Genomic DNA, 55,091 nt, shown 5'->3' on the forward strand with positions numbered 1-55,091 from the left:
AGCAGGTCGAAGACGGGGCGCTGAACAGCTACACCGGGCAGAGTGCACACTCTCCGGTCTGAAGATTCGCATCGCCGCAGGTAGCAGCCCCTACCACCACAACTCGGTCCGATCCTCCAACTGATCGCTATTGCATCTGATGGGATCTCGGATCGTTCGACACATGGGTGCGGGAACGAGCCAGGGTTTCGATCAGCGAGTCGCGTCTGGCTCGCGTTCGGTGAGGTACTCGTCGAGCAGGTCGAAGAGTACGTCGATGACAATCTGTTCTTGTTCCTGGGGTAGGTCCCAGTGCTCCCAGCCGTCCGGGAGCGCGATGTGGCGAACGTGGCCTGGCCAGCCGTGATTGCAGGTTTGACCGCGCTTGGCGATGAGCCAGTCCTTCCAGCCTTGCAGGCCCGGGCCGCCATGGCGCATGGCGTGCTGGTCGTACCCGTCAAGGAACGCTTCCAGCCGATCCAGCCGACCGCCGATCACGTACATGGGTAGCCGGCGTCTGACGTTTGCGAAGTATTCGCGCTCACTCATGTCGGCCAGGCTCCGGTGCACCGGATCATGTTCTCACTTGCACGCCTGCCAAGTCGATTACTGCTGATGAAAGATTCTTTCGTTTGATGTAAGCGGCGGAAGGTGGCAGAGAGTGAACCGTGACGGGCCGGTGCCGGGCGTAGCGAGCCTGCATGTGGTCGGCGGGACGGTGCTGCTGCGCCCCGAGGAGCAGGTCGCCGAGGCGATGCTGGCCGGGGGGCGGAACCAGCAGCTCGCTCGCAACCTAGCGCACTCCACGATCGAGGGCCGCCAGAACGCGGTGAAGGCGTTCACCCACGATGAACTCCAGGCGTTCTCCGACTACGCCGACGACCAGGTCCACCGGATCAGCGGGGCCGGCCGCAAGGGCTGGCTGCCGGCGTTCCGGGACGCCACCTTGTTCAAGACCGCCTACACCTACGGGCTGCGCCGCCGCGAGACCCGGATGCTGGATCTGATCGACTTCGGCGCCAACCCGCACGCGCCGATCTTCGGAGACATCGGCGTCTGCTATGTCCGCTGGGGCAAGGCGATGAAAGGCTCGCCACCCAAACGCCGCAGCGTCCTGACAGTCGAGCCACGCGACGAAATCGGCGGGATGGACTGGGTCGTCGACACCCTCGACCAATGGGTCACCGAGGTGAGACCGGCATTCGCCCAGGCCGCGACCTCACCCGCGTCCGGGCGGCCGGAATCGGCCCAACGGCGCGGCTTCCGCTGCGACCCGTCGGATCCGATGATGGTTCTGTGCGCATTGAGGACGATCTGCTCTGGGAGGCCCTCGGCCGGATGGGCTGGGGCCTGCGGTGGCTGCGCCATGTCGTGGCGGCGGCTGCCCTCGCCGGTCTCGGTGGCCTGCTCTGGTCGGGCGGCGAGCGTCTCCTCTCCGTCACCTTGTTCTGCGCAGCGTTGGTCTACGCGATCTGGGCCACCGTCTATTGGCTGTGGGACCGGCGGCGCTTGGTCCGGGTGACCGTCACCGACGGCGGCGTCCGCAGCATCCGCCTGCACCGCGTCAACGGGCGGACCACTGATCACGACCCCCGCATGGTGACCAGAGTGCACATCACCCATCGGGGCTGGTGCTACGAGGACCGCGACGATCCGGATGTGCGTGCGGGCAGGGGAAGCGCGACACTGCGGCTCCAGGTCGCGGGTCTGCGGTTCATCAGCCGATCGACGGGGCTCGACTCCGAGGAACTCGATCGAGTGCAGCGGTCCTGGCGAACGATCTGCCCGAAGGCCGCCATCGACACCAAGCGCATACCGGGGCAGTTCGCCGGCTACTCCTACTGACGGCGCGCCCGAGCCCCGGCAGGCGCGTTCGCTCCGCAGGGCCGCACTCGACTTGTCCGCCTACCAGCCCTCTTCAGCCTGAAGGGTCAGGGCGGCGGCGCGGTACGCGCACGTCATGCGGTCGCTCGGCAATCAGGACGCCGGTCGAGCATCGTTGTCGGCCCCATTAGGGTCACCCCCTATGAAGCTGCGGTTCGGTCGCCCCGACATCTCCCGCTACGCCGACCGGTTCGACGTGCCCGGGGCAGACGAGGGCCTGTCGGTCACCTTCCTGGGGGTCTCCACCCTCCTCGTCACGGACGGGACCTCCGCCGTCATGACCGACGGGTTCTTCTCCCGCCCGCCGCTGGCGGCGGTGGGGCTGCGGCGCATCGCCCCGAACCGCGGCCGCATCGACGCCGCCCTCGCGCGGGCCGGCGCGGCCGCGCTCGACGCGGTCGTCCCCGTGCACACCCACTTCGACCACGCCATGGACTCGGCGGTGGTCGCCGCCCGCACCGGGGCACGGCTGGTCGGCGGCCCGTCCGCCGCCAACGTCGGACGGGGCGGCGGACTCCCCGGCGACAGGATCGTCCAAACCACGCCCGGCGAACCGATCACGTGCGGGGCCTTCACCTGCACCCTGGTCGAGTCCAGGCACTGCCCGCCCGACCGGTATCCCGGATCCATCACCGGCCCTGTCGCCCCGCCGGTCAGGGCGTCGGCCTACCGGTGCGGCGACGCATGGTCGCTATTCCTGCGGCACACCAGCGGCCGTACCGCGCTCGTCCAGGGAAGTGCGGGCTTCATCCCGGGCGCCCTGGACGGACGATCCGCCGAGGTCGCCTACCTCGGCGTCGGCCAGCTCGGCATCCAGGACGAGAAGTACGTGCGGGCCTACTGGAAGGAGACGGTCGAGGCGGTGGGGGCACGCAGAGTCGTCCTCATCCACTGGGACGACTTCTTCCGGCCGCTCGACAAGCCGCTGCGCGCCCTGCCCTATCTCGGCGACGACCTCGACGCCACGATGCGGATCCTCGGCCCGCTGGCCGCCGAGCAGGGCGTCCCGCTGCACTTCCCCACCGTATGGCGGCGCGAAGATCCCTGGTCCGGACTGTCCGGCACGCCCGGTGGTCAGCCGCCGCCCGGCGCGGTGAACGCCGCCGGGTGATCGCGGGCGAAGTCGGCGATGCCACGCGGCGGTCTGCCGACGGCTATGTGGTGCTGATGAAGCAGGTTCAGCAGATCGGCCCGCACCACGCCTGGGCCGTCGGCACCCAGCAGGAGGACCGCCCCGGAAGGACGACCCTGGCAGAGATCCGCCGGCTCCTGGACGTTCTCCTGCCCGCTCCCAGACCCGACCGCAACCAACGCCAACACGCACTGAACTGGTCCCGCTGGCGCCGCCGCCAAGCCACCGCCCGCCGCCGCCACTACCAACGAAGAACCAGCTCAGGACACGATTTCCTACTGGAGTATTAGGACACGCTCGGGCCTGACGGCCCTCCCCCGCGGTCCTTCACCCCCGCCCTGAAGGCCGGAGCACTGGCCCGCAGCCCGATAGCGGCCGTAGACGTGGGTCGTGCTGTCGACCGCGGCCTGCAAACAGCGGGGGCGTGGTCACGCCCCCGGTTCCCATTGGCGACCAGGCGACGTCCGTCGCGCGGGAACTCGCCGTACTGGCTGCCGTCATTGTCAGCGGCCTCCCTGGAACGATCGGGCCTCGCGCGGCAGTCCGAGGGCACGCTCGGCGAGAATGTTGCGCTGGATCTCGTCGGTGCCGCCCGCGATCCGGGTGGCGTGGATACCGAGCAGGACCCGAGACCACGCGTAGGTGCCCCATGCCCCGGTGTCGGCGACCAGTGCAGGCCCGAGGATGTCGAGCGCAAGCTGGGCCAGGCGCCGGTCAGCGTCGGTCGCGAAGAGCTTGACCAGGCTGGCGCCGGCGGCGGCGACCTCCGGCACGGCATTCTCCAGCGAGGCCGGCAGCACCTGGCCGATGACGTGGCGGATGTAGCCGTCGGCAAGCCGGTCGCGGACGTCGGGGTCCTCGGTGGCGCCGATCTCCTGCCCGAGCAGTACGAGGCGGTCCAGCAGGCGGATGAACAGGTTGGCGCCCTCGTCGCCGAAGTTGTCGCGCTCACTGTTGAGCGAGACGTTCGCCACCGCCCACCCGCCGCCCACCTCGCCGAGCACGGCGTCGTCGGGCACGAACACGTCGTCGAGGAAGACCTCACAGAAATGGGCGGTGCCGGTCATCTGCCGCAGCGGCCGCACGGTCACGCCCAGGGAGTCCATGCCGAGCAGGAACATGGTGAGCCCCCGGGTCCGGCTGGCCGGGTCCGGCGAGGTCCGGGCCAGCAGCTCCCCGACGTGCGCGAGGTGCGCCCCCGACGACCAGACCTTCTGCCCATCGACGCGCCAGCCGCCGTCCGTCCGGCGGGCCCGGGTCCGCAGGCTCGCCAGGTCGCTGCCGGCGCCGGGCTCGGAGAACAGCTGGCAGCCGACGAGTTCGCCGCTCCACAGGGCGGGCAGCAGCCGAGCGCGCTGGCCGGCGGAGCCGTGGGCGAGGATCGCCGGGGCGATGATCTGCTGCCCGACCAGCAGCCCGTTGACGTCGGGCACGTCGTACCGGCGCACGATCTCGGCGAAGGCCCGCCGCTCCTCGGCACCCAGCCCTGCGCCGCCGTACTCGACTGGTCCACCCAGCCAGGCGAGGCCGGCATCGAAGAGCTCGCGCTGGTAGTCCCGTGCCCGCTGCAGGTCGCCGACCTCGTCGTCGCTGTCCCGGAAGGCCGCGCCGACGAGCGAGTCGTCGCCCTGCCCGTGTCGCAGCATCTCGGGCCGTCGCGGGTAGCGGGCGCCGAGGAACGCCTCGACGCGCGACCGGAACTCCTCCAGACCGCTCATCGCCCACCGCCGGCCGTCTCGGATCCACGGCCCACCGGCCGGTACCGCTCGGCGACGAGGTCTGTGACCGCGAACTTCTGGAGCTTGCCGTTGACGTTGCGCGGCATGTCCTCCATCGCGAAGAACCGGACCGGCACCTTGTAGCCGGCGAGGCGCTTGCGGCAGTGCCGGACGAGGGCCTGCTCGTCGAGTTGGTGGCCGGCCGTGAGCTCGATCGCGGCGACCACGACCTCGCCCCAGTAATCGTCGGGCTGGCCGACGACGGCCACCGCCGAGACCGAGGGATGCTCGAGCAGTACGGCCTCGATCTCGACGGGGTAGACGTTCTCCCCACCGCGGATGATCATGTCCGACTTGCGGCCGGCCAGGAACAGGAAGCCGTCGTCGTCCATCCAGGCCAGGTCGCCGGCCCGGAACCAGCCGTTCACCACCGCCTGGGCGGTGCGCTCGGGGTCGTCGAGGTAGCCGCTCATCACGGTCTCCGAGCGAGTGTGGATCTCCCCCACGGCCCCGCGTGGGACGTCGTTGAGGTCGTCGTCGCACAGCCGCAGGTCGACGCCGTACATCGGGCGGCCGATGGAGCCGAGCAGGTGCTCCTCGCCGGCCAGTGCCCGCAGGTGATCCTCGGGATAGAACATCGTCTGCCCCGCCCCCTCGGTGCCGGCGCCGAAGCTGTTGAAGAAGTCGCACTTGAACACGTCGATGGCGGCGCGCAGCAGGTCGATGCCGATCGGGGCGCCGCCGTACACGATCGAGCGCAGCTGCGGGTACTCCTGGTCGCGGATGCCGGGCACGTCGAGGAGCGCCTGGAGCATCGTCGGCATCAGGAGAGCCCCGGTCAGCTCGCCGTTCCTGATCCACTCCAGCAGGGCCGGCGGGTCGAACTGGTCGAGGATGAGCGACCCGAAGCCCCGGGCGATGCCGTAGTAGATGCTGCCCATGCCGGCGGCGTGAAACATCGGCGAGGCGGTGTAGCGCAGCTCGCCACGCCGGAAGCCGAAGTCGAGCAGCGAGACGTTGGTGGAGACGCCGACCATCCGCATCGACTGCATGACGCCCTTGGGGCGGCCGGTCGTGCCGCTGGTGAACATGATCGAGATGATGTCCTCGGGCTGGGTCGGGACGTCGACGTCGCTGTCGTCCGGTTGCTCCTCGATCAGGTCGGCGACCAGTGGCCGGTCGCCGAACGGGTCGAACGACGCCCGCAACTTCATGTCCGGGCACGCCTCGTCGACGGCGGCGGCCGCCTCGGCGTACCGTGCCATCGTGATGAAGCCGTCCAGCTTCGCCGCCATGGCGAGAGTGACGATCTCGCCGGGCGCGAGGCGGTAGTTGAACGGCACGTAGGTCGAGCCGACCTTCATCGACGCCATCAGCAGCACCATGTAGTCGACCGAGTCCGTGGCGAGGATGCCGATCCGGTCGTGCCGCTCGATGCCGTGTGCCCGAAGCGCCCGGGCCAGACGGTTCACGCGGCTGTTGATCTCGCCGAAGGTGTACGTCGTGCCGTCGCCGGTCACCATGCAGCGCTCACCCGGGGTGTAACGGGCGTGCAGCGTGATCCAGTCCGCGGGCTGAAGCGAGGAGAGCTTGGCCGGTCCGTGGTCGTTCATGCTGTCTCCGGCGAGGCGAGGAGGTGGGCTGCGATCCGGGCGCGATGGTCTCGCGGACGGCCGAGCAGCACCTCGCTCGACACCGCCCGCTTGTAGTAGAGGTGAGCCTGGTGCTCCCAGGTGAACCCGATGCCGCCGTGCACGTGGATGTTGGTCTCGGCGGCGGCCGAGAAGACCTCCGAGCACAGCGTCTGGGCCACGCTGGCCGCGACCGGGAGCCCGGTGCCGGTCACGGTCGCGGTCGCGGCGTACCCGAGCGCGGCCCGTGCGGACTCGATCGAGACCAACTGGTCGGCGAGCAGGTGCTTGATCGCCTGAAAGCCCCCGATCGGGCGGCCGAACTGCTCGCGGGTCTTCGCATAGGCTGTCGCCATCTCCAGCACGCGATGCGCCCCGCCGACCTGCTCGGCGGCGAGCGCCACCCCGGCGAGGTCGCACATCCGGCGTACGGCGGGCGTGGCGTCGTGGTCGGGTGCGAGCAGCCTGGCCGGCGAGGACTCGAACACGATCCGGGCCTGCCGCCGGGTCGTGTCGACCGTCGCCATCGGCTCGACCCGCACGCCCGGCGCGGCGGTGTCGACCTCGGCCACGCCGGTACCGTGCTCGGTGCGTACCACCACTAGGAGCACGTCGGCGACCTCGGCGTCCAGCACGAACAGCTTCTCGCCGGTGATGGTGCGGGCGCCGCCGGTGCCCGTGGCGTCGACCGCGACCCGGGTGGCGTCCCAGGAGGTCGGGGTCTCGACCGCCGCCACGGTGACGATCCGCTCACCGGCCGCGATCCCGGGCAGCAGCCGCTCCTGGGCGTCCCGGTCGGGCAGCGCGAGCAGGAGCGTGGAGGCCATGGCGATCGAAGCGAAGAACGGCCCCGCGACCAGAGCCCGGCCCATCTCCTCGAAGACCACCAGCAGGTCGGGGTAGGTGAAGCCGCCGCCGCCGAGGTCTTCGGGGACCGCGAGGCCGTGCAAACCGAGGTCCTCGGCCATGGCCTTCCACAACTGCGCGTCGTGGCCGTGCGCGGAGCCGGCGGCGGTCCGAAGCGCCTCCTCCGGCCACCGCTCGGCGAAAAAGGAGCGCAGCATGCCGCGCAACGCCTGCTGCTCCTCGGTGGGTGCGACGATCGTCATCGCGCTCTCCTCTCCGGCGTGCCGACGGTCTCCGGGGACTGACGGTGGGCCTGACGGTCGGGGCGGGACAGCGAACCGGAGAGCCCATGGCCCACCACCTCCTCGTCGACGCCGGGCGCGGCGCGCGCGTCGGGCAGGCGCAGCTTGTCGGCGGTCGGCACGGGCGGGGCGTCCCGGGTCATCGGGTCGTCCGCGAGGCGAGCCAGTCGGCGAGGGTGTCCGCGACGACGTCGCGCGCGTCGACCGGCTCGACGAAGTAGTGGTCCCCCGGCAGAGTGATCAGTTCCTTGTCCTTCGACGCGGCGCCGTCGTACAGCGCCTGCGCGTCACTGGGGAACACACCGGTGTCAGCGTCCGGCTGGACCACGAGCGTTGGCAGGTCCATCCGCTGCAGGTGCTTGGCCGCGACGCAGTCGGACTCCTCCAGGCTGAACATGTTGAGCCAGGTCCGCAGGGTCGACACGACGCCGACGCCGAAGACGCCGTAGTTGGCGTGCTTGGGGTCACCGAAGTAACACATCGGAGTCGGCCGGCCGGACGGGTCGATGGTCGGGTCCAGGTAGCGCAGGTCGGCCCAGGTGCGTGGCATGGAGAAGATCCGGTCGCGGGCCGGCCGGCCGGCCATCGCGGCGAGTTGCTCCTTGCACCACGCGGTCAGCCGGTCGTTGCGCTCGACCTGGGCCGTGCGGTAGCGGGCGACGAACTCCGGGGAGTACGTCGGGCCGTGGGCGGGGTCGAACATGTCGAGTTCGGGGTCCACCGAGTTGGGGTCGGCCTCGTCGAGCACCGACGGGTCCATCGTGCGGGTGATCCACTCCGGCCGTCCTGGGTGTGCGGCCAGGAATATCATCAGGTCGCCGGGCGGCAGGTGCAGCGCCGGCTCGAAGACCTGGCCGCGGCCGTACGCCGGGCGGATGTTGGGCTCGCGCGACTGAGAGTGGTAAGCCGACATCAGCGACCCGCCGCCGGAGTTGCCGAGAAGCACCACCTGCTCCACGCCCTGGGAGCGCAGCCACGCGACTCCGACGCCCACCTCGGCGAGCGCGTGGTCGAGGGTGAAGAAGTGCTCGGCGCCGCGGAACCGGGTGTTCCATCCGAGGAAGCCGTAGCCGCGCTCGGCCATCCGGGTCGCGATGTAGTGCTCGGTGAAGTCGACGTTGTAGTGGCTGGCGATCAGCGCGGTCCTCGGTCTCTTCCCCGAGGGCGTGTAGTAGATGCCCTGGAGCGGGTGGTTCCCGGCCCCGGCCCGGCCGATGGCCGGCGAGGGGAGGCCGATGAACTCGCGGTCGATGCCCGTCATTGTGGGTCCCTCTCGTCCTGGACGCGGCTCCCGCCACGCCAGCGGTCGTGGTGGATGACGTCGTCCAGGGGTCGTCGCCGGGCGGGTCCGAACGGGCGGTCCGGCCAGCCGACCGGGATCATCGTCCCGATGTGGACGTCGTCGGGGAGGCCGAGGACATCGCGCACGCCCTGCTCGTTGCCGACCTGCATCATCGTGAGCGTCGCGCCCAAGCCGAGCGAGCGCGCGGCGACGAGGACGTTCTGGCTGGCGGTGTTGACCGCGGACCACAGGTACCGCGGGTCTGGGCCGCGCTCGGGGTAGGAATGCTCGGCGCACACGAACAGCAACACCGGCGCCTGCGCGACGTTGACGACGAGGTGGCGCGCCTCGGCGCGGATGTGCGCGTCGCCGTCGTCGGCGGGCTTGCCGAGCGAGTCGATCCAGCGCACGAACCGCTCGAGCGCCGCGCCGATCGCGGCCCGTCTGCCGGGGTCGCGCACGACGACGAACCGCCACAGCTGGCTGTTGTTCGGGCTCGCCGCGCGGGTGCCGGCCCACACCAGCGTACGGATCAACTCGTCCGGCACGGGGTCGGGACGCAGCCGGCGCATGGCCCGCGCGGTCCCGATCGTGCGCAGCGTCTCGTTCGCTGCGACGCCGGAGGGGAATCCGTCCAGGTCGGCCGTCGTGGGCAGGCCGGCCGGCGCGACGGTCCGCTCGGGAGCGCTCACGCGAGGACGGTCCGCTCGGTCGCGATGTATTTGACGATCGAGACCTGGGTGACCTCGATGTCCTTCAGCGCCCGGTTCCAGCTGCGGTAGTGGTCGGCCCGGACGTGCTCGTCGAGCGCGGCCTGGTCGACGAATTCCTCGAAGACTTCGAAGCGTTCGGCCTTCTCGATGCTCCGGGCGAAGCGGTACTCCACGCACCCGGGCTCGCGGCGGGTGGCGTCCACCAGCTCACGGGTGCACGCGGCGAACCGGTCCGCGTAGTCGGGCGCGACCTCCATGAACCCACTGACGACGATCACAGGTATCTCCTCGGAGAGTGGATGGCAGCTGTCTGACGAACTGTCAGAATGGGTGGGCAAAGCGATGGGCGGCGATGCGGGTCCATGTCAGGTGTCCGTGAACGGCAACGGAATGGCGCCGGCCCGCACCGGCGTTGCCGGCAGCGCGTCGGTGCGACCGGGATCCGGACCGTCGACGGTCGCGACGACCAGGTCGTCAACCGCGTCGACGCAGACCGGGCCGGTCACGGTGGCACGTGGCGGCGTCATGCCCCGGGCCGCCGCTGGAGGAAGGTGCTCAGCGCGACGGTGACGATCAGCACGACACCGTTGATCACTTGGGTCCAGGTGTAGGGAACGCCGCCGACCACCAGCCCGTCGGTGACGTAGACCAGCGCGATGCTGCCCGCCACGGTGCCCCAGATGTGGAACCGTCCACGCGAGAGGATGACCGTCGAGAGGAAGGCTCCCGCGTACGCCGGCAGCAGCAGCGGATCGGCCACGCCGGGCGCGGCGCTGCCCTGCTGCGAGGCGACCAGGATGCCCGCCAGCGCGGCGATGGTCCCGGAGAAGACGAACAGGCACAGCGAGATGATGCGGACCCGGATGCCGGCGAAGGCGGCGGCGTTGGGGTTGCCGCCCACCGCGTAGATCGCGTGGCCGACGGCGGTGTACTTCATGACCGTCCACACCAGCAGCGTCAGCGACAGAACGATCACGATCATCCAGTCGAACTCCGCCGGCAGGCCCAGGGCCCAAGCGGCACCGACCACCAGCACGCCCACGAGGCCCAGGACCGTCATCTGGACCCGACGCCGCGACTCGGGGCCGGGGAAGCGCTGGTCGAACGAGACCAGCAGAGCCGCGACCACGGCGGCGGTGACGAGGACGGCCACGCCCAGCGGCGCCTTGTTCTGGAAGTCGCCCACCGAGCCGGCCCCGGAGAACCAGCTGGGCAACGGCCCGGAGTCCGGCGTCGGGCCGACCACCCTGCCGGAGGAGTAGACGACCGTGAACCCGGCGAAAAGGCCGCCGGTGCCGAGTGTCGCGATGAACGCGTTGACGCGGAACTTGGTCACCAGGACGCCGTTCAGGAGGCCGGCGGCCGCACCTACCAGCAGGGTGAGCACGATGACCACGCCCATGGGAAGCCCGGCGTCGATGAACATGCCCACCGCCAGGAAACAGCCCGCGGTGGCCGTCGCCGCGACGCTGAGGTCGAACTGGTGCCCGCACAGGCAGACGGCGACGGCGATGGCGAGCACCAGCTGCGGGGTGCTCCGGCTGACGTCGAAGGAGAGCCGGGTGACGTCGTAGAAGCTGCCCTGGAGCCAGACGGCGTAGACCAGGAACACGAGACCGAAGGCGGCGGCGGTGGCCACGCTGGACAGCATCTCCCGCGACGGACCCCGGTGGGACCACCCGGCCGTCGGGGAAACCTGAGAGGGAGCCGCGATCTCGTCGGTGGCGACGGCGGGCGACCCGGCTTCGTTGCTGGACATCGAAGGCCTCTCGTTCATGCGAGCTCGGTGGTCAGTTCGGGAAGTCGGTCGGGGGTCAGCCACTCCGAGACCGTGCCGTCGGCGGTGAGCACACCGGTCGTGTCGGCGAGCGCGGCGATGTCCTCGTAGTCGGTGGACGCCATCAGCACGCCGGTGCCGCTGTCGGCCATCCGACGTACCTGCGCGTAGATCTCCCTCCGGGTCGCGACGTCGACTCCCCGGGTCGGCTCGCACAGGACCAGGAGCCGGGGCCGGCGCATCAGCGCGCGGGCGAAGAGGGTCTTCTGCTGGTTGCCGCCCGACAGGTCGGAGACCGTGGCATCCAGTCGGTGCGGGACGACGGCGAGCGCGGCCACGGCGTCGTCGCAGTCGCGACGCATCTGCCGCACTCGCAGCAGCCCGGTGCGCCCGCGCCAGCGGGACCAGCCACCGACCGCGACGTTGAACTGCACGGTGTGCTCGGCGAACACCCCTTCGGACTCGCGGTGGGCCGGCACGCACGCCCGGCGCACGTCGCTCGCGACCCGCACGGTGCCGGCATCCGGGGTGAGCAGCCCGGCCGCGGCATACGCGACCTCGTGCAGTCCCGATCCGAGCGGGCCGGTGATCGCCGTGATCCGGCCCTCGGTGACCGTCAGGTCGATCGGGCCGGCGCCGCCGGCGTGGACGCCCTTCAGCTCGCAGACGATGCCGCCGCCGCTTGCGTCGACCCGGCCCGCACCGGGTGCCGGGGCGCTGACGGAACGTCCCCGGCTCATCATCGCGACCAGGTCGGCACGCGCGATGCCGCCCGCGTCCTCGTCAAGCGCCACCTCGCCGTCGCTGAGCACGACATAGCGGGTCGCCGCGCCGACCACCTCGTCGAGCTTGTGGGTGACCATCAGCACCGTCGCGCCGAACTCGGCGGCCACCCGGAGCCGTTCGACCACCCAGCGCGCCTCGTGCGGGTGGAGGCCGGCGGTCACCTCGTCGATGACGACGGTGTCGGCGCCGCGGTGCAGCGTCTTGGCGACGGCCACCATGGCCCGCTGGCCCAGGCTCAGCGTGGACACCAGGGCGTAGGGGTCGATCGAGGTGAGGCCGACGGCCCTCAGCGCCTCGGTGGTGAGCCGTGCCTCGGCACGCGGGTTGACCAGCCGCCGGGGTGCGCCGAGGCACAGGTTCTCCGCGACCGTCATGCCGTCGACCAGACCGAGGTCCTGGTGGACGACGCCGAGCCCAGCCCGCCCCCCGCGCACCGCGATCGTGCCCGCGTCGGCGGGGTAGACCCCGTCGAGGATCTTGACCAGCGTGGACTTTCCGGCGCCGTTCGAGCCGAGCAGGGCCACGAACTCGCCGCGGGAGAAGGAGCAGGTGACCCCGCGCAGCGCCTGGGTGGCCCCGAAGCGCTTGCGTACGTCGACGATATCGATCATCAGGTCGCCCGGAGCATCGGGGGCAAGGGTCGCGATCACCATCGGCGGTCCCTTCTGGAGTTCGGTCGCGGGGCGGTCACAGGACCAGCTGTCCTGCGTCGACGGGGAGGACGACGCCGGTGATGTTGGACGCTGCGTGCGAGGCGAGGAAGCACACCGCCCGCGCGACGTCGTCCGGCAGGCTCGGCCGCCTGATCGGCATCTCCTGCGCGCGGGTCGAGAAGTAGTCGGTGCCGCCCTCGAGGTCCAGGTCGCCGAACTTGGCGACCAGCCCCTCGGTGACGACGGCGCCCGGCGCGACGGCCACAGCGCGGACGCCATACGGCCCGAGTTCGACGGCCAGCGCCTTGGTCAGGCCCTGCACGCCGTGCTTCGCCGAGGCGTAGTGGGCCAGGCCGGGCGGTCGGCCGACCCGGAAGCCGGCGACCGAGCTGATGTTGACGATGACCCCCTCCAGGCCGGCGTCGCGGACGGCGAGCCCGGCGGCCCGCGAACCGTAGAACGTCGCCGTGAGGTCGATGCCGACCACCCGGTCCCAGTCCTCGTCGCTCAAGTCGGGCAGCAGATGCGAGGGGTAGATCCCGGCGGCGTTGACCCAGATCAGGCGGCGCACGCCCGCGGTGAGCACCTCGCGGGCGACCTCGGCCAGGTCGGCGCTGCGCCGCACGTCGAGGGTCCGTGCCGTCACGGCCGTTCCGTGCTGCTCGGCGAGCGCGGCCGCGGCCGCGTCGACCGCCGGGTCGACGTCGACCAGGGTCACCGCCGCGCCCAGCTCGGCCAGGCGGCCGGCGATCCCCCGGCCGATCCCCTGGGCGCCGCCGGTGACCACGGCCGCCGCGTCGTCGAACCGGACGAGGGAGGCGAACGCGGCATTGGCGTATTCGTAGGAGTCTCGCATCAGCTCCTGGGTCGTCTTCAGCGTCATCCCTCGTTCCGATCCGGCGTCATGCCCGGTGTGGTCAGCGGTCGTGGTCAGTCGCGGGTCACCTGCCCCACAGCTCGGTGAACTTCGCCTTGTAGTCGAACTTCGGCAGGACGAAGAGCTTGCCCTTCTCGTAGTTGCCGTAGGTCTCCTGGTCGACCAGCGCGACCGGCATCCGGTCGGCCGCCCAGGTCTTCGCGCCCGCGAGCATCCGGGCGAGCTCGTCGACCGAGGCCCAGCCGTAGAGCGGGGTGGAGATCAGCACGTCGGCCTTCGCGACGGCCGGTCGGCCCGTGCCGACCATGTCGACGAACGGCGAGAGCGCCCCGAGGCCGATGACGGCGAAGTCGTCGCGCCCGAGTTGGGCGGCCGAGTTCGCGAGCACCGAGGCCGGGGAGTCGAACGGCATGACCACCGAGCTCAAGGAGCCCTTCCGGTAGTCGTTGAGCAGCGAGGTGAAGATCGGCGCGTTGGGCTGCATCGCTTCCGCGAGCAGCAGCGACGGCGTCTTGACCTTGCAGTCCGGGCACATCTCCTTGACGGCGGCCGCCGCCTCGGCCATCTGCTCCTCGGACTGCTTGAACTCGGTGTTCTGGTACACGACGATGGTGTCGCCCGGCTTCGCCAGGGAGGCGGCGTACGCCGCTTGGGCGCGACCGGCCGCCTTGTGGTCGTTGCCGACGCCGACCATGCCCTCGGGGAGGTCAGGGCCGCACAGGGCGCACACCACCGGGATGCCGGCGTCGTCAGCCGCCTTGACCGCCGCCGCGACGGCCGACGGCGTGATGGAGACCAGGATGATGCCGTCCACCTTGTCCAGCACGGCCTTCTCGATCAGCTGAGCCTGGGTGGTGGGCGTGAACTTGCCGTCGCCGGGCGGGTCGGCCGTCCACCCGATCGCCTTGATGGCCTCCATGGAGTTCTCCGCCAGCACCGACGGACCAGGTGAGGCCAGGCCGCTCGCGATCACCGCTACGCGGTGCGCGCCCGGATTGACCGGCTCGGTCGGCATCGGGAACTCCACATCGCCGGCGAGCAGCGCCTTGACCTCCGCAGCGGCCTCCTGGTTGGTGGCCGCGGCCGGGCCGGTGGCTCCCGACGGTGCCGACCCCTCACCCCCGCCACAGGCAGTCAGCAGCACCATCGCCGCGACGAGCGTGGCGCCTGCCCTCAGTCGTCCTCTGGTCATCTGAAGTCCTCTCTCGACTGGATTCCGCAGGACCCGGTCGACGGGATCCGAGGAAGTCGCGATAGCCGGGGGATGTCTGACAATCCGTCAGATGGGCGCTATGTAACCGCAGTCACATAGCGAGTGTCAACGATCAGAGAGGCCAATCTGATAGATGTTCAGAAATCTCCGAGCGCGGTCGGACCACTCATGACCGCATCTCCGCCCGGCCCCCGCCCCGGGACGCCCCTCGCTTCGCCGGTGGTCACCGTCCGCGACGCCGGCCACGGCGTCAGGCTGGTGCGGCCAGAGCGGAGCGAGGCCCTCAACGCCCTCTCCGTCGACCTGGTCACCGACCTCTCCGATGCGCTGGCCGCCGTCGGCCAGGACAGGGACTGCCGTTGCGTGGTCCGCACTGGCGCCGGGCGCCTTCCGCGTCGGTCTGTACCTCACGGGGTACGGCGACGAGGACCTGGTGTGGGCCGCCCGGGCGCATGAGCTGCTGCTCACCGGGCGGATCTTCGACGCCGCCGAGGCGCACACGATGGTGCTGGTCCTCGACATGGTCGACGACGGGGTGGCCGTGAGCGTGCTGACCGGAACAGGCCCGCAGCCCCTCTTCGACGACCGGATGGAGGCCCGGCCGCTCTACGTACGCGACTTTTGTGACACTCAGTCAGGTGTGCGGGCGGTGCCGCTGACCATCCGCGGCGACACCTTCTGCGCGGGGCCGTACCTCGCCCCGCGTGCTTCGTCGCCGGCCGCCCGGCGCTCCTGCCCGACCGCCACCAGCGTGACCCGGCGCCCGCTCTGGTCGCGGCAGACGACCGGCCATCCGATGGTCGTCCACCAGGCGCAGACCCGCGCCCTCAACCCGCTCGGTGTCGGCGCCGACGCAGGCGAGGGCATCGAGGACTCCCCGGAGCGGCGGCCGGCACCCTGATCAGCGCCATCGCCCGGACTGAGCCGGGCGCCGGCGAAGACCTTCGGCGGGACCAGCGAAGTCATGAGGTACGTCATCGGCCGCAGTGTCGTGCGGAGCCGAGCCGGCGCGTCACGGGGTGGGCCAGGGCGGCAGGTCGCTGCCGACCCGGCCCACCCAGCGAGGCGCGCGCTTCCCGAGGTAGGCCGCCACGCCCTCCGCGGCGTCCGGAGCGGCCAGCAGCGCCTCCAGCAGCCGCCGCTCGGTCGCCCCGGCGGTGGGCTGGTCGGCGTCGGTGGCCTCCCAGATCAGCCGCTTCGATACCGCGACGGCGACCGGGGCTGTGTGATCGGCGATCTCCCGGGCGATCGAGACGGCCGTCGACAGCACCCCCTCGGCCGGCGGCGCGTGGTTGGCCAGGCCCCAGGCGGCGGCATCGCTGCCGGAGAAGCGGCGTCCGGTGAGCAGCAGCTCCGCGGCGCGAGCAGGCCCGAGGTGGCGTACGGCGGTCCAGTGTCCCATCCACTCCGCGACGACGCCGAGCCGTACGAACGGGAACGCGAGGACGGCGTCCGCGGCCACCACGCGGACGTCGCACTGCAGGGCCAGAGTCAACCCGGCACCGACCGCATGGCCGTTGACTGCGGCGACCACCGGTTTGCGCAGCTGGAACGGCGCCAGCCACGGGAGCCCCCCGTCCTCGTCCCCGCCGGGCGCACCGCCGAAGCCGTCGCCGGACATTTCGGAGCCGGCGCAGAACACCGGGCCGGCGCCGGTGAGCACCACCACTCGGACGTCGTCGCTGCGGTCGCAGTGGTGCAGCACCCGGGTGAGCTCGTCCAGCATCGGCCCGTCGATCGCGTTCCGGACCGCCGGCCGGTCCAGGGTGACCGTCGCAACCCCACGGTCGGTCTCCAGCCGCAGCCGTGTCAGGTCCGAGACGTCGACCGGACCGTCGTCGGCCTCGTGCCAGCCGAACGTCGCCTCCTCGTATCGCACCGGTGTCCCCGTCCCGCTCAGCCGGCGTAGAGCGCCGCGACGTTCGCCGCGATCGTCCGGGCCTGCCCGCCGCCGGTGTCGAGCAGCACCTGGTTGGTCTTGGCACGGCGGTAGTAGAGGTGCACCCGGTGCTCCCAGGTGAACCCGATGCCGCCGTGCAGGTGGATCGCCTCGTTGGCGATCTTGAAGGCCGCGGCGCCGCATCGCCGCCGCGCGACCGCGAGCGCCGCGTCCCGCAGCGGCGGGCTCTCCCCCACCGATCGGGCGGCGAAGGCGAGTGCCGAGCGGGCCGACTCCAGCGTCACGTACAGGTCGGCCAGTTGGTGCTTGACGCCCTGGAAGGCGCCGATGACCTGCCCGAACTGCTCACGCACCTTGACGTAGGCGACGGTCAGATCGAGCGCCTCGGCTGCAATGCCGACGCACTCGGCCGCCAGCGCCAGGGCCGCGCCCGTCTCCATCGCGTCCCGTGCGCGCTCGGCCTCCCCGTCCCGCGCAAGCACGACGGCGGCGGCATCCTGCAGCCGGAGCGTCGCGAATCCGCGAGTCAGGTCGATCGTCGTCATCGGTTCTGTGGCCGCCCCGGCGGTGCCGGCCGGCACCCACGCCAGCGCGGTCCGCCCACCGGCGTCGGCCGGCACCAGCCAGCCGTCGGCGGCGGCGCCCGCCATTACCCCGGGCACCACGCCGGAGACCGTCGGCCCGTCCGCACCGTCGGACAGGACTGGCAGCGCCGCGTCCGGCTCGTACCAGCGGGCGTCGGCCGGTACGACCACCGACGTACCGGCCGCGATCTCGGCGAGCATGGTGCGGGCCCGCTCGTCGCCAGCGAGCGTCAGCAGGGCGGGGACCGCCTGCCCGACGACCGGCAGGAACGGCCCGCCGTGCAGGGCGCCGCCCATCTCCTCGTGGACGACCAGTTCCGCCTCAAGCTCCAAGCCAGTGCCACCGAGCTCCTCGGGTACCCGCACCCCCTGGAGCCCGAGCCGCCGGGCCATCCCGGCCCACGTGCGCCGGTCCGGCGGCGCCGACGCGGCGGCCTCGTGGTCGTCCGCGCTCTGCGGGGTCCACGCGCGGACCAGCCGGCGGGTGGCGTCGCGCAGTGCCCGCAACTCCTCGGCCGAGATCACCGCTCGGCGCCCGCGAGCGAGGTGAGCACCTTACCGTCGGGCGTGATGCCCGCGGTCTCGAGCGCGAGCGCCTTCGCGGCGTCCATGTCGTAGTGGTTGGAGACGACGACCTTCTGGGCGTAGAGACCGCCTCCGGCCTGGATCACCGTGACGTGCTTCCATCCGCCGAAGGCGTCCGCGGTGAAGTCGCGGATCGTGTGAAAGAGCCGCATGCGGTAATCCGCATCGACGCCCTTCATGGTGCGCATGTACTTCTGCAGGTCCGGCCCGGTCTCGGGGTTGCGCAGGTCGGCCATCGACGGCGCGGTGAGCACCGCGCCGCCGGCGATGTCGTGGAGGTGGCGCACCATCAGGCTGAACTGTGCGGCGGCGTGGTACTTCGCGGCATTGGTGAACATCTCGTCCGGCGACGCCCACCCCTCGGGCGTGAACGTCGCGTGGTGCATCGCCGCCTCGAAGCCGGCCCGGATCAGGGTGGCATAGGTGATCATCTCGGCGATCTTGTCCTTGATGTGCCCGATGCGCTGCAGGCCGTTGGCCTCCGCCACCAGCTGCGCGAGGCCGACCAGCGTGTCCGCGAGGCGCACGTAGCTGCCGACGCTGCCCAGCCGCTCCCACAGACCGAGGGAGTGCGCGAACGTCGCCGAGTGCTCGAGCTCGCCGGCCAGGAACACCCGCTCGTTGGGGACGAAGACGTCGTCGAAGACGACGAAGCCCTCCGTCATCACGTGCCGCGAACTGTACGGGAAGAAGTCGGGGTCCAGGTCCGGCCGCGGGGCGAAGGAGGCGTTGATGACCCGGACGCCGGGCGCGTTGACCGGCACCGCAGCCGCGACGCTGTAGTCCTCCTCGCCGGGCTTCATCCGCTTGGTCGGCATCACCATCAGCTCGTGGGTGATCGCGGCCGAGCTGATGTGCAGCTTGGCGCCGCGGATGACGATGCCGTCCGAGCCGCGGTCGACGATCCGGACGTACAGGTCGGGATCGTCCTGCTGCGCGGGCGGGAGCGACCGGTTCCCCTTGGCGTCGGTGATCGTCTGCACGATTCGGATATCGCGCCGCTTGCTCTCCTCGAAGTAGGCGAGCGCGCGCTCGGCGTACTGGGGGAAGTCCGGACGCATCCGGCTGGCCGCGGTCAGCACCATCAGCAGGCCGTTGGAGGTCGAGATCGTCGGAAAGTCCCAGTGCAGCTGGCGCTCCTGGGTGGCCCGCAGCTCCTCGACCGAGCCGGGGATGAAGAAGTAGGGGCCGAACGCGTCATCGCCGGGCTGGTAGTGCTGGTCGTAGCCGCGGGCGGCGGCGAGGGCGCCGCCCCGCAGCAGCGGCTCCTCGGTCACGTCCGGGACGGCGTGGCCGTTCACGAACAGCCGCCGGCCATCACGCAGGGATTCGAGGTACTGGTCACCGGTGAGCATCAGGCTGGTCCTTGCGGTCGCAGTGTCGTCGTGGTCGTGGGCCGGTCGGGGATCGGGGGCCGGGGATCACGGGGCAGGCCGAGGACGCGCTCGGCGATGATGTTCTTCTGGATCTCGTCGCTGCCGCCGGCGATGCGGTGCGCCGGGGCACCGAGCAGCAGCTGGCTCCACGCGAACGTGCCCCACGTGCCGTGGTCGACGGCCAGCCGCGGCCCCAGGATCCGGGTGGCGACCGCGATGTAGAACTCCATGTCGGCGGTGCTCATGAGCTTGAGCACCGACCCGGTCTGGTCCTCGGCCGGCGCGTCCAGGCTGCGCCGGGCCGTCTCACGCACGATCTGCTCGCGCTCCCAGGACTCGGCGAGCAGCTCCTGCACGACCGGGTCCGTGTCCGCGCCGGTCGACTCGGCCAGCGCGTACAGCCGCCGGACCGGGTCGTTCATCAGGCCGTTGTGCTCGTCGCCCATCAGCGACCGCTCACTGGTGAGCGTGGTCAGCGCGATCGGCCAGCCGCCGTCGACCTCGCCGATCCGCTGCGTGTCCGGCACGACGACGTCGTCGAGGAACACCTCGTTGAAGTGCTCGGCGCCGGTGATCTGCCGCAGCGGCCGGACGTCGATGCCGGGAGCGCCCATGTCGACCAGGAACGCGGTGATGCCGCGGTGCCGGTCGGCCGGATCACCGGTGCGGGCCAGGAGCTCACCGAGTTGGGCGAGGTGGGCGTAGGACGACCAGACCTTCTGGCCGTTCACCACCCACCCGTCGTCGGCGCGGCGGGCGGAGGTCCGCAGGCTGGCCAGGTCGGAGCCCGCGCCGGGCTCGGAGAACAGTTGGCAGCAGATGATGTCGCCACGCCAGATCCCGGGTAGGTACGCCGCCCGCTGTTCCTCGGTGCCGTGGGCCAGGATCGCCGGCCCGACGATGTCGTGGCCGACCATGAAGCAGGCGGTGTTGGGCACGTCGTACTCGCGGAGCACCGCGTGCACGCGGTTGCGGTGCGCCTCGGTCAGCCCGCGGCCGCCGTACTCGACCGGACCGTCGATCCAGGCGAGACCGGCGCCGAAGAGGTCCCGCTGCCAGGCGCGGGCGGTCTCGACCTCCGCCAGCTCGGCATCGCCGCGGCGCAGGCCGACGCCCATCACGTCGTCGGGGCCCTCGCCGAGGCGGGCCGGGGCCCGACGGGGGACACGCGGTGCCAGGAAGGCGTGCGCCTCGGCGGCGATCTCGTCGAGGGTCGGGCCCTCGGTGGAGGTGGTCGTCGTGGTGGCCTTCATGCGACCACGCCCTCGGCGAGCCGCTCGCGCAGCACGGCCTTGTGGATCTTGCCGGTCGAGTTGCGCGGAAGCTCCTCGACCACAACTACCCGGGTCGGGATCTTGTAGCTGGCGAGCCGGTCCCGGCAGTGCTCGCGGAGCTCGGCGACCGTGAGCTCGCCGCCGCCCTTGAGCGAGACCACGGCGGTGACGACCTGCCCCCAGTGGGGGTCGGGTTCGCCCACGACCGCGATCTCCTCGATCCGAGGGTGATCGCCGATGACGTCCTCGATCTCGACCGGGTACACGTTCTCCCCACCGCGCACGATCATGTCGTCGGCCCGGCCGGCGAGGTGGAGGTAGCCCTCCGTGTCCTTCCAAGCGAGGTCACCGGCCCGGAACCAGCCGTCGCGCACCGCGCGGGCGGTCAGTTCCGGCTGGCCGAGGTAACCGCTCATGACGGTGTCGCCGCGGCTGGCGATCTCGCCCACCTCACCGTCGGGAACTTCGTTGCCGTCGGGATCGAGCAGCCGCACGTCGCAGCCGTACGCCGGTTTCCCGATCGCCCCCAGCAGCCACTCGTCACCCGCCAACGCACGGCGGTGGTCCTCGGGCCGCAGCACCAGTTGCCCGCCGGCTTCGGTGCCGGCACCGAAGCCGTTGTGCAGGTCGCAGTCGAAGACCTCGACCATCTCCCGGATCACCGAGGTCGGCATCGGGGCGCCGCCATACATGATCGACCGCAGCATCGGGTAGTCGGTCTCGCGGATCCGCGGGTGCCCGAGCAGCTGGATGAGCATGCTCGGCACGAGCATCGCCTGCCGCACCCGTCCGGACTGGAGCCAGCGCAGGCCGAGCTCGAGGTCCCACTGCGGCAGCACCACCGAGCCGGCACCGCGGGAGACGCCGTACATGACATGGCCGATGCCGCCGGCGTGGAAGAGCGGAGCGCCCGACATCAGCAGGTCGCCCGGCCGGATGCCGAGCTCGAGCACTCCGGACTGGGTGATCGCCTTGATCATTCGCTGCGACTGCATCACGCCCTTGGGCGTCCCGGTCGTACCGCTGGTGAACGAGATGCTGAGGATGTCATCGTCGGTCGTGACCGACTCGATCTCACCGCCGCCGGCACCGCTGGCGAGGAACTCCTCGAACGTCGGGAGGCCGTCCGTCGAGGTGTCGAAGGTGACCCGAGCACGGACATGGACGCCGACCTCGGGGAAGCAGCCGGCGACGATCTCCTCGTAACGACCGCTGAGGAAGACGACCTTGGCCCGGCTCGCCGCCAGCACCGTGCGCACCTCGGCGGGGGCGAGGCGGAAATTCAACGCCGCGTAGGTGGCGCCGAGCTTCATACACGCGAGGATCACCTCGACGTACTCGCAGGAGTCGGTGGCCATGATCGCGACCCGGTCGCCACGGCCGACGCCCTGCGCCTGAAGCGCCCGCACGAGGCGGGTCACCCGGCCATCGACCCGACCGAAAGTGCGGACGTCACCCTCGGCAGAGACCAGACATTCGGCGTCCGGGGTGAACCGGGCGTTCAGCGTCACCCAGTCACCCGGGGCCAGCCCCGACAACTGCATCTCGCGCGCCTCCCTCGATGCGCGAGCCCTCGCCGCGCTGCCCTGAATTAATTCAGAAACATGTCGGATATGCAAGGGTGGTCACACCCCGAGCAGGCCAGAGACCGCCGGGACTTGATCGCCGATCGACTCAAGCGGCTCGACTGGCTGTTCTGACTAAACATCAGTAGCATGCGACGTTAGACCCCCTCGCGCACGCACGGGTGCCGCGGGGCGGACAAGCGGAAGTGACACGAGGGCGACGGAGACGACGATGACCAGCGAGGCGAACGGCCTGGATGTCGAGGCACAGGACTCGCCGCGCCTGCAGCAACTGATCAAGGCCGCCGAGGACATCAAACTGGCCGTCCGGCGCCAGGACGGCCGGGAGACTCCGGTCGGCACGCGGGCGATGCGGACTCGCAGCAAGCTGCTCGAGGCGGCCGCCCGTCTCTTCACCGAGCGCGGCTACCTCAACACCTCGCTCAACGACGTGGCCCAGGAGGCAGGCGTGAGCCTGCCGACGATCTACCAGTACTTCGCCGACCGCAACGACATCGTGGCCACCCTGGCGGCCGACCATGCGCTCCGCATGCTCCAGGCGGGCGCCGACGACTGGAAGCCCACGTCAGGACGTCTCGGACTCCGGCGGGCGATCGCGGCGCTGGTCACCCTCTACGCCGAGAACAGCCCGTTCTTCTCGCTCTGGCAGGTGGCCAGCCACGTCGATGAGCGCCTGACCAACCTCCGACGCGACTTCGAGAACCAGTTCCGGAGCAACTTCGCCCGCAAGCTGCGCAAGGGCATCGAGCTCGGCGTGATCCGCCCCGACCTCGACCCGGTCGAGGTGGCGCGCGCGATGAACCTGATGGTGCAGTCGTACTGCCACGACGTCTTCGTCGTCGGCGCCCGCCACGGCGACCCGACCCCCGAGCCCGACGACGTCATCGACCTGTTGACCACGCTGTGGGCTGACGCGATCGGCCTCCGGGAACTCTCCGCCACGACCGGCACCGGCACCCTCTCCCACTCCGGCGGCGTCCGCTGAGCCGTGCCGCGGAGATCCCTGCGGTGCCGTCCGCAGTCCTGACCGACACCTGGCCCTGATCCGCTCCCCTCCTACGGGCAGTGATCGCGGGCAGGTCCAGGCCTGCCCTCAACACCACGCGGCGCACCACAGGCACAAGACCACCGAGCAGAAAATCTCCACGTTTCCAGGGGATCGATGGTCTCCCTACCGGCCTCGCCCCTGTGGCGTGGTGATCACGTTCGCTCCTCGTTCACCGAGGGGCCGTCCCGGGCCAGGGCCGTTCGGGGTCAGGCGGGACGGTGAATCGGGCCGGTGGTGTCGGTGAGGGGACGGGCCGTGCCGCCGTGGCGAAGCTGGATCAGTTCGGCGGCGATGGAGACCGCGGTCTCCTCCGGGGTTCGGGCGCCGAGGTCCAGGCCGATCGGGGAACGCAGGCGGGCCAGTTCGGAGTCGGTAAGACCGGCCTCGCGGAGCCTGCGCAGACGGTCCCCGTGCGTGCGGCGGGAGCCCATGGCGCCGATGTAGGCGGCCGGGGTGCGCAGGGCCACCTGGAGCAGGGGCACGTCGAACTTGGGGTCGTGAGTGAGAACGCAGATGACGGTCCGCTCGTCGACCCGCCCGGCGGCCACCATCTCCTCGAGGTACTTGTGCGGCCACTTGACCACGACCTCGTCAGCCTCGGGGAAGCGTTTGGGCGTGGCGAAGACGGGCCGCGCGTCGCAGACGGTCACGTGGTGGCCGAGGAATCTGCCGATCCGGGCCACCGCCGCCGCGAAGTCGATCGCACCGAAGACCAGCAGCCGCGGCGGCGGGGAGAACGACTGGACGAAGACGGTCAGCTCATTCCGCCGCCGCTGCCCCTCGGTACCGTAGTGCCGCAGTCCGGTGCGTCCTAGGGCGAGCATGCCGCGCGCGTCTTCGTCCACGGCCCCGTCCAGACGGGCGGCGTGCGGGGAGCCGGGAGCCAGCGTCCCTGCGGCACGGCCGAGCCAGACGACGCGGCGGGCACCGATCCGCCCCCGGCCCTCCACCACCGTGGCGACCGCCACCGGCTCGCCCGCCCGGATCGCCGCCGCCACCTCCGGGAACTCCGGATAGGTCGCGGGCCCGACCGGCTCGACTAGGACGTCCAGCACCCCGCCGCAGGTCAGGCCGACGGCGAAGGCGTCGTCGTCGCTGACCCCGTAACGCTGGACCAGCGGCCGGCCGCTCTCCATCACCGAGCGCGCCAGGTCGTACACCGCGCCCTCCACGCACCCGCCGGAGACGCTGCCGACGGCCTCCCCTGTCGGTGACACGGCCATCGCCGCGCCGGGCGGCCGTGGCGCGCTGCGGAACGTCCCGACCACGGTCGCCAGCCCGAACGTCTCCCCTGCCGCATACCATCCGGCCAGGTCATCGAGCACGTCGCGCATGCGCTCTCACCTCCTCCTTCTCCGCCCGGACCGGATCGTCGACTCCGGTGCCGGCGCATAGCGGACCGACCAAGGCACCCGCAGGGACGGCTTCCTGTCCCGTCGTCTCCTCCCGGACTCGGACGGCACCGAGCGGCGGAACCTCGCCGCGACGGCGCTGCGACGGCGCCCCAGACCGGGCGCCGCACGCGAGCGCGTCACGCCGATCGGTGTCCCACCGTGGCGGGGCGGAGCTCCGCGTCGGTGGCGGCCTGGACGGTCGCGAAGGTGACCCCGGGAGCGCATTCGACGAGGGTGAGGCCGTCCGGGGTGACTTCGATGACGCCCAGGTCGGTGATGACGCGATGGACGCATCGGACTCCGGTGAGGGGCAGGGTGCAGTCCTCCAGAATCTTGGGAGCGCCCGCCTTGGTGCGGTGCTCCATGACGACGACCACACGGCGGGCCCCGTGCACCAGGTCCATGGCCCCGCCCATGCCCTTGACCAGCCGGCCCGGGACCGTCCAGTTGGCCAGGTCGCCGCGGGCGGAGACCTGCATGCCGCCGAGGACGGCCACGTCGATGCGACCGCCGCGGATCATGCCGAAGGACAGCGCCGAGTCGAAGAACGAGGCGCCCGGCACGACCGTGACGGTCTCCTTGCCCGCGTTGATCAGGTCCGGGTCGACCTCGTCCTCGGCCGGGTAGGGCCCGAGGCCCAGCAGTCCGTTCTCCGACTGGAGCATGACCCGCACACCCGGCGGAATGTGGTCCGGCACCAGGGTGGGCAGGCCGATGCCGAGGTTGACGTAGTCGCCGTGCCGCAGCTCGGTGGCGGCCCGCGCGGCCATCTGGTCCCTGGTCCATCCACTCATCGGCGCACCGTCCGCTTCTCGATCCGCTTGTCGGCCGCCTGTGCGGGGGTCAGCGGGACCAAGCGGTCGACGAAGATCCCGGGTAGGTGCACTTCCGCCGGGTCGAGGGCGTCCACCACCCGCTCCGCCTGGACGATGGTGACCCGGCCCGCCATGGCGCACAGCGGGTTGAAGTTGCGCGCCGTCGCGGCGAACCGCAGGTTGCCGTACCGGTCGGCGACCGCGGTGTGCACCAGCGCGTAGTCGCAGACGATCGCCTCCTCCAGCACGTAGCGGCGGCCGCCGAAGACACGCGTCTCCTTGGCGGGGGAGGTCACCCGGGCGTTCCCCGCCCCGTCGTAGCGCCAGGGCAGCCCGCCTTCGGCGACCTGGGTGCCGACGCCCGCCGGGGTGTAGAACGCCGGGATGCCGCTGCCGCCCGCCCGCAACCGCTCGGCGAGAGTGCCCTGCGGGGTGAGCTCCAGTTCGATCTCGCCGCCGAGGTAGCGGCGTTCGAACTCCTTGTTCTCCCCCACGTAGGAGCTGATCGCGCGGCTGATCCGGCCGGCGGCCAGCAGCAGGCCGAGCCCCGCGCCGTCCACCCCGCAGTTGTTGGACACCACGCGCAGGTCGCCGGCGCCCTGCGCCAGCAGCGCCTCGATGAGGACGGACGGCACGCCGCACAGGCCGAAGCCGCCCACGGCCAGCGAGGCCCCGTCGGGGATGTCCGCGACGGCCTCCTCGGCCGAATCGATCACCATGACGCTCATTGCATCGCCTCCTTCGCCCATGCGACGGCCTCCGCCCAGCCCGTGCGCTCGGCCAGCTTGCGGCGGCCCAGCCCCAGCAGCCGGGGGGCGTCCACGGTGAGGACGGCCTCCAACTGTTCGCCGCGGCCGAACAGCGCTAGGCTCCGGCGCCCGTCGTGCGCCGTCCACACGGTGGAGTCCGGCTCGGCGTGGCCGCAGAACTGGACCTTGTGCTCAAAGAGGTCGGACCAGAAGTAGGGCGGGCCGGCCCAGCCCGCGCCACCGGCGTCGCCGGTCGCGATGGCCCTGGCCGCCAGGGCCGCCTGGTCGCGGGCGCTGGTCCACTGCTCCACCCTCCGGTGCCGGCCGGTCAGTTCGTTACGCCAGCGCGCCGCGTCGCCGGCCGCCCAGACGCCGGGCCGGGACGTCCGGCCGTGCGCGTCGCAGACGACCCCGTCGTCCACTTCGACCCCGCCGCCTGACAGCCAGTCGGTGTTCGGCACCGCCCCGGCGCCGACGAGCACGGCGTCCGCCGGGACCACCGAGCCGTCCTCCAGCCGCACTCCCGCCGGGCACGTCTCGGCCACGGCGGCGCCGAAGCGCAGGTCGATGCCGCGCGCCAAATGGGTCCGTACGCACAGGGCACCGGCCTGCGGGCCGAGCACCCGCACCAGGGGGGCCGGTTCCCGTTCCAGCACGGTGACCGTCCAGCCGCGCTCGGCGGCGGCCGCCGCCGCTTCCAGACCGATGAAGCCCGCACCGAGGACCACCAGCCGCCCGGGTTCGGCCAGCACGCCGCGCAGGCGGCGGGCATCGTCCAGATCCCGCAGGTGGTGGACGGAGGGGCCGTCGAGGCCGGGCAGCCGCCGAGCCCGGGACCCGGTGGCGATCACGAGGTGGTCCCAGGCGAGCCGTTCACCGTCGTCGAGGACGACGGCGGACCGGTCGGCCTCCAGGGCGGTGGCCCGACGGCCGAGCAGCAGTTCCACCTCGTTGTCGTCGTACCAGGACCGCGGACGCAGCAGCGGCGGGTCCTCCGGCTCGTCCGCCCGCAGCAGGGCCTTGGACAGCGGCGGCCGGTCGTACGGCAGATGACGCTCGGCCCCCACCAGCCGGACGGGGCCCTGATAGCCGTGCTCGCGCAGCCCCTCGGCGACGCTCACCCCGGCCAGCGAGGCGCCCACGATGGTCACGCCGCGCATGGTCACTCCTCCATGCCGATGGCGGCGACCGGGCAGGAACGCGCCGCCTCGCGGATCTCGGCGGCGTCGCCCTCGGCGGCGAGCAGCACCGCCTTGCCGGTGGCGTCGTCGACGTCGAAGACGTCGGGGGCCGCCGCGACGCAGTTGGCGTATCCCTGGCAGCGACCCAGGTCAACCGTGATCTTCATGGCGTTCCCCTCATGCTCCGGCCAGGTCGAGGGCGATGTACTTCTCCTCCAGGAATTCCTGAATGCCCTCGGCGGCGCCCTCGCGGCCCAGCCCGCTCTGCTTGGCCCCGCCGAACGGCGCGGCCGGATCGGAGGCCACGCCGCGGTTGAGCGCGACCATCCCCGTCTCCAGCCGTTCGGCCAGGGCGATCCCCCGCGCGAGGTCTCCGGTGTAGACGTAGGAGATGAGCCCGAGTTCGGTGTCGTTGGCCAGGGCGGCGACGTCGTCCTCGGGGCCGAAGGCGATGATCGGAGCGACAGGGCCGAAGATCTCCGCCCGGGTGATGTCGTCGCCGTGCCGCACTCCCGACAGCACGGTGGCGGGATAGAAGGCGCCCGGCCCGGCGGGGACGGTGCCTCCGGCCTGGACGGTGGCGCCCTGCTCGACCGCGCGGGTGACCCGCGCGGCGACCTTGTCGCGTTCGGCGACCGAGACCAGCGAGCCGAGCGCGTTGTCCGGGTCGGTGCCCGGTCCCAGCGGGAGAGCGTCCATCGCGGCCCCGAACGCGGCCACGAACGCGTCGTGGACCGCCTCGGCGACGTAGAACCGGTTCGCCGCGGTGCAGGCGGCGCCGCCGTTGCGCATCTTGGCGACCATCGCGCCCGCGACCGCGGCGTCGATGTCGGCGTCGTCCAAGACGATGAACGGCGCGTTGCCGCCGAGCTCCATCGAGCAGCTGAGCACCTGGTCGGCCGCCGTGCGCAGCAGCACCCGGCCGACCTCGGTGGACCCGGTGAAGGACAGCTTGCGCACCGCCGGGTGGCTGAGCATGGCCCGCACCGCGTCGGCGGGCGGGTCGGGCACCACCACGTTGACGACGCCGGACGGGACACCCGCTCGTTCCAGCAGGTCGGCCAGGTACAGCGCGGTGAGGGGCGTCTCGGCGGCGGGCTTGAGCACGACCGTGCAGCCGGCCGCCAGGGCGGGGCCGATCTTGCGGGTGGCCATCGCCGCCGGAAAGTTCCACGGGGTGATCAGAACGCTCACCCCGATGGCCTGGCGGGTGACCACGATGCGCTTGTCGCCACCGGGAGCGGTGCGGAAGTCGCCGCCGATCCGCACGGCCTCCTCGGAGAACCAGCGGAAGAACTCGGCCGCGTAGTCGGCCTCGGCCAGCGCGTCCGCCCGGACCTTGCCGTTCTCGCGGACGATCAGCTCGGCGATCTGCTCGCGTTCACGGACCATTAGCTCGAACGCGCCCCGCAGGATCTCGGCGCGCACCCGGGGCGGGGCGGCGCGCCAGTGCGGCAGCGCCTCGGCTGCCGCCTCGACCGCCTCCAGGCAGTCGCCGACGGTGGCGGACGCGATCTCCGCAAGGGGCTCGCCCGTCGCGGGATCGTCCACCCGTACGGCGGATCCGTCGCCCGAAAGGCGCCAGCGGCCGCCGATGTAGGAGCCGGTGAAGAGCTTCACGAACAGTCCCCCTGTGCGTGGTCGATGGTGGAGCGGGTCAGAAGGGCGGCGGCGTCCACAGTCCGGGGTCCGGGCGGCCGACGAACGGTTCGGGACGGCGCACGCAGGCGGTGCCCCACTGGTCGGACTCCTGCGGGACCCGCTTCCAGACTCGGGGCGCCCACGCCTCGAAGTCGGCGATCCGCTCCAGCGCGGTGGTGTACTCGGCGACGAAGCCGCTCTCGTCGCAGAAGTAGGCGAAGGTGTTGTCGCCGGGGCCGTGCCGCCCCGGCCCCCAGACCAGGTCGCCGCCGGCGCGCATCATCGAGCCGGTGGCGCGCAGGTACTCGTCCAGGCCACGGGTCTCGTAGGCGACGTGGTTGAGCGAGACGTGCGGTCCCTGGGCCAACGCGAGGCAGTGGTGGAAGTCGGTGGCGCTCTTGAGGAAGACCATCACGTCCTCCAGGTAGTCGGTGATCGCGAAGCCGAGCACCTCGACGTACCACCGGGTGGTCGCGGGCAGGTCGGGACTGTTGAGCACGACGTGGGACAGACCGGTCGGGACGTGCTCGCGCTCGGCCACCTCGCGGGCCATGCGCGGGGTGAGCCCGGCCGCGATCTCCACGGTGCGTCCGTCGGGGTCGTGGAACCGCATGCCGTAACCGCCGCCCGCGGTGTCGAGCGACGCGGGGCCGGAGATCATCCGGACTCTCCGGGCGATCAGACGCTCGGCGTACCAGTCCACGTCGGCGGCGGTGGGCACGGCGAAGGAGACCACGTCGACCCGGTCCTCGCCGGCCTTGCGCAGCCGCAGAGAGTACGGGTCGGTGGAGCCGGCCGCCGCGAGGTAGCTGACCCCGCTCTCGGACTGCTCGGCTACCAGGCCCCACAGGTCCTGGTAGAAGCCGACCTGCCGGTCGAAGGACCGCACACCCAGCCCGACGTAACGAACGTGGGTGATCCTGCATTCGCTCATCGTTCTCCTCCATCCGGGGGGTCGCCGGCGTATCCGAGATCGGCGGCGTAGACGTCGGTGCGCCGGTCGCGGACGGGACTGCCGACCGCGCGTTCGCGCGCCCGGGTGATCTCGTCGAGGTCGATCAGGGCCAAGGCCGTGCCATCGCCCTCGGCGCCGAGCGGGCCGGCCGCCGGGAGCCCGTACGGGTCGGCGACGAGCGAGCGTCCGAGGAAGGTGTGCGGCGGCTGTTCCCCCCACTGGTCGGCGCACACGACCGCCACCTGGTTGAGATTCGCCTGGACGAGGGCGCCGGTCGCCTGCGGCACCCGGTCGCCGTGGCGGGCATGGTCGAAGCCGCGCACCCACGCGGTGGGGACCGCGACCACGTGGGCGCCGCGCAGGGCCAAGATCCGCATCGCCTCCGGGAAGCGCAGGTCGTAGCAGATCAGCACACCGAGCCGGATGCCGTCCACGGTGAACACCGGCAGTCCCCGGTCTCCGGGGTCGAACACGTCGCGTTCGGCCCCGAACAGGTGCAGCTTGCGGTAGACGCCGGCGATCGCCCCGGAGCGGTCGATGACGGCGGCGGAGTTGAACAGCCGGTCGCCATCGCGTTCGGCGAAGCCCGCGACCACCGTCACGCCATGCCGGGCGGCGGCGGCCGACCAGGCCGTCAGGCAGGTCCCCGGCGCGGCGGTGTTCTCCGCCCGCTCCGCCAGCGCCGTGCGGTCGAGCACGTAACCAGTGGCGAACAGCTCCGGCAGGACGACCAGCCCGGCGCCCGCACCCGCCGCGGCGGCGATGGCCGCCGACCCGGCCGCCGCGTTGGCGGCCGGGTCGAGCGGGGCGGCGGCCGCCTGCACGGCGGCCGCCCCCAGCGCGGTCACGAGCTCGGGCAGGGCAGCTCCCGCCCGGCCACGACGTCGACGACCTCGTTCTTGCCGATGTCGGTGAACGCCATGATCCGGCAGGGGCAGCCCTCGCCGCCCTCGATCTTCCACGGGAAGGCGCCGATGACCACCCGCTGGTCCAGCACGGCGTCGATGTCGCCGCCGACGTTCTCGGCGTGGATGCATCCGCCGGGGAAGGCCAGGTAGTGCATCGGGAACAGGTCCTCCTTGACCCGCCGGCCCGACAGGTGGTGGGTGTACTCGTACTCGCCGAAGTACTCCTCCGCCGACATGCCCACGTGCTCCTCGAACCGCTTGGTGAGGTCGGGGCGCATATGGCGGATGGTGGTGTTGATGGGGTGGTCGCCGGAGCCGGCGTCGATGCCCCACCAGCGGATCTCCATGTCGAGCATCCACTCGGCCAGTTCCACGCCGCCGCCGGGGTGCATCCCGAAGTAGCGCACCAGGTCCTGCTTGGGCCCGCCGGTGTAGTACTGGTGGAACCCGGTGTGGATGATGATGATGTCGCCCTTCTTCACCTCGATCTTGGAGGTGATGTGCTCGGGCTTGATGACGTCCCAGTCCCCGACCTGGTCGGAGACGTCCACGACGACGCCTTCGTGCAGCAGCTTGTCCAGGGGCAACGAGGCCATGTCGGCGCCGCCGTCGGCGGCGTGCATCGGCCCGTCCAGGTGGGTCCCGGTGTGCAGCGAGGTCTCGATGCGCTGGGAGACGATCCGGTTGGTCTGCAGGGTCTGGGTGTAGTAGATCTTGCAGCCCGGGTAGCCCACCCAGCCGGGGGTGTGGATGCCCCAGGGATGGGTCAGGTCGACGACGTTCATCAGGGATCTCCTTGGAGTGTGGGGTCAGCGCATGACTCGCAGGCTCGCGACGGACGGGACCTGGCGTCCCGCGCCCTCCGCTCGCGCCGCGTGAACGAGGTGCAGCGCCAGGACGAGGTCCTGCTCGACGCTGCCGACGGACTTGAAGACGGTCATGCCGGAGCGGCGGGCCTCGGCGTCCAGGTGGGCGCCGAGCAGGACCGCGGCGGTGTGGTCCCAGCCGAGTTCCTTGGCCTCGATGCAGTCGCCGGACTCGTGCACGGAGTCCGGGGTGTCGACCACGACCTCGGCGGCGGCGAGGAAGACCTCGCCCTGGGCCTCACGGTGGACGGGCATCGTGGAGCCGATGAGTCCGAGCCACCCGACCCCGGTGACCTGGTCGGCGGTGAGGAACGGCGTGTGGTGCGAGCTGGTGGCGACGTACACCGCGTCGTGGTCGCGGGTGGCCTCCGGGGAGGAGCCGACGGCGGTGGCGGCCAGGCCCAGCTCGGTGCGCGCCCGTTCCGCGAAACGCAGCCGGTTGGCCTCGGTGGGGCTGAAGACGTCGACCGACTCCAGGTTCAGCGCGCCGGCGAGGGCGCGCAGGCCCTCCCACGCCTCCTCGCCCGAGCCGACCACGCCCAGCCGGACCGGCCGGTCGCCGAGGCGATGGCGGGCGGCGACGGCGGCGGTGGCGGAGGTGCGCAGCGAGGTGATGCGCCGCCCGTCCACGACGGCGATCGGCTCGCCGGTGGACTCCCGGAACAGGTGCACGTGGTAGCGCACGTGGTCGCCGACCCTGTGGAACTGCTTGTAGCCGATGACGTCCAGCGGGGTGATGGTGCCGGCGAGGATCCGCATCCACGCCACCGGGCCGTTCACCTGGACCCGTCCGGTGACCGCGGCGCCGGAGACGGCCGTGCGGGCGGCCTCCTCGGCGGCGCGCAGGCCCAGCCCGACCGACGCCAGGGCGTCCACGTCGGCGCCGTCCAGCAGCAGCACGCTCTCGGTGGCGGCGGTCATCGGGGGTTCCTTCCGGTGTAGAACAGTTCGTCGTCGTCGGCGGTGACGGGGAGCCCCGCGGCGACGGCCGCCGAGCGCAGCGCGGCCATCTGCGCGGCGCTGATCCGCATGTGCGGCTGCCGGATCGGGCCGCCGTTGTAGCCCATCAGCCAGCCCTGGTACTTCCAGTGCATGCGCGGGACCAGGCCGCTGCCCGCCACCAGCGGGGTGCACACGGCGGCGTTGGCCTTGCGGACGGGGTGCAGCCGCCAGTAGAGCTCCATGCCCTCGTCCCAGGTGGCCTTGTCCGACAGCAGGTCCAGCATCTGCGGCACGGCCGGGCCCATGCACTCGTAGTTCGAGGTCCCCATGAACCGCATGCCGTAGTTGGCGATCCACGCGGGCGCGTTGAACTCCAGCGGGTCGGTGACCACCACCCGGTCGCGCAGCGCCTCGAACACGGCGGCGATGCCGCCGACGCCGGGTCCGCCCACCTCGTTCTTGATCGCCACCACACCGGGGATCTCGTCGACCATCCGGGTGAGCAGCGACAGCGGGAACCCGGCGGCATGCAGCCGGCCGAAGTTCCACTGGTCCATCGCGAAGACGATCACGCCGAGGTCGGCAGCGTCGGTGACGGCCTTGGTGAAGTGGAAGACCTCCTCGACCGAGGGCGGGTTGAAGTAGAGCGGGTAGGAGGGCATCACCAGGTCCACGCCCGCCGTCGCCGCGTGCTCGACCGAGGCCAGCGTGTCGGCGAGGGTCGGCTGTGACGCCTGGAGGACCGTGATGAGGTCGTCGCCCGCCTCGTCGGCGGCGATCTCCACGAAGCGCCGCATCTCCTCCTGGGTGGTGCCGGACTCCGACACCAGGAGCACCGCGGACATGCCGTGCTCCTTCTCCACCCGCACGTCGTGCCGGATCGCCTCCTCGTTGAGGTCGGCGAGGTCGGCGGTGAACGTGGGCTGGACGCAGCCCGCGCACCCGGTGAGCGAGTCGAGCGCCCACTCCCGGGCCTCGCCCGGGGCGTACTTGGCCATCAGTCGGTCTCCTTGTCTGCGGCGGTCTTCTCGGGGCCCAGCGGGGTCTCCAGCCCGCGTCCCACCGTCAGCGGGTCGGACCAGGTCAGGGCCTGCAAGGCGAGCGCGTCCAGCCGGATGACGTGCGCGTCGTCGCCGAGCGAGCGGATCTCCAGGCGTTCGCCGTTGCGGGTGGCCACCTTGCGGACCACGACGGAGGCGAACTCGTTGGCGATGATCAGCTCGCCGTCCCCACCGGTGCTCACAGCAGCACCCGCGGCTGCGGGAAGTCGATGACGGTCTGGTCGAGCACGGCGTGCCGCCGCGCCAGCAGCAGTCCCGCCGCCCCGCGCCGCAGCGTGTCGAACCGCTCGGCGCTGAGGTACTTGGGCTGGTCGGACTGGCGGCGGCCGACGACCAGGACGTTGGAACGCACCGCCAACTCGTCGGGGTCGCCGGTCAGGTAGGCCCGCACGTTGGTGACGAAGTGCCGGAGCTGCGGCGGCGGGTTCTCCCCCCAGGCGAACTCGTGCATGTCCGCCTCCAGGCGCCGGAACCACAGGTGCCGGATGGAGTCCTTGGACTCGTCCAGCAGCAGCGCCTCGGGGTCGTGGTGCGGGGCGAACGGGTTGTCGGGGGTGACCGGAACGGGCACCGTGTAGGTGAAGTCGTCGGTGACGACGTCGAGCCATTCGGCGTACCGGCGGTCGTCGATCAGCTCGGCCTCCACCGCGAGGAACAGCGCGGCCTCGGCCTGGACCTGGGGCGGGGCCGGTGTCGGCCGTTGCGTTGCGGTCGTCATGCCATCAGCTCCTGCCAGCGGCCGTGGAAGGCGCGGATCGTCTTCTCGGTGCGGTCGCCGTCGGCGACGTCGCCCGGCCAGCCGGCCTCTTCCGGCGTCGGCGGGTGATGCAGGCCGCCCTCCAGCACGACCGGCAGGTCCGCCGCCACCGTGCCGGCGGCGGCCTCGGTGATCCCGACGAAGTTCTCGGTGTCGTCCACCTCGAACATCCCGGCCGGGCCGTTGGTGCGCAGGTACGCCAGGCGCGACAGGCGCAGCCAGTCCGCGTCGGCGTGCCGGGGCTGGAGCAGGAACCACAACTGCTCGGTCATGGCCGGGCCCATGGGGTAGCGCAACGTGATCCGGATGTAGCGGGCGTGGTCGCCCTTCTTGTCGACGTTGGTCTTGAAGTTCTCCAGGAAGGACATGTTGGGGAACACCGACCCGTGCCCGACCGACAGGCAGGACTGCGCCTCACGCTGTGCCTCGGACAGGTTCCGGTCGAACTCGTCCCACATCTCCTTCGGGTAGCCGAAGTAGGCCGGAGCCTTGACCTGCAGGGGCATCCGCTGGATGCGCATGGTGTGCCCGTTGCCGCAGTGGACGGTCCGTCCGGTGAAGCGGGTGCCGGTCACCTCGGCCATCTCGGCGAGGTCGTGCTGGGTGGCGAACAGTCCCAGTTCGACCGCGCTCTGGTGGGTGACGAACGTGTGGTAGCCGTCACCGGAAAGGTTCTCGCCCTCGGCCTTCCAGTTGGCCCGCACCATGGTGCGCACCGGCGGCCCCACCACCTCCAGTCCGTGGTCGAACTTGCCGAACACCGTGTGCAGGTACCAGCGCATCGGCCCGAGGTAGTCCGCCAGCGAGGGCGCCTCGGGGTCCCAGGTGGCGAACACCAGGCCGTAAATGCTGTCCACCTGAGCGGGCTGGAAGAGGCCGAGCTGGGACTTGTCGATCCCGCCCTTGCCGTACACGTCGCGCTGGAAGGTGACCCCCCGCAGCTCGCCGGTGTTGGCGTAGGTCCAGCCGTGGTAGCTGCACCGGAAGTGCGACGTGTTGCCGCGGTCCGCGCGGCACAGCGGCACCCCGCGATGCCGGCAGGTGTTGAGCAGTACGCGCACCTGCCCGGTCTCGTCCCGAGTGACGATGACCGAGTCGCGCCCGATCCGGCGCGTCACGTAGTCGCCGGGCTCGGGGATCTCGCTCTCGTGCGCCACGAACTGCCAGCACGTCTTGAAGATCCGCACGAGCTCCCGCCGGTGCACGTCCTCGTCGGCCCACACGCGCCGGGGCACCGTGACGTCCCTGGAGGCATCGGCCACCGGGTTCACCTCCCGCGTCGAAGTAGCTGGTTGAGAGTATTTGTCCTCTGTAATACAAATGTCAAGTCGTCGGCATCGGCCGGCGCACCCGTCACCAACTGCGGAGGAAGCTGAGATGACCGGTCGGCACGGACGCCTTCCCTGGTACGACCCGGCGGACCTGGACGACGCCCGCCGGGCCGTCCACGACGAGATCGCCGGCGGGCCGCGGGCCGCAGGGCCGCAGGCCTTCCGCCTGACCGGTCCCGGCGGGCGGCTGGAGGGACCGTTCAACGCGATGCTGATCGCGCCCGGCGTCGGCGGGCCGCTGCAACGGCTCGGCGCCGCGATCCGGTACGCCACCGGCCTGCCGGACCGCTGGCGCGAGATCGCGATCCTGGAGGTCGCCGTGGCCCGGCGCAGCGACTTCGAGTGGTACGCCCACGAGCGGGTCGGCCGGGCCGCCGGGCTGACCGACGACGAACTGGCCGCGCTCCGCACCGGCCACGACGCCCCCGACCTGGACGACGCCGAACGGACCGTCCGCCAGGTCTGCCGAGCCCTGCTGACCGAACGAGACCTCGACGACGTCCTGTACGAACGCGCCATCACCGACCTGGGCCTGGAACGGCTCTACGAGCTGGTCGTGCTGGTGGGCTACTACGACACCCTCGCCCTGTCCCTGCGGGTGTTCCGGACGCCCCTGCCCGACGGCGAACCGCCGGTCTTCGACTGACCGGCCCAAAACCCGGCGGGAGCCCAAAACCCGGCGGGAGCATGGCGCCGCTCCCGCCGGTCCCCTTCATGGACCGCGGGATCCGTCCATGCGCGGATCGCTGCGCAGTGCAGCGGACCGGCGGGAGCGGCTCGTGCTCCCGCCGGTCCTGTGGTCAGCGGACCGCGAGGCCGCCGTCCATGCGCAGTACCTCGCCGGTCATGCCGCGCGCCGCGGCTGAGGCCAGGTACACGTAGGACTCGGCGAGTTCGGCGGGAGCGAGCACCGATCCCAGGGGGTTCAGTGCGGCCACGCCCGCCACGGCCGCGGCCGGGTCGGTGAACACGTCGCCTCCGTCGGCCGAGCGCAGGCCGGTCGGCATTCCGCCGGGTGCCACCCCGTTGACCCGTACGTCGGGGGCGAGCCGGTGGGCCGCCCAACGCAGAACGCCCACGAGTGCGTGCTTGGCCGCGGTGTAGGCGATGCCCGCGTGATTGTCCCCCACGAAGTGCGCTGCGTCCGACAACGTCATCACGACGCTGCCCTTCGCCCTGACCAGCTCGGGCGCGGCGGCCCGGAGGGCGAGCACGTAGCCGAGGACGTCCACCTCCAGCACCCGCCGCGTCCGCTCCGCCAGCTCGTCCGGGTCGGCGTCCAGACCCAGCTCACCGTCGTGGATCCCGGCGTTGGGCACCAGCACGTCCAGGCCGCCGGTCTCCCGTACGGCCGCCTGGACGGCGCGTTCGTGGACGTCGGGGTCCCGGACGTCCCCAGTGACCGACACGTGGGCGTCCGGGCTCGGCACCAGATCCACGCCCACCACATGGGCGCCCCGCGCGGCGAAGGCCCGCGCGACCGCTGCCCCGATGCCCGAGGCACAGCCGGTCACGACGACCGAACGCGGGGCGTCGGCGCCGGCCGTCATTTGCCGCGCGTGGCGCGGCCGAGCAGCAGCCCGATCACCAGGGCGAGCAGCAGCGCCGCGGCGGTCTGGGCGTAGGTGCGCGTCCGGCCCGCCATGACGGCGCCGAGCACGTCGAACGGCTCCGGCTCGGCCGGCCGGGGAGCCGCCCGGACGGGCTCCGGAGCGGGCGCGGCGGCCGGCGGCGACGGTTCGGCGGGCACCGCGGCGACCGGCGGCTCCCCGGCCGGCGGCTCCGGCGGGGCGGGCGGGGCGACGATCTCGGTGGCGAGGTTGGCGGCGAACTGGTCGATCAGCCGGGCCGAGACGTCGGCGAGGATACCCCGCCCGAACTGGGCCGCCTTGCCGGTGATGGACAGTTCGGTGGTCACCTCCACCCGGGTCCCGTCATCGGTCGGGACCAGCCGCATCTCGACCTGGGCGGAGGCCCGCCCCGCCCCGCGCTGCTCCTTGCCACTGGCGGTGATCCGCGCGGTGTGCGCGGCCTCGTCGGTGACGGTCACGGTGGCCTGCCCGGTGTAGGAGGCGGTGATCGACCCGATCTTGATCTTCACCCGGCCGGTGTAGGCGTCGCCGTCCTGCCCGTCGAGGACGGTGCCCGGCAGGCAGGGGGCGATGCGGGGGACGTCGAGCAGGATGTCCCACGCCTCCCGTACCGGGACCGGGACGTGGAAAGCGTTGTCCAGACGCACTGGCTCACTCCTTCGTTGTGGGGTCGTCGTGCAGCCCGGCCTCGTGGATGAGCGTCCACATCCGGGACGGCGACAGGGGGGTCTCGACCAGCCGTTCGGCGATCTCGGGCACCGCCGCCGCGACCGCGTTGCCGACGGTGACCGGGGACAGGATGGTGCCGCCCTCGCCCAGGCCCTTCATCCCGCCGGGGATGTGGGGGGCGGGCGTGCACATGTGCGCGACGTCCATGTCGGGGACGTCCTCGGCCGTCGGCATCACGTAGTCGAGGTAGGAGGTGGTGATCGGCTGTCCGGACGGGTCGTAGCGCATCTCCTCGTGCAGTGCGATGCCCATTCCGTGCGCGACGCCGCCGATCACCTGGCCGTCGGCGATCATCGGGTTGACCACGGTGCCGGCGTCGTGGACCAGCCAGTAGTCCTCGATGCGCACCTGGCCGGTGTCCAGGTCGACGGCCACGGCCGCGGCGTGCGCGGCGTAGGAGTAGGAGACGTTCTCGGGGTCGTGGACGTCCTTCTCCTCCAGGTCGGCGCGTTCGCCCTCCGGCAGGTCCCAGCCGAGCCAGGCGCGGCCGGCGATGTCGGCCAGCGTCAGCGAACTGTCCGGCACCCCCTTCACGCTGAACACGCCCTCCTCCACCTCGATGTCGCCGGGGGCTGCCTCCAGCCGGTGCGCGGCGATACGGACGAGGCGTTCGTGCAGCCGGGCCCCGGCGCGAACGACCGCTCCGCCGCCGACCACCATCGACCGGCTGGCGATGGAGCCGGACGCCGAGTACGGGGCGGTCGCGGTGTCGCCGAGCTGGACACGCACCGCACTCATCGGCACGCGCAGTTGCTCGGCGGCGAGCTGGGCCAGCGTCGTCTCGATGCCCTGCCCCATCCCGACCACGCCGGAGGTCACCAGTACCGACCCGTCCGGCTCCACCCGCACCACGCCGGTCTCGTAACCGCCGAGGTGGAAGCCGACGAGCTGCTGGGTGGAGGACGGGCCGAGGCCGGTGAACTCCACATGGGTGGCGACGCCGATCCCCCGGCGGATCCGCCCCTGCGACGGCCGCGCCCGTTTGTCGATCTCCACGGCGACCCGGTGCAGCGCCTCGGGATAGTCGCCGGAGTCGTAACGCTGGTGGGTACGGGTCTCGTAGGGCAGGTCCCCGGGTTCGAGCATGTTGCGCAGCCGCAGCTCCACCGGGTCCATCCCCAGTTCGCGGGCCGCCTCGTCCACCAGGCGCTCACGCACCCACGACGCCTCCTGCATCCCGAAGCCCCGCATGGCCCCGGTCGGGGTCGTGGTGGTGACCACCCCGGTGATCGTGGTGCCGGCGCGTTCGAAGCGGTACGGGCCGGGCAGCATGATCGAGGAGATCCGGAACGGCCCGGTCCCGACGTTGGAGGCGTGCGCGCCGCAGTTGCCGACGATGTCGCTGTGGATCGCCAGGAACCGGCCGTCGGCGTCGGTGGCCAGGCGGGCGCGGTGCACGACGTCGCGGGCGTGGAAGGTCGCGCCGAAGTGCTCGCCGCGGTCCTCGATCCACTTCACCGGACGGCCCGTGATCATGGCCGCCAGGCAGGTCAGCGCCTCGTCGGCGTACAGGTGCTCCTTGGCCCCGAAGCCCCCGCCGACGTCCCGGGCGATCACCCGCACCTGGTCGGTGCGCAGGCCGAGCACCACCGCCAGGTGGTCCCGCACGTGGTGGGAGACCTGGGTGGAGGTCCACACGGTCAGCGTCTCCAGGCCGGCGTCCCAGCGGGCCACCACCCCGCGGGGCTCGATGGGGTTGACGGCCAAGCGCTGCACCCGGAGTCTGCGCTCCACCACGTGCGCCGCGCCGGCGAAGACCTGCTCGATCTCCTCGCCGGTGTCACCGATGCTGTAGGAGGCGACCACGTTGGTGCCCCATTCGGGGTAGAGCAGCGGGGCGCCGTCGGCCAGCGCCTCCTCGGCGTCCACGACCGCGTCCAGTTCCTCGTAGCCGATGTCGACGAGGTCGAGGGCGTCCTCGGCGGCGGCCCGGCTGTCGGCGACCACCACCCCGAGCGGCTGCCCGACGTAGCGGACCTCCCGGGACACCACGGGGACCGCCGTGTGCCGCTGCCCCGGGGCCAGCCACACCAGGGGCAGCTCCCCGAGCCGGGCCATCGCCTGGTCGAGCGTGATCACCGCGTGAACGTCCTCGTCCGCCAGCGCCTCGTCGACCTCAAGCCGTTCCACCCGGCCGTGCGCGATGGACGAGCGCACCATGACGGCGTGCAGCATGCCGGGCAGCGAGATGTCGTCGATGTAGGTTCCCTGACCGCTGAGCAGCCGGGGGTCGTTGAGGCGCGGCACCCGCGCGCCGACCAGCCGGTTCACGCCGGGGTCTCCTCTCCATGCGGCGCCGCCGCCTCGTGCTCCAGTTCGGCCCAGCGCAGGCGGATGGCCGCGCGGATGCCCTGGTAGCCGGTGCAGCGGCAGATGTGGCCGCCGAGGACGTCCGTGCACGCCCGTTCACAGGAGACGCCGTCGCGTTCGGCGGCCAGCAGGCTCATGAGGATGCCCGGGGTGCAGAACCCGCACTGCAACCCGTGCTCGTCGCGCATGGCCTGCTGCATCCGCGACAGCTCGCCCTCGGGGGCCAGCCCCTCCACGGTCTCCACCGCCGAGCCGTCCACCTGGACGGCGAGCGTGAGGCAGGACCGCAGCGGCACGCCGTCCACCAGGACGGTGCACGCTCCGCACACCCCGTGCTCGCATCCGACATGGGTACCGGTGAAGCCGAGCTCGTGCCGCAGGAAGTCCGACAGCAGCGTGCGGACCTCCGTCCGCCGCGTCAGCTCCCGCCCGTTCACCGACACCGTCACCTCGCGTGTCTCGGCCTTCACGCCGCCGCTCCCTTCCGTCCCCGCTGCGCCTGGCCTGGCCAGGACTCGATCGTGCGGCGCACCAGCGTCGCCAGGATCGCCCGCCGGAAGTCACCGCTGCCGTGCACGTCCGAGGGCGGATCGACGGCCCGGCCCGCCAGTTCGCCGGCCTCACGCGCCGTCTCGGGTCCCAGGACGGACCCGGTGAGCGCCGCCTCCACCTCCCGCAGCCGCAGGGGCCGGTCGCCGACCCCGGTCGCCGCGAGCCGCGCCTGGCGCACGGCGCCGTCCGCCAGGCTCAGGCCCAGGCAGACGCCGGCCACCGGGAAGTCGCCGTGGTGGCGGGCGAACTCGACCCAGCGGAACTCCAGCTCCGGCCGTACTGGGAAGACCACCTCGGTCACCAGCTCCTCGGGTTCGCGCGCCGTGGTGAAGACCGAAACGAAGAACTCCTCCCAGCCGACCGTGCGCTCCTCCTCCGCCGACCGCAGCACCACCGCGCCGTCCACGGCGGCGAGCACCGCGGGCAGCTCCGACGACGGGTCGGCGTGCGCGATGTTGCCGCCGATCGTGGTGCGGCTGCGAATCTGCGGATGGGCGATGTGCCGTACGGCCTCGGCCAGCACGGGCAGTGCGCCCGCCACCGCCGGATCCCGCTCCACCGCCGCGGCGCGGACCAACGCGCCGACCCGGACCGCCCCGGCGTCGACGCGCAGCGCGTCCAGGCCGGGCACCCGGTTGACGTCCACGACCACCTCGGGGCGCGCCAGCCGCATGTTGAGCAACGGGACCAGGCTCTGGCCCCCCGCGAGCACGCTGGCGTCGTCACCGTGGTCGGCGAGCGCGCCGAGTGCCTCCTCTAGTGTGCGCGGATCCAGGTACGAGAACACCGCCGGCTTCACACGCCCCCCTTCCCGGGGAAACATCAGGACAACTCCCCGCATTTTTGTCCTCTGTATGACAGAATGCAAGTGTCCGGCCTGGGAACTTTCCGCCTCCGGCCGCCCCGAGCGGCGATCCGCCCCGGGCGAGGGGCCGGTGAACTCGGTATGATGAATGACAGTGTTCGCCGGCCGCCCCGGTCCACCGCACGGCGAACCCGGACACCGAGGAGACGCCACATGACCGGCTCCCAGAGCCGCCGCGGCGGGCGCGGCACCGCGGGCGTCCTGCCCCGGATCGGTAACGGCTCGCTGGCCGAGCAGACCACCCGGGCGCTACTGGAAGCGATCATGGAACGGCGCTTCCCTGGGGACCGGCTGCCGAACGAGCCCGCCCTTGCCGAGCAACTCGGCGTCAGCCGCACCACGATCCGGACGGCACTGCAGACCCTGGAACGGCTCGGCGTCGTCAGCCGGGCGCCCGCCCGGGGCACCCAGGTGCGGCCGCACATCGGCCGCGAGAGCATCCTGCTGCACCGGCTCATCGGCTTCCGGGGGATGCTGGAGGCCGGTCACGACGACGTCCGCATCGAGGAGCGGATGGACGTCCGCGAGCATGGCACCGAGCCGGCGATGCAGGCCCTCGGCCTCGACGCCGCCACCCCCATGGTGGTCCACGACAAGACGATCGTCGCCGACGGGCGGCCCGCGGTCCACTTGTTCCAGGAGGTGCCGCTGGAGTACGTGGCCGAGGACGCGCGCCGCAGGCTCACCACGGGGCGCCGGTTCGACATCCCCGACAGCATCTTCGAGTTCAGCCGGTCCTGGCCCGGCCGGGAGATCGACCACTCGGTGGTCGAACTGGTCCCCGCCGTGGTGCCGGACGACCCGGACTTCCCACTCGACCTCGCCCCGGGCACGCCGCACATCGTGCTGCGGGAGATCCACTACTCGGCGGCCAACGAGGCGGTCGCCTACTCCCGCGAGATCGTCAACGACGAGCTGATCCGGTTCCGCCTGGTCCGCAGCCGCTGATCCGGCCGCCCCGGCGGCGGCCGGCACTTCCCCGGCCCGCTATCTTTGTCATACATAGATCAAAGGAGGCGGAGATGCGCGCCGTGCTCGTCAGCGTCCCCGGGGACGAACCCCGGGTGCACACCCTCGCCGATCCCGTGCCCGCGGCGGGCCAGGTCGTCGTGGACATGCTCTATGCGGGCGTCAACCCCATCGACGTGTGGATCGCCCGCGGGGAACTGGGATCGGCAGTCCCGTTCCCCCACGTCCCGGGCTGCGAGGGCGTCGGCACCGTGGACGACGTGCCCGTGGCGCTGGTCGCCCCGGGCCTCGGCCGGGGACGTCCCGGCACCTACGCCGAACGCGTGGTGGTGGGCGCCGGGGAGTTCGTCCCCCTGCCGGCGGGCGTCGACCCGGTCCAGGCGGCCGGCGCGAAGACCGCGGGGCTGACCGCACTGGAGGTGTTGCAGACCGGCGGCCTGACGTCGGAGGACGTGGTCCTCGTGCTGGGGGCCAGCGGTGGGGTCGGCTCGTTCGCGGTGCAGCTCGCCAAGAACGCCGGTGCCCGAGTGCTCGCGCACACCGCCTCCGCGGCCAAGAGCGAGGCGGTCGCGGAGCTGGGCGCCGACCGGGTGGTGACGGCCGCCGCACCCGAGCTGCTGGCCGCCGCCGTCGGTGACGACCGCCCGACCCTGGTGCTGGACGGCCTCGCGGGCGACTGGACCCAAGGGGCCGCCGCGGCGGCGGCCGAGGAGGCCAGGATCGCCGTGTTCGGCACGAGCGCCGACAGGCGGCTCACGCTCGACGCGCGCACGCTCTACGGCAAGCGTCTGCGGGTGCAGGGCGGCAACCGTCCCAAGCCTCCGGCCGACGTGCTCCGCGAGGACCTGGCCGGCCTGCTGTCGCTGATGGCCGAAGGCAGGGTCCGGGTACCGGTCACCGCATCGCTGCCCCTCGGCGCCGCCGCACAGGCCCACGCCTCGATCCTGGCCCGCACCGCCCTGGGGAAGATCGTTCTGTCCGTACGGGACTGATCGGCCTGGCGCGCGCAAGCCGCTTCACGCACCGGGCGTGAAGCGGCTTGCGCGTTCGGGTCAGGCGGCTCCGACGGCCTGCGGCGACTCCTGGGAGGCGGCGCTCCCGGCACGCTGCTCGGGCTCCCGGGCTGCCCCTCCGGCCAGCGCGAAGAGCAGGGTGGCCGCTCCGAGGAAGACCCAGGCGGCGCCGTACCCGGCGGCCGGCACGATCAGCCCGAATGCCCACGGGAGCACGAACCCGCCGACGGCCGTGATCGTCAGCATCAGGCCGACCGCGGTGCCGATGTTCTCCGGGCTGACCGAGCGGTCCTCGCCCGGCACGGTCTGCCAGACGGCGAAGCTGCCGTTGAAGGCGAACCCGATGACGAAGGCGGGCACCCAGAACCAGGCCTCGCCCGCCACCGGCACCAGCAGCAGTCCGGCCGCCTGCAGCACGGTCATGGCGACGATCACCGGCCGCCGGCGGCCGAACCGGTCGGACAGCCAGCCCGCGACCACGCTGCCGGGAATCCCGGCCAGACCGATCACCAGCGCCGCCAGGCCGGCCGTTCCCGCGCCGAAACCGCGCCCCTCCTCGCCGTAGGTCTCCAGGAGCTGCGACGCGGCGAAGTAGGCGCCGTAACCGCCGAGGAACGCGACGCCGTAGACCCACAGCAGCCGGTTGCCCAGCGTCTCCCTGATCGCCTGACGGGTGAGGCTCACCCCCGCGAGGCTCTCCCCGCCCGGCGGCACCCGGAACACCACGCCGACGGCGACCCCCGCCAGGACGCAGAGCGTCCCGCTGAGGACCAGCGCCTCCCGCCAGCCGAGGGCCTCGACCACATCGGCCCAGACGTACAGGCCCAGCGCCGCGCCGAGGCTGAAGGTGGCCGACACCACGCCCAGCGCGAACGCGTGCCGCCGTCCGGTGAACCACACGCTCACGGCGGCGATGCCGATGCCCGCGTAGATCGACGCGCCGATCCCGCACACGATGCGCAGGGCGAGCAGGGGGCCGTATCCCCCGGCGGCACCGGACAGCGCCGCCGCGGCGCCCTCCAGCACCAGCCCGGTGACGAGCGTGGCGCGCAGCCCGAGCCGGGTCGCCAGGAAGCCGGCCGGGATGTGGAAGATGCCGTAGCCGGCGACGAACGCGGAGATCAGCAGCGCGACCTCCGCGATCTCCATGTGGAACTCCTCGCTCACCGGCCCGAAGGCCGGCGCGATGTTGAACCAGTTGAGCGTCATGAGCACGAAGCCGATCGCCACGACGGTGAGCACGGCCCACCGGCGGGCGTCGGACGGCGGAGCGGAGTGCGGGGCACTGGGACTGGGCATGGGCGTCCCCTTGGGTTCGCAGGGATGGTCCTGGACTGGTTGCTCGAGACCTGCAGATGACAGGTGAGTTACACCAGCGTTTCCCTGATCGCTCAGGAAAAGCGGCTCTGACCAGCAACGTTGCCGTCTTGCGCAACTCAGGAGTTCATACTTTGTATTACTGAATTTAGGATGTCAAGGGTTCCCGGGGCCCCAGGGCGACCAGGCATGAGACAGCCAGGCACAGCGGCCCGCCGTCACGAGCCCCGGGGGGGTGGTGGCCGAGTCCGTCTGTTGCTCGCCCAGCGGTTCCGGCAGCGGCCGACAACGTACGGGAGCGTTCAAGAACGGAGGCCGTGATCGGCGCCCGGCCGGTGAGCCGATGCCGGTGAACGTCTATGACTTCGCCGAGCAGACAGCGGGAAGGCGATCCCATACGGGATCTACGACATCGCGGTCAACACCGGATGGGTGAACGTCGGCACCGATCACAACACCGTCGCGTTCGCGGTGGAGTCGATCCACCGCTGGTGGAACACCCAAGAACACCTACCCGTAGGCCAGGCGGCTACCGGCCACCACCGATGCCGGAGGCGCAGGCCGATGGCGACGACGGCCAGGGCGTGGCGGCTGACCGAACGCGGTGATGGGCTTCCCCCTGTTCTCTGGACACTTGCCCTGAGGTCACCGGTGATCATCAGGAAGGATGTCTGTCATGCCGTCACCACACCCTCCCGGGTTCCGGCGCCGTGCGGTCGAGCTCGCGCGCCAGGGCGACAAGTCCTTGGTTCAGTTGGCGACGCACCTGGGGATCAGCCGGTCCTGCTTGCAGGACTGGGTGGATCAGGCCGATGCCGATGAGGCGGGCGGCGGCGCCGGCCGCCTGGCCAGTGCGGTGATGACCAAGGCGGCGATCGGGTCGGCCCAGGACCAGCCGAGCAGGCTGTTGAGCACCAGGCCCACCAGCAGCAGCTTTCCCGCTCGGCATCCGGGCAGGTGCAGTCGGCGGCCACCGCCACCACGGCAGTGCGCAGGTCGTCCAAGGTATGACCGAGGCGGGCGTCGGCCGGCTCGTAGCGGCCCCGGCGACCCTCGGAGACGGCGACCACCAGACCGCAGTCCCGCAGGCACGTCAGATGCTTCGGCAGCCGCGGCCGGGAGATGCCCACCGCCTCGGCCAGGTCGACCGGATGCGCCGGGCCGCCGGTACGGGTGAGCGGAGGCAAGGTTGCAGAACGTATCACTCCAACTGGAAAATGATCTTCCTGGCGCGGAGTCACCGCTCAGAACGCCTGACATCAAAGCAGGTCACAGTAGTTCCGTCAGTTCCCCACCTCCCTGATCCGGTGGACGCCGCCGGAACCCGTGCAAGGTTCCGGCGGCGTCCGTCGTCAGAAGGTCTCGTCGAGGGTGACGGTGCCTTCGACGCCGATCTGGTAGGCCGAGACGCGGCGTTCGAAGAAGTTGGACAGTTCCTGGACGTCCTGGAGTTCCATGAACGCCAGTGGGTTGGCGGTGCCGTAGCGGGCGGGCATGTCCAGCCGGGCCAGCCGCTGGTCGGCGACGTATTCGAGGTAGGCGCGCATATCCTCGGCACTCAGGCCAGGCAGGCCGTCGCCGCACAGGTCGCGGGCGAAGGCGAGTTCGGCGGCGACGGCTTCCTCCATCATCCGGGTGACCTGGCCGGTCAGCGCGTCGTCGAACAGGTCCGGTTCCTCGGCGCGGACGGTGTCGACGACGCTGAAGGCGAACTCCATGTGCATCGACTCGTCGCGGAAGACCCAGTTGGTGCCCGAGGCCAGGCCGTTGAGCAGCCCCCTGGAGCGCAGCCAGTACACGTAGGCGAACGCCCCGTAGAAGAACAGGCCCTCGATGCAGGCGGCGAAGCAGATCAGGTTGAGCAGGAACGCCCGCCGGTCGTGTCGGGTGCGCAGCTCGTCCAGGTCGCCGAGGGAGTCGATCCAACGGAAGCAGAACTCCGCCTTGTCGCGGATGGCGGGGATGTTGTCCACCGCGGCGAACGCCTTGGCGCGTTCGGTGTGGTCGGGCAGGTAGGTGTCGAGCAGGGTCAGGTAGAACTGGACGTGCACGGCCTCCTCAAAGACCTGCCGCGACAGGTACAGGCGAGCCTCGGGGGCGTTGAGGTGCTTGTACAGGTTGAGCACCAGGTTGTTGGCGACGATGGTGTCGCCGGTGGCGAAGAACGCCACCAGCCGGTTGACCAGGTGCAGTTCGGCGGGGGTGAGCCGAGCCAGGTCGGCGAGGTCGGAGTGCAGGTCGACCTCCTCCACCGTCCAGGTGTTGCGGATCGCCGCGCGGTAGCGGTCATAGAACGCGGGATACCGCATCGGCCGCAGGGTCAGGTTCATGCCGGGGTCGAGCAGCATGCCAGGTCCAGTGAACCCGGCAGGTCCGGCGGATCCGGTGGTCGGAACGGTCACTGGCATGCCTCGCAGATCTCCGGGTTCTCCAGGGAGCACATCACGGCCTCGGAGGCCGCCTCGGGAGTGACCGCCTGGGTAAGGGTGGTCTGGGCGATCCGGGTGGCCGGACGCGACCGCAGGTAGTAGGTGGTCTTCAGACCGCTGCGCCAGGCGTAGGCGTACATCGACGACAGCTTCCCGATGGTGGGTGCGGCCATGAACAGGTTGAGCGACTGGCTCTGGTCGATGTAGGGGGTGCGGGCGGCGGCCAGGTCGATCAGCGCCTTCTGCGGCAGTTCCCACGCGGTGCGGTAGAGCGCCCGCAGGTCCTCGGGGATCTCGGCGATGTCCTGGACGGAGCCGTCGGCGCGTTTGATCGCGTCCCGGATCTGCGGGGTCCACAGCCCGCGCGTCTTCAGGTCGGCGACGAGGTAGGAGTTGAGCTGGAGAAACTCCCCTGACAGGGTCTCGCGCTTGAACAGGTTGGACACCTGCGGCTCGACACACTCGTAGCAGCCGGCGATGGAGGCGATCGTCGCGGTCGGCGCGATGGCGATCAGCAGCGAGTTGCGCAGACCCGTCTCGGCGACCTTCCGGCGCACCTGTGTCCATTCCCCCGGGTGGTGTGGGCGGGCGTCGGGCCAGTGGTCGAGGTGCAGGACGCCGCGCGCGGCCCGGGTCCGCTGGTAGGCCGGGTGCGGGCCGTGCTCGCGGGCCAGGTCGGCGGAGGTGCCGTAGGCGGTCAGCGCGATCTCCTCGGCGATCCGGGTGGACAGCTCCAGCGCCTGCGGCGAGTCGAACGGCAGCCGCAGCCGGAAGAGCACGTCCGCCAGCCCCATCACCCCCAGCCCGACCGGCCGCCACGCGGTGTTGGCCGCTGCCGCTTCGGGGGTGGGATAAAAGCCCCGGTCGATCGTGCGATCCAGGAACCGGACGGCGGTGCGGACGGTGGCGCGCAGCCGCGCCCAGTCCATCCCCTCCGGCCCGGTGTGAGCGGCCAGATTGATCGAGCCCAGATTGCATACTGCCGTCTGGTCATCGTCGGTGACCTGGAGGATCTCGGTGCACAGGTTGGACAGGTGGACCACGTTGCCGGGCTCGGCGGTCTGGTTGCAGGTGCGGTTGGCGGCATCCTTGAACGTCATCCAGCCGTTGCCGGTCTCGGCGAGCGTGCGCATCATCCGCCCGTACAGCCGTCGTGCCGGCAGGCTGTGCGCCGCCTTGCCCGCGGCTTCGGCAGCCCGGTAGGCGGCGTCGAACTCCTCGCCCCACAGGTCCACCAGCTCGGGAACGTCCTTGGGGTCGAACAGCGACCAGTCGGCGTCGGCCTCGACCCGGCGCATGAACTCGTCAGGGACCCAGTTGGCCAGGCTCAGGTTGTGGGTGCGCCGCGCATCCTCCCCCGTGTTGTCGCGCAACTCCAGGAACTCCTCGATGTCGGCGTGCCAGGTCTCCAAGTACACGCACGCCGCCCCCTGGCGTCTCCCGCCCTGGTTGACGGCCGCGACCGAGGCATCCAAGGTCCGCAGCCACGGCACGATCCCGTTGGAGTGCCCATTGGTGCCCCGGATCAGCGACCCGCGCGAACGCACCCGGCTCCAGGAGATGCCGATGCCGCCGGCGTACTTGCTCAGACGGGCCACCTGCCCGTACCGCTCGTAGATCGCCTCCAGCTCGTCGCGCGGGGAGTCCAGCAGGAAGCACGACGACAGCTGCGGCCGGGCCGCCCCGGAGTTGAACAGCGTCGGCGAGCTCGGCAGATACGACAGCGAGCTCATCAGCCCGTACAGCTCGGCGGCCTCGGCCACCGACTCGGCCAGCCCGCACGCCACCCGCAGGAAGAAGTACTGCGGACGTTCCAGCACTTGCCGGCTCCGGGGATGCCGCAACAGGTAACGGTCGTAGACGGTGCGCAACCCGAAGTAGGTGAACCGGTCGTCGGCACCATGGTCGACCAGCGCGTCCAACTCGCGGGCGTGCGCGGCCACGAACCGGGCCATGTCCTCGTTGATCAGCCCCTCGGCGTGGGCCGCCTCCACCGACGCGGCGAACCCCCCTTCCCCCACCTCCTCGGCGACCTGGCGGGCCAGCAGACGTGCGGCCACCATGGAATAGGCGGGCTCGGCGGCCACCAGCGCCGCCGCCTGCGCGATCGCCGCCTCCCGCTCGGCCGGCAGCCGCCGCGGGTCGACGCCGGCCAACCCGGCGCACGCCCGCTCGATCTCCTCGATGCCCGCATCCGGCGGCGCGATCAGTTCCTGCGTCACGTGCTCTCTCCCTCGCAAGCCACCCTCGAGACAAGGCACGCGAGCAGAGCACGGCACACCGCCACCCCGCCCACCGGCCCTCCCTCGAGGCCATGGACGACCAAAGCGCGGGCAGGTCTTCGGACTCACGAGCACCGCGTCCGATCACCGGACGCGTCCTACTGGCCGTCGCTTCCCAGACCCCTAGGGCCCAGTGCTGTTGACGGCGGTCGTTCCCGTTCACCGCTGCGGGGCAGCCCCGGACTCACACCGGGTTCCCTCTTACGACACCCGACCCCAGCCGGAGACGGGTGAACCAACGCCACAAGAACCATACATCTTGTGCCCCACCAGTCCCGCCAACCCCACATATGGACACGCCGCAGGAGTGAGGGGACTGGGACAGGTCATCGATCAGGAACGGCATGGCCAGCCGAGCTGCGCTTTCGCAGCATCGATTCCCCCGAAGTGGCGACGAACAGCCCCACCTGCACCACGGCGTTCGACCAGGGTTTCGGGCGGCCCCGGGAACGGATCCCCGCCCGCTCCAACAGACCGGAAGACGATCTTCCTTAGCGTGGAATCACCGCTCGGGACGCCTGGCGTCGAAGCAGGTCAGGAAGTTTCGTCGGTTCTCCCGGTGAGCCGATCGAGGCCGACGAACTCCTCGTCGCGATCGGCCGCACGCCGAACACCCAGGACGTTGGCCTGGACGCCAGCGGCCTGAAGCCGGGCGCCTGACTCACGGTCGACGACACCTTGCGGGTCGTCGGGGAGGACGGGGCGCCGATCGGTGATGGGTGGCTGTACGCCGCCGGTGACGTCAACCGACGCGTACTGCTGACCCACCAGGGCAAGTACCAGGCCCGAGCCGTCGGCGACGTCATCGTGGCGCGCGAAGGGCGAAGCGGTCGAGGACGGCCGATGGGGCCGGCACGCGGCGACGGCCGACGAACGTGCGGTGCCGCAGGTGGTCTTCACCGAACCGGAGATCGCATCGGTCGGGCTGACCGCGGCCGCCGCCGTGGCCGCCGGACTGCGGACCCGGGTCGTCTACCACGACCTGGGCGCCGTCGCCGGATCCGCCCTGCACGCCGACGGGTACCGGGGGCACGCGCGCATGGTCGTCGACGAGGACCGGAAAGTGATCGTCGGGTTCACGCTCGCCGGTCCCGACGTCGCGGAACTGCTGCACGCGGCGACGATCGCGGTCGCCTGCGAGGTCCCGCTGGACCGCCTGTGGCACGCGGTTCCGGCGTTCCCCACCGTCAGCGAGGTGTGGCTCCGGCTTCTCGAAGCCTACGGCCGCTAACCGTTCCGCCGAGTACCAGTACCGCCTGTTTTCGAAAGGATCGATCTGTCATGCGTGTTCGCCTTCGCCGTCAAGCGGCCATCATCGGCGCCACCGTTGCCGCCCTGCTCGCCGCGGCCGTGCCGACCATGGCGTCCAATACCGGCAAGCCAGCCGGACCGCCGAAGCCGACGGTGGTGCTCGTCCATGGAGCGTGGACGGATTCCTCTAGCTGGCTCGGGTCATCCAGCGGCTGAGGAGCGACGGCTACCCCGTCCGAGCCATCGCCAATCCGTTGCAGGGCCTGACCAGCGACACCGCATACGTCAGCAGCTACCTGACCACGATCGAGGGGCCCAAGGTGCTGGTCGGCCATTCCTACGGTGGTGCCGTCATCACCAACGCCGCGACCACCGTCCCCGACATCACATCCCTGGTGTACATCGCCGCGTTCATCCCCGCCAAGGGCGAGACCGTCGGTGAACTCGCCGCCAAGTCGGACCCGGCGCTGCCGCTGGTCTCCACCCCGGTGCCCGGCGGCACGGAGGTCATCTTCGACCCGGCGCGGTTCCGTACCGCCTTCGCCGGTGACCTCGACAAGGCCACCGCCGCCGAGCTCGCCATCACCCAGCGGCCCGCCACCACCAGGGCCGTCACCGACCCGAGCGTCGAAGAGGGCTTCCGCACCATCCCCTTCTGGGCTCTCGTCACCCGCCAGGACCGCGCCATCTACCCCGATGTGCAGCGCCTCATGACCACCCGGGCCCACGCCCGCACCACGGAGGTGGATGCCTCGCACTCGGTCATGCTCAGCCGTCCCGGCGCCGTCACCGAGATCATCGAGCGGGCCGCGCGGTGACCTCGGCGCCTGGCCACCGGGCGCCCGGCACCGCGAACCAAAGCGCCGATCCGTCGCCGAGCTTGTACGTTCCATGAGCACATGCCCCGGCGCTCCCGGGGTATGGCGAGGCCAAGGGCACGGCCAGGCGTCGATGGTCCGGCCGGACGAGCGGGGAGGAGCGATGGACGCCACCCGCGGGGAGGGCACCGGCAGGCTCGCTCTGGAGGCGTTCGACTCCGTGCCGGTCGCCATCGCCTTGACCATCGGACAGGACCATCGCCTGGCCTACACCAACGTCGCCTACCGGGCGTACTTCGGTGACCGTTCGCTCGGCGAGCTGATCTCGGAGGTGTTCGGCGACCTGTCACAGCGGGACCACCTTGGCCTCTTGGACCATGTGCTGGCCACCGGGGAGCGCTCCACTCTCACCGAGGCGCCGGTGACCTTGTCCTTCTCCGACACCGGCGATGAGGAGCGCTTCTTCTCCTTCAGCCTCTCCCGGGTCGCCCCGGAGCCTTCCGGTGTGTTGATCATGGCGGTGGACGTCACCGGGCAGGTCGCCGCGGCCAGGCGCGCCGCCCACACCGCCGAGCAGCAGCGCCGGATCCTGCGCAGGTACCAGAGCCTGGTCCAGGTGACCGCGCAGATCGTGTGGGTCACGGGGTCGGCGGGTGAGCCGATCGAGCCGAGCCCGGGCTGGGAACGGGTGACCGGGCAGAGCTGGGAGGAGGTACGAGGCACGGGCTGGACGCGCGCCCTCCACCCCGACGACCGTGAGCCCGCGATCCGATCATGGGCCGAGGCGCGTCGGCAGCACCGCCCCTGGCGGCATGTGTACCGGGTACGGACCAAGGATGGGGAGTACCGGCACTTCGAGACCAACTCCGCGCCGGTGTATGAGAACGACGTCGTCGTGGAGTGGGTCGGCACGTACACCGACGTCGAGGAGCGGTGGCAGCGGCGCCGCCGCCGGGAGCTGATCGACCGCGCCGCCACCGCGACCGCCGAGCACACCGAACTGCCCGAGATGGTCGGCGCGATCGCCGACGTGCTCGTCCCCGCGCTCGTCGACGGGTGCGGCATGCACCTGCTGCCTGGATTCAGCGACCGCCCCGAGGGCGCCCCCGTCATCGCCAGGCGCGTCGCCACCACCGCGCGTGAGGGCCTGCCGCCGCACCCGCCGCTCCGCGAAGAGCAGTTCGCCGCCAACAGCGGATTCACCCGGGCGGTGGAGCGGCGCCGCCCGCTGTACCGCCGGTTCCCGCCTGGCGAGCCGCCGGCCGACCTGCTGCCCGAAGAGTCGACGGCCTGGCTGGCCGAGGCGTCCGCCAACAGCGTCGTGCTGTTGCCGGTGATGGTCGACGGGACCGTGGCGGCGGTGGTGACCGCCGCCACCTGCGGGGACCGTCCGCCCCTGAGCACGGGCGACGTCGACCTCATCGACCAGATGTTCAAGCACACCCACAACGCGCTAAGCAAAGCCGTCCAGTTCCAACGCACCCAGCAGGTGGCCCTGGCCCTTCAGCACAGCCTGCTCGCCGAACCGCCCGACCATGCCGATCTGCGGATCGTCGCCCGCTACCTGCCGAGCCCCGCGGCCGCCGAGGTCGGCGGCGACTGGTACGACTCCTTCGTTCTCCCCGACGGCGCGACCGTGCTGGCCATCGGCGACGCGGCCGGCCACAACCTGGACGCCGCCGTCCAGATGAGCCAGTTGCGGAACATACTGCGGGCGCTGACCGTCGATCGCCCCGGCCGGCCCGGCGAGATCCTGCGGCGGCTCAACATCGTCATGGAATCACTGGTCCCCGACACGACCGCCACCTGTGCCCTGGCTCGTATCGAACAACCCCAACCCGGCCGGTGGCAGCTCAACTACGCCGTCGCCGGACACCCGCCACCGCTCCTGGTCACCCCCGACGGCGACTGCCGCCTGCTGGAAGACGCCACCAACCCCCTGCTGGGCGTGGTCTTCGACCAGCCCTACGACAGCGCCGTTGAGCACCTGCCACCGTGTTCCACCGTACTGCTGTACACCGACGGCCTGATCGAACGTCCGGGCGAGAACCTGGACCAGGGGCTGGAGCGGCTCCGCGAACAAGCCTCGGCACTCGCGCGCCGTCCCCTGGAAGGCTTTTGCGACGGCCTCCTGAACAGTCTCCTCGCCACCACCGGCACCGACGACATCGCCCTGATCGCGCTCCGGGCACCCACCGGCTCCAAGCCAGGCCCCTGACGCGGGCATCGGCGGCACCGAAGCCTGTTGCTCATGGTCCCCGTTTGGCTGGTGGGTTCAATGTCCTGGTTGCCTGGGCGTTCGCCGGACGTGGAAGCGGCAACCGGACCCGCCCGGTTCCTGGCCGGGTACAGCGGTCCTCAGCCGTTACCGGGGTTTTCCCGGTAAACCAGGAGCTGGTATCCGGGCACGCTGGCAACATTGAAGGCGTGGAAGTCGATGCTCAGCAGGCCCCGGACGGGGTGGCGCAACACCTTCGTCTCGTGGGTCTTGGGCCGCACGTCGTGGCGCGCCCACAGGCCAGGGAACTCCGGGCTCTCGGCTTCCAGCCGGTCGAGTAGTTCCCGGAGCCGGGCGGGAGCGACGGCGAAGTCGGCGCTGTCGCGCAGGTTGGCCACGGTCGCCTCGGCGGAGGCCTCCCACTCGACGAAGAACCGGCGGCCCTCCGGGTCCAGCAGGACCATCTCCAGCAGGTTCGAGGTCTCCTCGAAACCGGCGAACAGCTTCTGCGCCTCGGCGTTCATCGCCAGGACGTCGAGCACCGGATCCAGCAGGATCGCGCCGGAGTCGCTCCATGAGTCCATCAGTTTCAGCAGCTCGGCCGGCACCGGCCGGACCGTCGCCTCTTCGCCGAGTCGGTGCGCCGCACCGGCCAGGGCGTACAGGTGCCGCTCCTCGGCCTCGCCCAGCCGAAGCGCCTGGGAGAGGCCGGCGAGGACCACTTCCGAGGGGCGGGTCTCCTTGCCCTGTTCCAGACGGCGGTAGTAGTCGACGCTCACCCCGGCGAGCGCGGCGACCTCGTCGCGGCGCAGGCCGGGGACACGACGCTCGCCCCCCGTGGGCATTCCGACGGCTTCGGGCGTCACCTTGGCACGGCGGGTCATGAGGAACTCGCCCAACTCAGCGCGTGGCATGCCTTTGAGGCTACCGGCGATCACGGCATACCCCCTGGTCAGTGGGGGGCCGTATCGCTACCCCCCGATTCGGCGGAACCGGGTGC

At 71.5% G+C, this 55,091-nt stretch carries 54 protein-coding genes, 3 pseudogenes and 1 riboswitch; of the genes and pseudogenes, 14 read left to right on the forward strand and 43 right to left on the reverse strand.

Annotation, left to right across the window (positions count from 1 at the left end):
- Nucleotides 1–192: 192 nt before the first annotated feature.
- Nucleotides 193–528 carry a hypothetical protein gene (locus C4U03_RS36015; protein ID WP_103944339.1) on the reverse strand — a complete coding sequence of 112 codons (336 nt, stop codon included), beginning with the start codon at nt 526–528 and terminating at the stop codon, nt 193–195.
- A 112-nt stretch (nt 529–640) separates the two neighbouring features.
- Between C4U03_RS36015 and C4U03_RS41485 the strand changes: the two genes are divergently transcribed.
- From C4U03_RS41485 to C4U03_RS40175, 4 genes are all read left to right on the forward strand, one after another.
- The gene (locus C4U03_RS41485) at nt 641–1,501 is read left to right on the forward strand and encodes a hypothetical protein (RefSeq protein WP_200827704.1); all 861 of its coding nucleotides are present in this window, start codon (nt 641–643) and stop codon (nt 1,499–1,501) included.
- Nucleotides 1,498–1,824 carry a hypothetical protein gene (locus C4U03_RS36025; protein ID WP_146087653.1) on the forward strand — a complete coding sequence of 109 codons (327 nt, stop codon included), beginning with the start codon at nt 1,498–1,500 and terminating at the stop codon, nt 1,822–1,824. The genes C4U03_RS41485 and C4U03_RS36025 overlap by 4 nt, the downstream gene beginning before the upstream one ends.
- Before the next feature lie 181 nt (nt 1,825–2,005).
- Nucleotides 2,006–2,974 (forward strand): MBL fold metallo-hydrolase, encoded by a 969-nt coding sequence (locus C4U03_RS36030; protein WP_103944289.1) that lies wholly within the window; start codon nt 2,006–2,008, stop codon nt 2,972–2,974.
- A gap of 56 nt (nt 2,975–3,030) precedes the next feature.
- On the forward strand, nt 3,031–3,285 hold the full coding sequence (locus C4U03_RS40175) for a hypothetical protein (protein WP_146087654.1): 255 nt from the start codon (nt 3,031–3,033) through the stop codon (nt 3,283–3,285).
- Between the two features lie 213 nt (nt 3,286–3,498).
- Here the strand turns inward: C4U03_RS40175 and C4U03_RS36040 are convergent, their stop codons facing one another.
- From C4U03_RS36040 to C4U03_RS36090, 12 genes are all read right to left on the reverse strand, one after another.
- Nucleotides 3,499–4,713 carry an acyl-CoA dehydrogenase family protein gene (locus C4U03_RS36040; protein ID WP_103944291.1) on the reverse strand — a complete coding sequence of 405 codons (1,215 nt, stop codon included), beginning with the start codon at nt 4,711–4,713 and terminating at the stop codon, nt 3,499–3,501.
- On the reverse strand, nt 4,710–6,326 hold the full coding sequence (locus tag C4U03_RS36045; RefSeq protein ID WP_103944292.1) for a class I adenylate-forming enzyme family protein: 1,617 nt from the start codon (nt 6,324–6,326) through the stop codon (nt 4,710–4,712). The genes C4U03_RS36040 and C4U03_RS36045 overlap by 4 nt, the downstream gene beginning before the upstream one ends.
- Nucleotides 6,323–7,453: an acyl-CoA dehydrogenase family protein gene (locus C4U03_RS36050; RefSeq protein WP_103944293.1), complete on the reverse strand. Its 1,131-nt coding sequence runs from the start codon at nt 7,451–7,453 to the stop codon at nt 6,323–6,325. The genes C4U03_RS36045 and C4U03_RS36050 overlap by 4 nt, the downstream gene beginning before the upstream one ends.
- Nucleotides 7,450–7,635, reverse strand: coding sequence for a hypothetical protein (locus C4U03_RS36055; RefSeq protein ID WP_103944294.1), 186 nt, complete (start codon nt 7,633–7,635; stop codon nt 7,450–7,452). The genes C4U03_RS36050 and C4U03_RS36055 overlap by 4 nt, the downstream gene beginning before the upstream one ends.
- Nucleotides 7,632–8,753 carry an alpha/beta hydrolase gene (locus C4U03_RS36060; protein WP_103944295.1) on the reverse strand — a complete coding sequence of 374 codons (1,122 nt, stop codon included), beginning with the start codon at nt 8,751–8,753 and terminating at the stop codon, nt 7,632–7,634. Before C4U03_RS36060 ends, C4U03_RS36055 begins: the two co-directional genes overlap by 4 nt.
- Complete coding sequence (locus C4U03_RS36065; protein ID WP_103944296.1) at nt 8,750–9,466, reverse strand: nitroreductase family protein; 717 nt, start codon at nt 9,464–9,466, stop codon at nt 8,750–8,752. The genes C4U03_RS36060 and C4U03_RS36065 overlap by 4 nt, the downstream gene beginning before the upstream one ends.
- On the reverse strand, nt 9,463–9,765 hold the full coding sequence (locus C4U03_RS36070) for a putative quinol monooxygenase (RefSeq protein WP_103944297.1): 303 nt from the start codon (nt 9,763–9,765) through the stop codon (nt 9,463–9,465). Before C4U03_RS36070 ends, C4U03_RS36065 begins: the two co-directional genes overlap by 4 nt.
- Nucleotides 9,766–9,852: 87 nt before the next feature.
- A complete protein-coding gene (locus tag C4U03_RS40825) occupies nt 9,853–9,993 on the reverse strand; it encodes a hypothetical protein (protein ID WP_160147214.1) in 141 nt (46 codons plus the stop codon).
- A 17-nt stretch (nt 9,994–10,010) separates the two neighbouring features.
- Nucleotides 10,011–11,246: an ABC transporter permease gene (locus C4U03_RS36075; protein ID WP_160147215.1), complete on the reverse strand. Its 1,236-nt coding sequence runs from the start codon at nt 11,244–11,246 to the stop codon at nt 10,011–10,013.
- A 14-nt stretch (nt 11,247–11,260) separates the two neighbouring features.
- Nucleotides 11,261–12,703 carry an ATP-binding cassette domain-containing protein gene (locus C4U03_RS36080; RefSeq protein ID WP_103944299.1) on the reverse strand — a complete coding sequence of 481 codons (1,443 nt, stop codon included), beginning with the start codon at nt 12,701–12,703 and terminating at the stop codon, nt 11,261–11,263.
- Nucleotides 12,704–12,737: 34 nt separating this feature from the next.
- Nucleotides 12,738–13,586, reverse strand: a complete 849-nt coding sequence (locus tag C4U03_RS36085; RefSeq protein ID WP_103944300.1) for an SDR family oxidoreductase — start codon at nt 13,584–13,586, stop codon at nt 12,738–12,740.
- Nucleotides 13,587–13,644: 58 nt separating this feature from the next.
- Entirely contained in the window at nt 13,645–14,772 is a 1,128-nt protein-coding gene (locus C4U03_RS36090; protein ID WP_103944301.1) for a substrate-binding domain-containing protein, read from the reverse strand.
- A 343-nt stretch (nt 14,773–15,115) separates the two neighbouring features.
- Between C4U03_RS36090 and C4U03_RS36095 the strand changes: the two genes are divergently transcribed.
- Nucleotides 15,116–15,694, forward strand: coding sequence for a Clp protease/crotonase-like domain-containing protein (locus C4U03_RS36095; RefSeq protein WP_103944302.1), 579 nt, complete (start codon nt 15,116–15,118; stop codon nt 15,692–15,694).
- Between the two features lie 111 nt (nt 15,695–15,805).
- On the opposite strand, the gene C4U03_RS36100 is transcribed toward C4U03_RS36095, so the two are convergent.
- Genes C4U03_RS36100 through C4U03_RS36120 form a run of 5 tightly spaced genes read right to left on the reverse strand, consistent with a single transcriptional unit; the run spans nt 15,806 to nt 22,056 of the window.
- The gene (locus C4U03_RS36100) at nt 15,806–16,672 is read right to left on the reverse strand and encodes an enoyl-CoA hydratase/isomerase family protein (RefSeq protein ID WP_103944303.1); all 867 of its coding nucleotides are present in this window, start codon (nt 16,670–16,672) and stop codon (nt 15,806–15,808) included.
- Between the two features lie 17 nt (nt 16,673–16,689).
- Nucleotides 16,690–17,802: an acyl-CoA dehydrogenase family protein gene (locus tag C4U03_RS36105; protein ID WP_103944304.1), complete on the reverse strand. Its 1,113-nt coding sequence runs from the start codon at nt 17,800–17,802 to the stop codon at nt 16,690–16,692.
- A complete protein-coding gene (locus tag C4U03_RS36110) occupies nt 17,799–19,217 on the reverse strand; it encodes a 4-hydroxyphenylacetate 3-hydroxylase N-terminal domain-containing protein (protein ID WP_103944305.1) in 1,419 nt (472 codons plus the stop codon). The genes C4U03_RS36105 and C4U03_RS36110 overlap by 4 nt, the downstream gene beginning before the upstream one ends.
- A complete protein-coding gene (locus tag C4U03_RS36115; protein WP_103944306.1) occupies nt 19,217–20,491 on the reverse strand; it encodes an acyl-CoA dehydrogenase family protein in 1,275 nt (424 codons plus the stop codon). The genes C4U03_RS36110 and C4U03_RS36115 overlap by 1 nt, the downstream gene beginning before the upstream one ends.
- On the reverse strand, nt 20,488–22,056 hold the full coding sequence (locus C4U03_RS36120; protein WP_103944307.1) for a class I adenylate-forming enzyme family protein: 1,569 nt from the start codon (nt 22,054–22,056) through the stop codon (nt 20,488–20,490). Before C4U03_RS36120 ends, C4U03_RS36115 begins: the two co-directional genes overlap by 4 nt.
- Before the next feature lie 253 nt (nt 22,057–22,309).
- On the opposite strand from C4U03_RS36120, the gene C4U03_RS36125 reads away from it, so the two are divergent.
- Nucleotides 22,310–23,083 carry a TetR/AcrR family transcriptional regulator gene (locus tag C4U03_RS36125; protein ID WP_103944308.1) on the forward strand — a complete coding sequence of 258 codons (774 nt, stop codon included), beginning with the start codon at nt 22,310–22,312 and terminating at the stop codon, nt 23,081–23,083.
- A gap of 269 nt (nt 23,084–23,352) precedes the next feature.
- Here C4U03_RS36125 and C4U03_RS36130 read toward each other — a convergent pair whose 3' ends face one another.
- The 14 genes from C4U03_RS36130 to C4U03_RS36195 form a co-directional block, all read right to left on the reverse strand.
- On the reverse strand, nt 23,353–24,480 hold the full coding sequence (locus C4U03_RS36130; protein ID WP_103944309.1) for an XdhC family protein: 1,128 nt from the start codon (nt 24,478–24,480) through the stop codon (nt 23,353–23,355).
- Between the two features lie 197 nt (nt 24,481–24,677).
- On the reverse strand, nt 24,678–25,334 hold the full coding sequence (locus C4U03_RS36135; protein WP_103944310.1) for a CoA transferase subunit B: 657 nt from the start codon (nt 25,332–25,334) through the stop codon (nt 24,678–24,680).
- Nucleotides 25,331–26,083 (reverse strand): CoA transferase subunit A, encoded by a 753-nt coding sequence (locus C4U03_RS36140; protein WP_103944311.1) that lies wholly within the window; start codon nt 26,081–26,083, stop codon nt 25,331–25,333. Before C4U03_RS36140 ends, C4U03_RS36135 begins: the two co-directional genes overlap by 4 nt.
- Entirely contained in the window at nt 26,080–27,264 is a 1,185-nt protein-coding gene (locus C4U03_RS36145) for an NAD(P)/FAD-dependent oxidoreductase (RefSeq protein ID WP_103944312.1), read from the reverse strand. The genes C4U03_RS36140 and C4U03_RS36145 overlap by 4 nt, the downstream gene beginning before the upstream one ends.
- A 2-nt stretch (nt 27,265–27,266) precedes the next feature.
- On the reverse strand, nt 27,267–27,452 hold the full coding sequence (locus tag C4U03_RS36150; RefSeq protein ID WP_103944313.1) for a ferredoxin: 186 nt from the start codon (nt 27,450–27,452) through the stop codon (nt 27,267–27,269).
- 10 nt (nt 27,453–27,462) lie between these two features.
- Nucleotides 27,463–28,905: an NAD-dependent succinate-semialdehyde dehydrogenase gene (locus tag C4U03_RS36155; protein ID WP_235018347.1), complete on the reverse strand. Its 1,443-nt coding sequence runs from the start codon at nt 28,903–28,905 to the stop codon at nt 27,463–27,465.
- A 37-nt stretch (nt 28,906–28,942) separates the two neighbouring features.
- Entirely contained in the window at nt 28,943–29,860 is a 918-nt protein-coding gene (locus C4U03_RS36160) for a VOC family protein (protein WP_103944315.1), read from the reverse strand.
- Nucleotides 29,857–30,729 (reverse strand): nitrilase-related carbon-nitrogen hydrolase, encoded by an 873-nt coding sequence (locus C4U03_RS36165; protein WP_160147216.1) that lies wholly within the window; start codon nt 30,727–30,729, stop codon nt 29,857–29,859. Before C4U03_RS36165 ends, C4U03_RS36160 begins: the two co-directional genes overlap by 4 nt.
- A complete protein-coding gene (locus tag C4U03_RS36170; RefSeq protein WP_103944317.1) occupies nt 30,726–31,574 on the reverse strand; it encodes a cyclase family protein in 849 nt (282 codons plus the stop codon). Before C4U03_RS36170 ends, C4U03_RS36165 begins: the two co-directional genes overlap by 4 nt.
- A 24-nt stretch (nt 31,575–31,598) precedes the next feature.
- A complete protein-coding gene (locus C4U03_RS36175; RefSeq protein ID WP_103944318.1) occupies nt 31,599–32,576 on the reverse strand; it encodes an ornithine cyclodeaminase in 978 nt (325 codons plus the stop codon).
- Nucleotides 32,573–33,595, reverse strand: coding sequence for a dihydrodipicolinate synthase family protein (locus tag C4U03_RS36180; RefSeq protein WP_103944319.1), 1,023 nt, complete (start codon nt 33,593–33,595; stop codon nt 32,573–32,575). Before C4U03_RS36180 ends, C4U03_RS36175 begins: the two co-directional genes overlap by 4 nt.
- A complete protein-coding gene (locus C4U03_RS36185; RefSeq protein WP_200827705.1) occupies nt 33,595–33,840 on the reverse strand; it encodes a hypothetical protein in 246 nt (81 codons plus the stop codon). Before C4U03_RS36185 ends, C4U03_RS36180 begins: the two co-directional genes overlap by 1 nt.
- Nucleotides 33,837–34,376 carry an aromatic-ring-hydroxylating dioxygenase subunit beta gene (locus C4U03_RS36190; protein WP_103944320.1) on the reverse strand — a complete coding sequence of 180 codons (540 nt, stop codon included), beginning with the start codon at nt 34,374–34,376 and terminating at the stop codon, nt 33,837–33,839. The genes C4U03_RS36185 and C4U03_RS36190 overlap by 4 nt, the downstream gene beginning before the upstream one ends.
- Nucleotides 34,373–35,677 carry an aromatic ring-hydroxylating oxygenase subunit alpha gene (locus C4U03_RS36195; RefSeq protein WP_160147217.1) on the reverse strand — a complete coding sequence of 435 codons (1,305 nt, stop codon included), beginning with the start codon at nt 35,675–35,677 and terminating at the stop codon, nt 34,373–34,375. Before C4U03_RS36195 ends, C4U03_RS36190 begins: the two co-directional genes overlap by 4 nt.
- A gap of 115 nt (nt 35,678–35,792) precedes the next feature.
- On the opposite strand from C4U03_RS36195, the gene C4U03_RS36200 reads away from it, so the two are divergent.
- Nucleotides 35,793–36,392 carry a carboxymuconolactone decarboxylase family protein gene (locus C4U03_RS36200; RefSeq protein ID WP_103944341.1) on the forward strand — a complete coding sequence of 200 codons (600 nt, stop codon included), beginning with the start codon at nt 35,793–35,795 and terminating at the stop codon, nt 36,390–36,392.
- Between the two features lie 154 nt (nt 36,393–36,546).
- Here C4U03_RS36200 and C4U03_RS36205 read toward each other — a convergent pair whose 3' ends face one another.
- The 5 genes from C4U03_RS36205 to C4U03_RS36225 are packed head-to-tail and all read right to left on the reverse strand — an operon-like array spanning nt 36,547 to nt 41,728.
- Nucleotides 36,547–37,296: an SDR family oxidoreductase gene (locus C4U03_RS36205; protein ID WP_103944322.1), complete on the reverse strand. Its 750-nt coding sequence runs from the start codon at nt 37,294–37,296 to the stop codon at nt 36,547–36,549.
- On the reverse strand, nt 37,293–37,985 hold the full coding sequence (locus tag C4U03_RS36210; protein WP_103944323.1) for an SRPBCC family protein: 693 nt from the start codon (nt 37,983–37,985) through the stop codon (nt 37,293–37,295). Before C4U03_RS36210 ends, C4U03_RS36205 begins: the two co-directional genes overlap by 4 nt.
- Nucleotides 37,986–37,989: 4 nt before the next feature.
- Entirely contained in the window at nt 37,990–40,338 is a 2,349-nt protein-coding gene (locus tag C4U03_RS36215; RefSeq protein ID WP_235018348.1) for a xanthine dehydrogenase family protein molybdopterin-binding subunit, read from the reverse strand.
- On the reverse strand, nt 40,335–40,847 hold the full coding sequence (locus C4U03_RS36220) for a (2Fe-2S)-binding protein (protein ID WP_103944324.1): 513 nt from the start codon (nt 40,845–40,847) through the stop codon (nt 40,335–40,337). The genes C4U03_RS36215 and C4U03_RS36220 overlap by 4 nt, the downstream gene beginning before the upstream one ends.
- Nucleotides 40,844–41,728 carry an FAD binding domain-containing protein gene (locus C4U03_RS36225; protein WP_200827706.1) on the reverse strand — a complete coding sequence of 295 codons (885 nt, stop codon included), beginning with the start codon at nt 41,726–41,728 and terminating at the stop codon, nt 40,844–40,846. Before C4U03_RS36225 ends, C4U03_RS36220 begins: the two co-directional genes overlap by 4 nt.
- A gap of 219 nt (nt 41,729–41,947) precedes the next feature.
- Here C4U03_RS36225 and C4U03_RS36230 point away from each other — a divergent pair, with 219 nt between their 5' ends.
- The gene (locus C4U03_RS36230) at nt 41,948–42,742 is read left to right on the forward strand and encodes a GntR family transcriptional regulator (protein ID WP_160147218.1); all 795 of its coding nucleotides are present in this window, start codon (nt 41,948–41,950) and stop codon (nt 42,740–42,742) included.
- 74 nt (nt 42,743–42,816) lie between these two features.
- Entirely contained in the window at nt 42,817–43,755 is a 939-nt protein-coding gene (locus tag C4U03_RS36235) for a quinone oxidoreductase family protein (RefSeq protein WP_103944327.1), read from the forward strand.
- Between the two features lie 60 nt (nt 43,756–43,815).
- Here C4U03_RS36235 and C4U03_RS36240 read toward each other — a convergent pair whose 3' ends face one another.
- Nucleotides 43,816–45,075, reverse strand: a complete 1,260-nt coding sequence (locus C4U03_RS36240; RefSeq protein ID WP_103944328.1) for an MFS transporter — start codon at nt 45,073–45,075, stop codon at nt 43,816–43,818.
- Between the two features lie 301 nt (nt 45,076–45,376).
- Here C4U03_RS36240 and C4U03_RS42285 point away from each other — a divergent pair.
- A pseudogene (locus C4U03_RS42285) lies at nt 45,377–45,670 on the forward strand (ISAzo13-like element transposase-related protein); the annotation flags it as partial.
- Between the two features lie 99 nt (nt 45,671–45,769).
- Nucleotides 45,770–45,853 (forward strand): annotated as a pseudogene (locus C4U03_RS43090) (hypothetical protein); the annotation flags it as partial.
- A 319-nt stretch (nt 45,854–46,172) separates the two neighbouring features.
- Here C4U03_RS43090 and C4U03_RS42730 read toward each other — a convergent pair.
- The 4 genes and pseudogenes from C4U03_RS42730 to C4U03_RS41490 all read right to left on the reverse strand — a co-directional run.
- Nucleotides 46,173–46,334 (reverse strand): annotated as a pseudogene (locus C4U03_RS42730) (hypothetical protein); the annotation flags it as partial.
- Between the two features lie 111 nt (nt 46,335–46,445).
- The gene (locus C4U03_RS36255; protein ID WP_103944331.1) at nt 46,446–47,441 is read right to left on the reverse strand and encodes a ribonucleotide-diphosphate reductase subunit beta; all 996 of its coding nucleotides are present in this window, start codon (nt 47,439–47,441) and stop codon (nt 46,446–46,448) included.
- 50 nt (nt 47,442–47,491) lie between these two features.
- Nucleotides 47,492–49,744 carry a ribonucleoside-diphosphate reductase subunit alpha gene (locus tag C4U03_RS36260; protein WP_103944332.1) on the reverse strand — a complete coding sequence of 751 codons (2,253 nt, stop codon included), beginning with the start codon at nt 49,742–49,744 and terminating at the stop codon, nt 47,492–47,494.
- 93 nt (nt 49,745–49,837) lie between these two features.
- A riboswitch (cobalamin riboswitch) is annotated at nt 49,838–50,059 on the reverse strand.
- 279 nt (nt 50,060–50,338) lie between these two features.
- Nucleotides 50,339–50,704, reverse strand: a complete 366-nt coding sequence (locus C4U03_RS41490; protein ID WP_200827708.1) for a hypothetical protein — start codon at nt 50,702–50,704, stop codon at nt 50,339–50,341.
- Between C4U03_RS41490 and C4U03_RS41495 the strand changes: the two genes are divergently transcribed.
- The 3 genes from C4U03_RS41495 to C4U03_RS36275 all read left to right on the forward strand — a co-directional run bounded on the left by C4U03_RS41495 (nt 50,694) and on the right by C4U03_RS36275 (nt 54,091).
- Complete coding sequence (locus C4U03_RS41495) at nt 50,694–51,035, forward strand: hypothetical protein (protein ID WP_200827709.1); 342 nt, start codon at nt 50,694–50,696, stop codon at nt 51,033–51,035. The genes C4U03_RS41490 and C4U03_RS41495 overlap by 11 nt on opposite strands.
- 232 nt (nt 51,036–51,267) lie before the next feature.
- Nucleotides 51,268–51,873 carry an alpha/beta hydrolase gene (locus C4U03_RS36270; protein WP_268817579.1) on the forward strand — a complete coding sequence of 202 codons (606 nt, stop codon included), beginning with the start codon at nt 51,268–51,270 and terminating at the stop codon, nt 51,871–51,873.
- Between the two features lie 163 nt (nt 51,874–52,036).
- Nucleotides 52,037–54,091 carry a SpoIIE family protein phosphatase gene (locus tag C4U03_RS36275; RefSeq protein WP_103944333.1) on the forward strand — a complete coding sequence of 685 codons (2,055 nt, stop codon included), beginning with the start codon at nt 52,037–52,039 and terminating at the stop codon, nt 54,089–54,091.
- Nucleotides 54,092–54,231: 140 nt separating this feature from the next.
- On the opposite strand, the gene C4U03_RS36280 is transcribed toward C4U03_RS36275, so the two are convergent.
- Entirely contained in the window at nt 54,232–55,005 is a 774-nt protein-coding gene (locus C4U03_RS36280; protein ID WP_235018350.1) for a helix-turn-helix transcriptional regulator, read from the reverse strand.
- Nucleotides 55,006–55,091 lie beyond the last annotated feature (86 nt).

This window comes from Thermomonospora echinospora (genome assembly GCF_900108175.1).
Classification (GTDB): domain Bacteria; phylum Actinomycetota; class Actinomycetes; order Streptosporangiales; family Streptosporangiaceae; genus Thermomonospora; species Thermomonospora echinospora.

What these genes read in the sequence shown, in the direction of transcription:
- C4U03_RS40175 (WP_146087654.1), top strand. Translation starts at nt 3,031, where the DNA reads ATGAAGCAGGTTCAGCAGATCGGCCCGCACCACGCCTGGGCCGTCGGC.
- C4U03_RS36060 (WP_103944295.1), bottom strand. Translation starts at nt 8,753, where the DNA reads ATGACGGGCATCGACCGCGAGTTCATCGGCCTCCCCTCGCCGGCCATC.
- C4U03_RS36130 (WP_103944309.1), bottom strand. Translation starts at nt 24,480, where the DNA reads ATGCGCGACGTGCTCGATGACCTGGCCGGATGGTATGCGGCAGGGGAG.
- C4U03_RS36120 (WP_103944307.1), bottom strand. Translation starts at nt 22,056, where the DNA reads ATGCAGTTGTCGGGGCTGGCCCCGGGTGACTGGGTGACGCTGAACGCC.
- C4U03_RS36205 (WP_103944322.1), bottom strand. Translation starts at nt 37,296, where the DNA reads ATGACGGCCGGCGCCGACGCCCCGCGTTCGGTCGTCGTGACCGGCTGT.
- C4U03_RS36150 (WP_103944313.1), bottom strand. Translation starts at nt 27,452, where the DNA reads ATGAAGATCACGGTTGACCTGGGTCGCTGCCAGGGATACGCCAACTGC.
- C4U03_RS36045 (WP_103944292.1), bottom strand. Translation starts at nt 6,326, where the DNA reads ATGAACGACCACGGACCGGCCAAGCTCTCCTCGCTTCAGCCCGCGGAC.
- C4U03_RS36055 (WP_103944294.1), bottom strand. Translation starts at nt 7,635, where the DNA reads ATGACCCGGGACGCCCCGCCCGTGCCGACCGCCGACAAGCTGCGCCTG.
- C4U03_RS36230 (WP_160147218.1), top strand. Translation starts at nt 41,948, where the DNA reads ATGACCGGCTCCCAGAGCCGCCGCGGCGGGCGCGGCACCGCGGGCGTC.
- C4U03_RS36075 (WP_160147215.1), bottom strand. Translation starts at nt 11,246, where the DNA reads ATGTCCAGCAACGAAGCCGGGTCGCCCGCCGTCGCCACCGACGAGATC.
- C4U03_RS36015 (WP_103944339.1), bottom strand. Translation starts at nt 528, where the DNA reads ATGAGTGAGCGCGAATACTTCGCAAACGTCAGACGCCGGCTACCCATG.
- C4U03_RS36275 (WP_103944333.1), top strand. Translation starts at nt 52,037, where the DNA reads ATGGACGCCACCCGCGGGGAGGGCACCGGCAGGCTCGCTCTGGAGGCG.
- C4U03_RS36145 (WP_103944312.1), bottom strand. Translation starts at nt 27,264, where the DNA reads ATGCGCGGCGTGACCATCGTGGGCGCCTCGCTGGCCGGGGTGAGCGTC.
- C4U03_RS36280 (WP_235018350.1), bottom strand. Translation starts at nt 55,005, where the DNA reads ATGCCACGCGCTGAGTTGGGCGAGTTCCTCATGACCCGCCGTGCCAAG.
- C4U03_RS36135 (WP_103944310.1), bottom strand. Translation starts at nt 25,334, where the DNA reads ATGAGTGGATGGACCAGGGACCAGATGGCCGCGCGGGCCGCCACCGAG.
- C4U03_RS36255 (WP_103944331.1), bottom strand. Translation starts at nt 47,441, where the DNA reads ATGCTGCTCGACCCCGGCATGAACCTGACCCTGCGGCCGATGCGGTAT.
- C4U03_RS36080 (WP_103944299.1), bottom strand. Translation starts at nt 12,703, where the DNA reads ATGGTGATCGCGACCCTTGCCCCCGATGCTCCGGGCGACCTGATGATC.
- C4U03_RS36175 (WP_103944318.1), bottom strand. Translation starts at nt 32,576, where the DNA reads ATGACCGCCGCCACCGAGAGCGTGCTGCTGCTGGACGGCGCCGACGTG.
- C4U03_RS36200 (WP_103944341.1), top strand. Translation starts at nt 35,793, where the DNA reads ATGACCGGTCGGCACGGACGCCTTCCCTGGTACGACCCGGCGGACCTG.
- C4U03_RS36180 (WP_103944319.1), bottom strand. Translation starts at nt 33,595, where the DNA reads ATGGCCAAGTACGCCCCGGGCGAGGCCCGGGAGTGGGCGCTCGACTCG.
- C4U03_RS36170 (WP_103944317.1), bottom strand. Translation starts at nt 31,574, where the DNA reads ATGAACGTCGTCGACCTGACCCATCCCTGGGGCATCCACACCCCCGGC.
- C4U03_RS36240 (WP_103944328.1), bottom strand. Translation starts at nt 45,075, where the DNA reads ATGCCCAGTCCCAGTGCCCCGCACTCCGCTCCGCCGTCCGACGCCCGC.
- C4U03_RS36190 (WP_103944320.1), bottom strand. Translation starts at nt 34,376, where the DNA reads ATGACGACCGCAACGCAACGGCCGACACCGGCCCCGCCCCAGGTCCAG.
- C4U03_RS36110 (WP_103944305.1), bottom strand. Translation starts at nt 19,217, where the DNA reads ATGCTCACCGGTGACCAGTACCTCGAATCCCTGCGTGATGGCCGGCGG.
- C4U03_RS36125 (WP_103944308.1), top strand. Translation starts at nt 22,310, where the DNA reads ATGACCAGCGAGGCGAACGGCCTGGATGTCGAGGCACAGGACTCGCCG.
- C4U03_RS36115 (WP_103944306.1), bottom strand. Translation starts at nt 20,491, where the DNA reads ATGAAGGCCACCACGACGACCACCTCCACCGAGGGCCCGACCCTCGAC.
- C4U03_RS36235 (WP_103944327.1), top strand. Translation starts at nt 42,817, where the DNA reads ATGCGCGCCGTGCTCGTCAGCGTCCCCGGGGACGAACCCCGGGTGCAC.
- C4U03_RS36095 (WP_103944302.1), top strand. Translation starts at nt 15,116, where the DNA reads ATGCGCTGGCCGCCGTCGGCCAGGACAGGGACTGCCGTTGCGTGGTCC.
- C4U03_RS36140 (WP_103944311.1), bottom strand. Translation starts at nt 26,083, where the DNA reads ATGAGCGTCATGGTGATCGATTCGGCCGAGGAGGCCGTCGCGGACATC.
- C4U03_RS36085 (WP_103944300.1), bottom strand. Translation starts at nt 13,586, where the DNA reads ATGACGCTGAAGACGACCCAGGAGCTGATGCGAGACTCCTACGAATAC.
- C4U03_RS36090 (WP_103944301.1), bottom strand. Translation starts at nt 14,772, where the DNA reads ATGACCAGAGGACGACTGAGGGCAGGCGCCACGCTCGTCGCGGCGATG.
- C4U03_RS36160 (WP_103944315.1), bottom strand. Translation starts at nt 29,860, where the DNA reads ATGAGCGAATGCAGGATCACCCACGTTCGTTACGTCGGGCTGGGTGTG.
- C4U03_RS36030 (WP_103944289.1), top strand. Translation starts at nt 2,006, where the DNA reads ATGAAGCTGCGGTTCGGTCGCCCCGACATCTCCCGCTACGCCGACCGG.
- C4U03_RS36040 (WP_103944291.1), bottom strand. Translation starts at nt 4,713, where the DNA reads ATGAGCGGTCTGGAGGAGTTCCGGTCGCGCGTCGAGGCGTTCCTCGGC.
- C4U03_RS36050 (WP_103944293.1), bottom strand. Translation starts at nt 7,453, where the DNA reads ATGACGATCGTCGCACCCACCGAGGAGCAGCAGGCGTTGCGCGGCATG.